Origin of the sequence: Duncaniella dubosii (assembly GCF_004803915.1) — a bacterium.
Taxonomy (GTDB): domain Bacteria; phylum Bacteroidota; class Bacteroidia; order Bacteroidales; family Muribaculaceae; genus Duncaniella; species Duncaniella dubosii.
Genome location: NZ_CP039396.1, coordinates 1,153,159 through 1,210,829 on the forward strand (window position 1 = coordinate 1,153,159; position 57,671 = coordinate 1,210,829).

42 protein-coding genes, 1 tRNA gene and 6 pseudogenes (2 of these 49 only partly in view) are annotated in these 57,671 nt (G+C 50.7%); 30 read left to right on the plus strand and 19 right to left on the minus strand.

All coding sequences use genetic code 11. From position 1 onward, the window contains the following. Nucleotides 1–2,416: the 3' portion of a thiol protease/hemagglutinin PrtT gene (locus E7747_RS05045; RefSeq protein ID WP_136414505.1), read on the plus strand. It extends 56 nt beyond the left edge of the window; only the last 2,416 of its 2,472 coding nucleotides appear in the window; its start codon lies off the left edge, out of view; it ends in the stop codon at nt 2,414–2,416. Between the two features lies 1 nt (nt 2,417). Beyond that, entirely contained in the window at nt 2,418–3,035 is a 618-nt protein-coding gene (locus E7747_RS05050) for a hypothetical protein (protein WP_136414507.1), read from the plus strand. A gap of 78 nt (nt 3,036–3,113) precedes the next feature. Here E7747_RS05050 and E7747_RS05055 read toward each other — a convergent pair whose 3' ends face one another. After that, entirely contained in the window at nt 3,114–4,781 is a 1,668-nt protein-coding gene (locus E7747_RS05055; RefSeq protein ID WP_136414509.1) for a nucleoside kinase, read from the minus strand. A gap of 340 nt (nt 4,782–5,121) precedes the next feature. On the opposite strand from E7747_RS05055, the gene pheT reads away from it, so the two are divergent. The 3 genes and pseudogenes from pheT to E7747_RS05070 all read left to right on the plus strand — a co-directional run bounded on the left by pheT (nt 5,122) and on the right by E7747_RS05070 (nt 10,176). Then, entirely contained in the window at nt 5,122–7,587 is a 2,466-nt protein-coding gene (gene pheT, locus E7747_RS05060; protein ID WP_136414511.1) for a phenylalanine--tRNA ligase subunit beta, read from the plus strand. Between the two features lie 75 nt (nt 7,588–7,662). Next, nucleotides 7,663–8,399: pseudogene (locus E7747_RS05065) on the plus strand (YebC/PmpR family DNA-binding transcriptional regulator). A gap of 145 nt (nt 8,400–8,544) precedes the next feature. Then, nucleotides 8,545–10,176 carry a hypothetical protein gene (locus E7747_RS05070; protein WP_136414513.1) on the plus strand — a complete coding sequence of 544 codons (1,632 nt, stop codon included), beginning with the start codon at nt 8,545–8,547 and terminating at the stop codon, nt 10,174–10,176. Nucleotides 10,177–10,223: 47 nt separating this feature from the next. Here the strand turns inward: E7747_RS05070 and E7747_RS05075 are convergent, their stop codons facing one another. After that, nucleotides 10,224–10,775, minus strand: a complete 552-nt coding sequence (locus tag E7747_RS05075; RefSeq protein ID WP_123613830.1) for a hypothetical protein — start codon at nt 10,773–10,775, stop codon at nt 10,224–10,226. A gap of 138 nt (nt 10,776–10,913) precedes the next feature. Here E7747_RS05075 and E7747_RS05080 point away from each other — a divergent pair, with 138 nt between their 5' ends. Beyond that, complete coding sequence (locus tag E7747_RS05080; RefSeq protein WP_136414515.1) at nt 10,914–13,340, plus strand: patatin-like phospholipase family protein; 2,427 nt, start codon at nt 10,914–10,916, stop codon at nt 13,338–13,340. Here the strand turns inward: E7747_RS05080 and E7747_RS05085 are convergent. The 9 genes from E7747_RS05085 to pdxA all read right to left on the minus strand — a co-directional run bounded on the left by E7747_RS05085 (nt 13,337) and on the right by pdxA (nt 20,565). Next, nucleotides 13,337–14,008 (minus strand): HAD family hydrolase, encoded by a 672-nt coding sequence (locus E7747_RS05085; RefSeq protein WP_136414517.1) that lies wholly within the window; start codon nt 14,006–14,008, stop codon nt 13,337–13,339. The genes E7747_RS05080 and E7747_RS05085 overlap by 4 nt on opposite strands. Continuing rightward, the gene (locus tag E7747_RS05090; protein WP_136414519.1) at nt 13,995–14,939 is read right to left on the minus strand and encodes a CDP-alcohol phosphatidyltransferase family protein; all 945 of its coding nucleotides are present in this window, start codon (nt 14,937–14,939) and stop codon (nt 13,995–13,997) included. The genes E7747_RS05085 and E7747_RS05090 overlap by 14 nt, the downstream gene beginning before the upstream one ends. Beyond that, complete coding sequence (locus tag E7747_RS05095) at nt 14,939–15,889, minus strand: phosphatase PAP2 family protein (protein ID WP_136414520.1); 951 nt, start codon at nt 15,887–15,889, stop codon at nt 14,939–14,941. The genes E7747_RS05090 and E7747_RS05095 overlap by 1 nt, the downstream gene beginning before the upstream one ends. Nucleotides 15,890–15,911: 22 nt before the next feature. Beyond that, on the minus strand, nt 15,912–16,589 hold the full coding sequence (locus E7747_RS05100) for a CDP-alcohol phosphatidyltransferase family protein (RefSeq protein WP_136417033.1): 678 nt from the start codon (nt 16,587–16,589) through the stop codon (nt 15,912–15,914). 84 nt (nt 16,590–16,673) lie between these two features. Then, nucleotides 16,674–17,252 carry a GtrA family protein gene (locus tag E7747_RS05105; protein WP_123613825.1) on the minus strand — a complete coding sequence of 193 codons (579 nt, stop codon included), beginning with the start codon at nt 17,250–17,252 and terminating at the stop codon, nt 16,674–16,676. A 34-nt stretch (nt 17,253–17,286) separates the two neighbouring features. Then, nucleotides 17,287–17,802: a phosphatidylglycerophosphatase A family protein gene (locus E7747_RS05110; RefSeq protein WP_136414521.1), complete on the minus strand. Its 516-nt coding sequence runs from the start codon at nt 17,800–17,802 to the stop codon at nt 17,287–17,289. Beyond that, nucleotides 17,799–18,665, minus strand: a complete 867-nt coding sequence (locus tag E7747_RS05115; protein ID WP_136414522.1) for an ATP-grasp domain-containing protein — start codon at nt 18,663–18,665, stop codon at nt 17,799–17,801. Before E7747_RS05115 ends, E7747_RS05110 begins: the two co-directional genes overlap by 4 nt. A gap of 72 nt (nt 18,666–18,737) precedes the next feature. After that, nucleotides 18,738–19,451: a nucleotidyltransferase family protein gene (locus tag E7747_RS05120; protein ID WP_136414523.1), complete on the minus strand. Its 714-nt coding sequence runs from the start codon at nt 19,449–19,451 to the stop codon at nt 18,738–18,740. Between the two features lie 28 nt (nt 19,452–19,479). Then, entirely contained in the window at nt 19,480–20,565 is a 1,086-nt protein-coding gene (gene pdxA / locus E7747_RS05125; RefSeq protein WP_123613821.1) for a 4-hydroxythreonine-4-phosphate dehydrogenase PdxA, read from the minus strand. A 311-nt stretch (nt 20,566–20,876) separates the two neighbouring features. Between pdxA and E7747_RS05130 the strand changes: the two genes are divergently transcribed. The 12 genes and pseudogenes from E7747_RS05130 to recA all read left to right on the plus strand — a co-directional run. Further along, entirely contained in the window at nt 20,877–22,508 is a 1,632-nt protein-coding gene (locus tag E7747_RS05130; RefSeq protein ID WP_136414525.1) for a hypothetical protein, read from the plus strand. Nucleotides 22,509–22,831: 323 nt separating this feature from the next. Beyond that, nucleotides 22,832–24,636: pseudogene (locus E7747_RS05135) on the plus strand (AMP-dependent synthetase/ligase). Nucleotides 24,637–24,706: 70 nt separating this feature from the next. Continuing rightward, complete coding sequence (locus E7747_RS05145; protein WP_123613817.1) at nt 24,707–25,717, plus strand: aspartate-semialdehyde dehydrogenase; 1,011 nt, start codon at nt 24,707–24,709, stop codon at nt 25,715–25,717. Nucleotides 25,718–26,099: 382 nt separating this feature from the next. Continuing rightward, a pseudogene (locus E7747_RS17440) lies at nt 26,100–26,677 on the plus strand (pyruvate:ferredoxin (flavodoxin) oxidoreductase); the annotation flags it as partial. A 141-nt stretch (nt 26,678–26,818) separates the two neighbouring features. Then, a complete protein-coding gene (locus E7747_RS17445; RefSeq protein WP_394366326.1) occupies nt 26,819–27,706 on the plus strand; it encodes a 2-oxoacid:acceptor oxidoreductase family protein in 888 nt (295 codons plus the stop codon). 26 nt (nt 27,707–27,732) lie between these two features. Next, entirely contained in the window at nt 27,733–29,544 is a 1,812-nt protein-coding gene (locus E7747_RS17450; protein WP_394366319.1) for a thiamine pyrophosphate-dependent enzyme, read from the plus strand. A gap of 240 nt (nt 29,545–29,784) precedes the next feature. Then, on the plus strand, nt 29,785–30,735 hold the full coding sequence (locus tag E7747_RS05155; RefSeq protein ID WP_123613815.1) for a phosphoribosylaminoimidazolesuccinocarboxamide synthase: 951 nt from the start codon (nt 29,785–29,787) through the stop codon (nt 30,733–30,735). Between the two features lie 36 nt (nt 30,736–30,771). Next, complete coding sequence (gene ubiE / locus E7747_RS05160) at nt 30,772–31,509, plus strand: bifunctional demethylmenaquinone methyltransferase/2-methoxy-6-polyprenyl-1,4-benzoquinol methylase UbiE (protein ID WP_228449261.1); 738 nt, start codon at nt 30,772–30,774, stop codon at nt 31,507–31,509. Nucleotides 31,510–31,553: 44 nt separating this feature from the next. Continuing rightward, a complete protein-coding gene (locus E7747_RS05165) occupies nt 31,554–31,895 on the plus strand; it encodes a DUF3467 domain-containing protein (RefSeq protein WP_123613959.1) in 342 nt (113 codons plus the stop codon). A gap of 139 nt (nt 31,896–32,034) precedes the next feature. Next, entirely contained in the window at nt 32,035–33,516 is a 1,482-nt protein-coding gene (gene cysS / locus E7747_RS05170) for a cysteine--tRNA ligase (RefSeq protein WP_136417037.1), read from the plus strand. Beyond that, the gene (locus tag E7747_RS05175) at nt 33,501–34,721 is read left to right on the plus strand and encodes a mechanosensitive ion channel family protein (RefSeq protein ID WP_136414530.1); all 1,221 of its coding nucleotides are present in this window, start codon (nt 33,501–33,503) and stop codon (nt 34,719–34,721) included. The genes cysS and E7747_RS05175 overlap by 16 nt, the downstream gene beginning before the upstream one ends. Before the next feature lie 324 nt (nt 34,722–35,045). Beyond that, nucleotides 35,046–36,083 (plus strand): annotated as a pseudogene (recA, locus tag E7747_RS05180) (recombinase RecA); the annotation flags it as partial. A 267-nt stretch (nt 36,084–36,350) separates the two neighbouring features. On the opposite strand, the gene E7747_RS05185 reads toward recA, so the two are convergent. Genes E7747_RS05185 through E7747_RS05205 form a run of 5 tightly spaced genes read right to left on the minus strand, consistent with a single transcriptional unit; the run spans nt 36,351 to nt 40,766 of the window. Next, the gene (locus E7747_RS05185) at nt 36,351–37,631 is read right to left on the minus strand and encodes a DUF2851 family protein (protein WP_123613812.1); all 1,281 of its coding nucleotides are present in this window, start codon (nt 37,629–37,631) and stop codon (nt 36,351–36,353) included. Between the two features lie 54 nt (nt 37,632–37,685). After that, nucleotides 37,686–38,165: a 6,7-dimethyl-8-ribityllumazine synthase gene (gene ribH / locus E7747_RS05190; RefSeq protein ID WP_123613811.1), complete on the minus strand. Its 480-nt coding sequence runs from the start codon at nt 38,163–38,165 to the stop codon at nt 37,686–37,688. A 60-nt stretch (nt 38,166–38,225) separates the two neighbouring features. Next, nucleotides 38,226–39,242, minus strand: a complete 1,017-nt coding sequence (locus E7747_RS05195) for a hypothetical protein (RefSeq protein ID WP_136414532.1) — start codon at nt 39,240–39,242, stop codon at nt 38,226–38,228. Nucleotides 39,243–39,282: 40 nt separating this feature from the next. After that, nucleotides 39,283–40,146, minus strand: coding sequence for a carbohydrate kinase family protein (locus E7747_RS05200; RefSeq protein WP_136414534.1), 864 nt, complete (start codon nt 40,144–40,146; stop codon nt 39,283–39,285). After that, nucleotides 40,143–40,766: an SIS domain-containing protein gene (locus E7747_RS05205; protein WP_370275820.1), complete on the minus strand. Its 624-nt coding sequence runs from the start codon at nt 40,764–40,766 to the stop codon at nt 40,143–40,145. Before E7747_RS05205 ends, E7747_RS05200 begins: the two co-directional genes overlap by 4 nt. Nucleotides 40,767–41,087: 321 nt before the next feature. Between E7747_RS05205 and E7747_RS05210 the strand changes: the two are divergent. The 5 genes and pseudogenes from E7747_RS05210 (at nt 41,088) to E7747_RS05230 (ending at nt 45,179) form a co-directional block, all read left to right on the plus strand. Then, nucleotides 41,088–41,878, plus strand: a pseudogene (locus tag E7747_RS05210) (4-hydroxy-tetrahydrodipicolinate reductase). A gap of 97 nt (nt 41,879–41,975) precedes the next feature. After that, a complete protein-coding gene (gene lepB / locus E7747_RS05215) occupies nt 41,976–43,439 on the plus strand; it encodes a signal peptidase I (RefSeq protein ID WP_136417039.1) in 1,464 nt (487 codons plus the stop codon). Between the two features lie 30 nt (nt 43,440–43,469). Next, complete coding sequence (locus tag E7747_RS05220; protein ID WP_136414535.1) at nt 43,470–43,883, plus strand: WbqC family protein; 414 nt, start codon at nt 43,470–43,472, stop codon at nt 43,881–43,883. Next, nucleotides 43,868–44,131: a hypothetical protein gene (locus E7747_RS05225; RefSeq protein WP_136414537.1), complete on the plus strand. Its 264-nt coding sequence runs from the start codon at nt 43,868–43,870 to the stop codon at nt 44,129–44,131. Before E7747_RS05220 ends, E7747_RS05225 begins: the two co-directional genes overlap by 16 nt. A 179-nt stretch (nt 44,132–44,310) precedes the next feature. After that, nucleotides 44,311–45,179, plus strand: a pseudogene (locus tag E7747_RS05230) (methylenetetrahydrofolate reductase). A gap of 112 nt (nt 45,180–45,291) precedes the next feature. Here E7747_RS05230 and E7747_RS05235 read toward each other — a convergent pair. Then, nucleotides 45,292–49,173, minus strand: coding sequence for a pectinesterase family protein (locus E7747_RS05235; protein ID WP_136414539.1), 3,882 nt, complete (start codon nt 49,171–49,173; stop codon nt 45,292–45,294). 364 nt (nt 49,174–49,537) lie between these two features. Here E7747_RS05235 and E7747_RS05240 point away from each other — a divergent pair, with 364 nt between their 5' ends. Both E7747_RS05240 and E7747_RS05245 read left to right on the plus strand, forming a co-directional pair. Continuing rightward, the gene (locus E7747_RS05240) at nt 49,538–49,786 is read left to right on the plus strand and encodes a PepSY-like domain-containing protein (protein ID WP_168185238.1); all 249 of its coding nucleotides are present in this window, start codon (nt 49,538–49,540) and stop codon (nt 49,784–49,786) included. A 545-nt stretch (nt 49,787–50,331) separates the two neighbouring features. Then, a complete protein-coding gene (locus tag E7747_RS05245; protein ID WP_123613803.1) occupies nt 50,332–50,739 on the plus strand; it encodes a carboxypeptidase-like regulatory domain-containing protein in 408 nt (135 codons plus the stop codon). 510 nt (nt 50,740–51,249) lie between these two features. Here the strand turns inward: E7747_RS05245 and E7747_RS05250 are convergent. Next, nucleotides 51,250–51,930: a tetratricopeptide repeat protein gene (locus tag E7747_RS05250; RefSeq protein WP_136414543.1), complete on the minus strand. Its 681-nt coding sequence runs from the start codon at nt 51,928–51,930 to the stop codon at nt 51,250–51,252. A 308-nt stretch (nt 51,931–52,238) separates the two neighbouring features. On the opposite strand from E7747_RS05250, the gene E7747_RS05255 reads away from it, so the two are divergent. From E7747_RS05255 to E7747_RS05275, 5 genes are all read left to right on the plus strand, one after another. Beyond that, on the plus strand, nt 52,239–52,985 hold the full coding sequence (locus E7747_RS05255) for a (Fe-S)-binding protein (protein ID WP_136414545.1): 747 nt from the start codon (nt 52,239–52,241) through the stop codon (nt 52,983–52,985). Between the two features lie 25 nt (nt 52,986–53,010). Beyond that, complete coding sequence (locus E7747_RS05260; protein WP_136414547.1) at nt 53,011–54,393, plus strand: lactate utilization protein B; 1,383 nt, start codon at nt 53,011–53,013, stop codon at nt 54,391–54,393. Between the two features lie 10 nt (nt 54,394–54,403). Beyond that, nucleotides 54,404–54,997 (plus strand): hypothetical protein, encoded by a 594-nt coding sequence (locus E7747_RS05265; RefSeq protein ID WP_136414549.1) that lies wholly within the window; start codon nt 54,404–54,406, stop codon nt 54,995–54,997. A gap of 123 nt (nt 54,998–55,120) precedes the next feature. Beyond that, the gene (locus E7747_RS05270; protein WP_136414551.1) at nt 55,121–56,065 is read left to right on the plus strand and encodes a D-2-hydroxyacid dehydrogenase; all 945 of its coding nucleotides are present in this window, start codon (nt 55,121–55,123) and stop codon (nt 56,063–56,065) included. Between the two features lie 81 nt (nt 56,066–56,146). Next, a tRNA-Pro gene (locus E7747_RS05275) sits at nt 56,147–56,221 on the plus strand. Between the two features lie 75 nt (nt 56,222–56,296). On the opposite strand, the gene E7747_RS05280 is transcribed toward E7747_RS05275, so the two are convergent. Beyond that, on the minus strand, nt 56,297–57,671 hold the 3' portion of the coding sequence (locus tag E7747_RS05280; RefSeq protein ID WP_136414553.1) for a glycoside hydrolase family 28 protein. Its footprint extends 122 nt past the window's final position; the window shows 1,375 of its 1,497 coding nt (coding positions 123–1,497); its start codon lies off the right edge, out of view; its stop codon occupies nt 56,297–56,299.

Genomic DNA, 57,671 nt, shown 5'->3' on the forward strand with positions numbered 1-57,671 from the left:
CGCACGCACTCTTACACCGGCCGAGGCTCTCGCAAGGGCGCTCGACAACGGTAAAACATCAGCAACCCACCGCGCTCCGCTACGCAAGTCACCGATCCTGACCGTAGGCGAACAGAATTCGCCTTCGCTCTATGTTTTCGACCAAGGCAGCGAAGGCTACCTCGTGGTATCGGCCGACGACGTTGCCGCTCCCGTGCTCGGCTACAGCACGACCGGCTCTATCGACCCCGACAACATGCCTGACAACCTGCGATGGTGGCTCAATCAGTATAAAGCCGAAATCGAAGCCGCGACCAAAAACGGCACACCGGCCTATTCGCAGTACAGCAACGGCGACCGTGCTCCTATCGAGCCCCTTTTAAAGACCCGCTGGAATCAGGGCGAACCCTACAACAACGACTGCCCTCAGCTTGCCGGCAACTACACAGTGACAGGCTGCGTGGCCACCGCAATGGCTCAAGTGATGAACTATCATGAATGGCCGGCATCGTTCAACGCTGACTTCTCATATACATGGGCAACAGCCCAAAGCCAGCTTGTCTGGAAAGAAGACAACGTAACTTTCGACTGGGCAAACATGCTTGATGTCTACACCCGCGGACAATACGACACCACTCAGGCAGCCGCAGTGGCAAAACTGATGAAAGCATGCGGATACTCGGTCAACATGAACTATGACATCGAGCAACGCGGAGGCTCAGGCGCGCCATCAATCAGCATACCTCTCGCCCTTGTCAACACATTCGGCTACGACAAAGACGCACACATCGAATTCCGCTCTTTCTACGGACTTGACGAATGGGAGACAATCATCTACAACAATCTTAAAGAATGCGGCCCTGTCATCTATTCAGGCGCTAACGGAAGCGGAGCGGGACACTGTTTTGTCTGCGACGGCTACCAGTCTGACGGATATTTCCATTTCAACTGGGGCTGGGGCGGCGTAAGCGACGGCTATTTCCGTCTCACAGCCCTCGACCCTTCGTCGCAGGGCATAGGAGGCAGCACTGACGGCTATAACATCGGTCAGGACATTGTGGTCGGCATCAGAAAGCCGTCGTCTGACTCCAATAGCAGCTACATTGTCTGCGAAGGCCAGTTCAGCGCAGAAGTCACATCGAATAACGTGCTTAGCATCTCCGGCCCGTTCTATAATTTCTCTGCCGTCGAATTTATCGGCCAGCTCGGACTCCGATTAACTGATAATGACGGAAAAGCCATAGAGGAACTCTTTCTGCCTCTTGACACAATAAGTCCATATTCAGGTTATGGCGGATTCTCTATCGAACTTACATTGAAGGCCGGCGACTATCGCTTATATCCGGTTTACAAGCCATACAAAGGCCAGTCTAAAATAATGCCGACCCCCGCCGACCATCCGGGCTACATAGCCCTCCACAGCAATGGTGTTGTAATAACTGCTGAAGTACCCGAAGTCGGAGCATACGCAGTCGAAGATCTTAAATTCGAGACTCCACTCTATCAAGGTTATGGATTCGTGGTCACAGGCAATGCTCTGTGGACAGGACCTCTGAGCGTCTCGCAAACCATTTTCGGTGTACTTCTCACAGGCACAACATCCGAGACAACCGTCGCAATCGGCGAACAAATGGCACAAGAATTCTCCCCCAACAGTGTCGCAAGCCCGTTTGAATATCAGACTACATGGACTCAGACAATCCCCGATTACTCCACAGGCATTCCGGAAGGATCTTACTATTTCGCTATGGCCATCGCTGACAACAATAGCCCCAACGGCATCAGACTGATCTGCGAACCTATTCAGGTCTCCATGCTCGCAAATCCCGGCAACCCGGTGATTTCAAGCCCGATATGGAGCATCGCAAACGCCACCTCTGTCACCCCCGACAATATCAAGGTTTCTATGGTAGTTGCGTGCAGCTCTGGATATTTCTTCAATCGGATTCCTGTCTATGTGCTTGGCCCGATTCTCCCCGGAGTCACCACCTATACACCTGCGGTATTCTATTCCGACCGCATATCTCTTACAGCCGGAAAGAAAGAGATTGTCGACTTTACCATCCAGATGCCTAACGCTCTTCCCGGAGAGACATATCAGGCCTTCCTTGTAAACCCTGTCGACAACAATGAACTTTCCGCCAACCGTATCAATTTCACTATCAGTAACCAGACCGGCATTTCCGACATCCTGGCCGACACACCGCGCGGTGTGAGCGCAAGCCCCAACCCCGCCTATGACTATACGGTCATTACAGCCGGCAGCGAAATCACACGCATCGACATTGCCTCTCTTTCAGGAAGCTATGTTTCGGTTCCTGTCGAAATTGACGGTTCAAGCGCCCGTATCGATGTGACAGGGCTTGCCACCGGTCTCTACATAGCCCGCGTTGCGACTGCCAACGGCGTCGAATCTGTCAAGATTATAAAGAAATAATATGTCAGGCCATTCAATCATACCGGCAATCATACTCCTCTCAACCGCAGCCGGATGTTCCACCTCAAAAACCGCCGTCCCCGTGTCCCCGTCCGATGGGGGCACGGCCGTCGGGTGGAGCCACAGGCATGAAGTGGAAAAAACCGACACCACCACAACAATCCTTGTGCCCGGACAAATCAATCCCGGCGGGATACGCGGCGGACGGCCATCAACTGAAATTCCGAAAGTCAGAATCTATAAGACCAACGGAAACTATGCCGTCAATGTCCCTGTGACGCTTGATGCTTCACGCACGAAGCTCATATCGTTCCCTGCCCCCTCCGACCTGCAAGGATGTGAACCCGTTGAGCTTGACAACGGATTCTTGCTTGACCGGCGCGGAGTTGGACCGGCAACGGCCTTCACGCGTTGGACATATAAGGAATACTCCGCCCTTCCCTCCACACCCGCGACAGAGGAGATAATGGACAATCTTATTCCCGGCGCAGCCGTGACGGAACTCTATGAAATGCCGTTTACAATCGGCACTCCCGATGCCGTCGACCGATGCAACAGACTAATCGCCGAAGGGCTTTCAGGCTGCACGCCATTGCTTCAGGCTGTACAGCTCAAATAGAATCCGGCGACAGCAACAAAAAAACACGGGTAGCGGTTGAATGCTACCCGTGTTTTTTATATGTATGCCCATTGATTTTCAATAATGGAACGAAGATCCTCCGAGGAATTCACGTAGCAGCGAATTCGGCGGAATGAGCGTCGAAGGAATGGGCGAGAAATAGCCCAGAAACTTCCGCAGACGGTAGGCTTCGGCATATTCAGGCACATCTCTCGGCACACTTCTCAACACCTTATCGGCCTCGTCGCGCATGACTCCAAGCTCAAAGAGCAGTGAGGAGTTGAACATGGAATCGGCATTTTCCTGATAAGGGAAAATCCACTTTTCCTCACCTCTGCGCACACTCGGCCAGCGGCGTATTGTCTCAAGAGCATTCGTCCCACGATACTTGTAATCCCTGATAATCCTTCGCAACAGGCGGTTGTCGGTAGTCGACACCCAATTGTGGTCATCAATGGCAAGTGTCGTCAGCGCCGAGACATAAATCCTGTATTTCATCGCCGGATCGACATCGCGTGTCAGTTCGGGATTAAGGCCGTGGATACCCTCTATGAGCAATATGGAATTCGAATCGAGTTTTATGACCTCCTTGCGATACTCCCTCTCGCCACGTTCAAAATTGTAATATGGCAGTTCCACTTCCTCGCCTTTAATCAATTTGTTGAGATGCTCATTGAACAGTTCGAGGTCAAGTGCGAAAAGCGACTCATAGTCATAGTCGCCGCTCTCGTCGAGAGGCGTGTGATGGCGGTCAACGAAATAATTGTCAAGAGAAATCATCACCGGCTTCAACAGATTGGTGAGCAACTGCACCGCCAGACGTTTGGTGAATGTGGTCTTGCCCGACGACGAAGGTCCGGCAATCAGAACCACCCTCGCGCCTCCATCGTGATAGCGCTCTGTAATCTTGTCGGCGATAGCGCCGATGTATTTCGTATGGAGAGCCTCGGCCACATTTATCATCATGGCGCAGCCGCTGCCGGCGGCAACTTCATTCACATCACCGGCATCGCGGATGCCTATGATGTGGTTGAACTCAAGATAATCCGTAAAAGCCCTGTAAAGTTTCGGCTGGGAGAGCTGGATGGTCGGACGGGATGGATCGGCCAGATCCGGCCCGAGCAGCAGCAGTCCTTCCTCATAGGGCACAAGATCGAAAACCCCGAGCATACCTGTCCGCGGAACAAGATTGCCGTTATAAGTATCACAAAGACCGTCAAGTCTATAATATACCGTATACAGCTCATTGAGAGTCTCAAGCAGCTTGACTTTCTCATGAAGTCCCTGCCCTTTCATTATCTCGATTACATCTTTGGTAAGACGCTCCTTGCGCTCAAAAGGCAAATCGCGCTCGACAAGATCGCGCATTCCTTCCTTCAGACGGGCACACACCTCGCTGTCGACATCCATGCCCTTCAGACGGCAATAGTAACCACGCGAGACCGAATGGCTTATGACAAGCCTGACTCCCGGATAAATGGAAGCCACCGTGCGGTAGAGCATCATACACAGCGAACGAATGTAGCAACGATGACCCGACGGGGAGTCAACCGGCATAAACTCAATCATTTTCGGAGTGAAGACTGGAAACGAAAGGTCTTCTGCCTTGTTGTTGACACGTGCGCAGACCGGCACAAATGGAATACGCGTTCTGATACCCTCGTATATATCACTTAAAGTCATTCCGCCGTTGACAGGCAGATATTCGCCGATATTGGCGCAGTAAACTTTCAGCTGATTGCTCATGATGCGATGAATTTATTTTCCTCAAAGTTAACTCCGCTTTTGTTTAAATTTTGTAAACATTATTTTCCAATGAGTTAACTTACGTTAATTTAAGTCTTTTCTATAAATTTAACGGAAATAACCGCGATATTGTTCAGCATTCCAGAATGGGTCGTGCTAAAATTCCAATCAGGTCACGACCACAGATAAATCCTGCGTCTACAAGCGCATTATTGCTTATCTTTTCAGGTTTAATTTGCCGATAGTTTGCCGATATTTCGTAACTTTGCACATCTTTTGCCATCACACTCGGCAGTGCGGACGGCAAATCAAAGGTTAACCGAATATTCCAACCATTGTCATGAATATATCATATAACTGGCTTAAGAAATATCTTGACTTCAATCTCAGCCCCGACGAACTCGCGGCCGCACTCACCTCAATCGGTCTTGAAACCGGCTCGGTCGAGGAGATTGAATCAATCCGCGGTGGCCTCCGCGGCATCGTAATCGGCAAGGTTCTCACCTGTGTCGAGCATCCCAACAGCGACCATCTCCACATCACCACTGTAGACCTCGGCGACGGTGCGAAAACCCAGATTGTCTGCGGTGCGCCTAACGTGGCGGCCGGACAGACAGTTGTTGTAGCCACAGTCGGCACCACACTCTATGACGGCGACAAGGAGTTTGCAATAAAGAAATCCAAAATCCGCGGTGTCGAATCATTCGGAATGATCTGTGCCGAGGATGAAATCGGCGTGGGAACTTCGCACGACGGCATCATTGTCATTGCCGACGATGTGAAGCCCGGCACACCGGCTGCCGAATTCTATGGTCTCACTTCAGACTACGTGCTCGAAGTAGACCTCACCCCAAACCGTATCGACGCAGCATCTCACTACGGTGTGGCACGTGACCTCGCCGCATGGATGAGCGCCCACACTGAAGCCGGCAATCTCCACCGTCCGGAAGTCGGTGCATTTGCCATCGACACCCCCGAAGGGGGCATTACAGTTGACGTTGAAAACACCGACGCATGTCCCCGATACACCGGAGTTACAGTGCGTGGCGTGACAGTCAAGGAATCTCCGAAATGGCTTAAGGACGCTCTTTCGACCATCGGACTCCGCCCGATCAACAACATAGTCGATATCACCAACTATCTTCTCCACGGCATGGGGCAGCCGCTCCACTGCTTTGATGTGGCAAAAATCGCCGGCAACAAAATTGTGGTCAAGAATGCGAAGGAAGGTGAGAAATTCGTAACTCTCGACGGTGTGGAACACACTCTCGACTCACGCGACCTTATGATCTGCAACACCGAAGTCCCCATGTGTATCGCCGGTGTCTTCGGAGGTCTTGACTCAGGCGTGACCGAAGCCACCACCGATGTATTCCTTGAAAGCGCATATTTCAACCCGACTTCCGTCCGCAAGACAGCCCGCCGCCACGGTCTCAACACCGACTCGTCATTCCGCTTCGAGCGCGGTGTCGACCCCAACAATACTCTCTATGTGCTCAAGCTCGCAGCACTCATGGTCAAGGAGCTTGCCGGAGGTGAAATCTGCGGACCGCTCTGCGACAACTATCCGTCGCGAATCGAACCGGCTGAAGTCAGCCTCAGCTTCGAATATTTCGACAAGCTTATCGGCAAGCATATCCCCGCCGACACCATCGTCTCGATACTGAATAGCCTTGAAATGGAACTTACGGAAGTGACCGACGAAAAAGCCGACATGAAAGTGCCTACCTATCGCGTCGATGTCACCCGTCCCTGCGACGTGGCCGAAGACGTGCTCCGCATCTATGGCTACAACAACGTGGAGATTTCAAGCTCTGTCCGTTCAGCTCTCTCGTCGCAGAGCTTCGAGGATCAGGACAACAAGCTCCGTAACCTCATCAGCGAACAGCTGACCGCCGAAGGGTTCAATGAAATCCTCAACAATTCCCTCACAGCCGAAGCCTACTACACCGACCTTGCCGCTTATCCGGCCGACCATTGCGTCAGACTGCTCAACCCTCTGAGCAACGACCTTAACGTAATGCGCCAGACACTCCTTTTCGGAGGTCTCGAATCGCTCAGCCACAACATCAACCGCAAGATGGCAGACCTCGCCATGTATGAATTCGGCAATGTCTACTTCTTCAACCCGGCCGTTGAAGCCACGGCTGAAAAGGTTCTTGCCCCCTACAGCGAAGCTTCGCGTCTCGCCATATGGCTTACCGGCGCACTCCGTCCGGGCAACTGGGCACGCCCCGAACAGCCGGCGACCGTCTACGACATGAAGGCCGTCATCGCCAACGTCCTCAACCGTCTTGGCATAAATCCTGCTGAAATCAAGCTCGCGGCATCGTCATGCGCCCTTTACTCAGCCGCGCTCGACATCAACACCCGCTCAGGCAAGAATCTCGGCACACTCGGTGTGATATCCAAAAAACTGGCTTCGAAATTCGACATCAAGCAGGAAGTCATCTACTGTGAGCTCGACTGGCACGCACTTGTCAATCTATCGCTCCGCAAGAAAGTGAGCTACTTACCACTTGCCAAGACGATGCCGGTGAAGAGAGACCTCGCACTTCTGCTCGACAAGAACGTCACACTCGATCAGGTTGAAGCAATCGTCCGTGAAAGCGAACGCCGTCTGCTCAGGAGCGTGACCTTGTTTGACGTTTACGAAGGCAAGAATCTTCCCGAAGGCAAGAAGTCATACGCAATCGCCATCACTCTTCAGGATGATGAAAAGACCCTTCAGGACAAGCAGATCGAGGCCGTGATGAACAAAGTCATCGGAAATCTCACCAAAAAACTCGGTGCAGAGCTACGATAACGCTTAAAGACCGTGTAAACTTCAGACAAAACAATAGAAAAACAATAATAAAACTCAACTGTAACACTCACTATCATGGGAAGAGCATTTGAATACCGCAAAGCACGCAAACTCAAACGCTGGGGTAACATGTCGCGTACATTTACCCGTATAGGTAAGGAAATCACCATAGCAGCAAAGGCCGGAGGCCCCGATCCCTCAACCAACCCCGTCTCCGCGCACTCATGCAGAACGCCAAGGCAGCCAACATGCCCAAGGACACCGTTGAACGCGCAATCAAGAAAGCTACCGACAAGGATGCCGGCGACTACAAGGAAATCACCTATGAGGGATACGGCCCCCACGGAATCGCAATCTTCGTAGAAGCTGCGACCGACAACAACACCCGTACCGTTGCAAACGTCCGTTCTTATTTCACAAAACACGGAGGCAGCCTCGGAACTCAAGGCTCGCTCACTTTCCTTTTCGACCACAAGAGCGTCTTCAAAATCAAACCCAAAGAAGGCGTATCGCTCGAAGACCTCGAACTCGAACTCATCGACTACGGTGTGGACGAACTTGAAGACATCGTTGACGAGGAATCAGGCGAAGAGCAGGTGATTCTCTACGGTGCGTTCGAAGAATACTCAAACATCCAGAAATATCTCGAAGACAACGGCTTCGAAATCATTTCGTCTGAATTCGAACGTATTCCCAACGACGTTAAGGAAGTCACTCCCGAACAGCGTGCCGCCATCGAAAAACTTCTCGAAAAAATCGAAGAAGACGAAGACGTGCAGAATGTGTTCCACAACATGAAGGAAGAGGATTAATCCTCCTGCCACTTCAGAAAAATATCACTCTAAGGCGGAAGTAATGACCATTGCGACATGGCCGGTTCTTCCGCCTTTACCTTACCCGGATTCTTTCTCTCCACTCAACTCCAAACATAATACCCCGAGCATAACCGCAGCCAAAATGTCGCAGACCATAAATATCCCAAACCATCCGGCATCAACCTCTCTTGTCGCCAACATCACGGCTACACTTATGGTCATGGCCGGAATCTATCTCGCATTCTCGGGTCTACGCTACATTGACCCGGGACAGGATGAACTCTATCAGGCACTCTGTGTAAGAGGCTATGCCGACGCACCGCTTGCCATGCTGACATTCCGCATCGGCGCGCTGTGGTGTGAAATCTTCGGTGACCGGCTTTTGGCTTTGCGCAGTCTCATGGCACTCTGCCATCTGACATCCATAGGATTAGGTTGCACATATTTCTATCACCGTACACACAAAATCATTCCATGCGCCTTTCTCTTCATGCTTCTCTCAGGCATGTCGACCTACACGGCCATGTTTATCTACAACTGGGACACGGGCGCATATCCATTCATCGTCATTTGCCTGTTGGCCACCTTATATTATATGTCGGCCAAGACTCCGGCTGCCGCAGCTTTCGTCGGAATAAGCAGTGCGCTGATGATCCTGAGCCGGATACCGACAATCTGCATACTGCCGATTTTTCCTGTCATCATAGTCCGCACGGCTCTGAAACCGGCCGACAAATGCAAAGCGTCGTCAATCATCACCCGCGACATTCTCATAGGCATCATTTCCTTTGCTGTGACCGCAACAATAACCATCATGCTCATGTGTGGCATGGAGACCTATATACGGTCATGGAATCCCGAAAATATAATCACCGGCCACACTTCTGCTTCGGATTATCTCGGCCGCCTTGTCGAACTGGGAATACACAACTTACTCCTATGGGGAGTGACAGGCCTGCTTTATCTTGCCTCATGGCTAATCGTAAAGTTCCGGCATACACTTTTCGATATCGTCGCATCGATTTTCTCAATAATCACAGCAACCGCAGCTGCATCTTTACTCATCAACGTCATAGACGCACCGACAGCAGACTTCGGAATAGCTCAGGGAACATTACTGATAACCTTGCTCTACCTTCCGTTACGACGGAGGTTTATTGACACTTCCACCGAATGTCCGACCGCACGCCTGTGGGTAATAGCCGCCTTCTCTCTCGTCGCCGCAGTCGGGTCAAACGGGATTGCCGAACGGCCACTCGCACTGCCGCTGATTCCGATTGCATGCGCCTATATCTACCCCTACATGAATCTTACCATCAGCTGCTATTTTATAATCCTCATGCTGCTGACCCTGAAAATGAGTCTTGGCATCACAAGAAACAACCGTGACACACATCAGCAGTCCATACCTGTTGCTCGATTCGAGGGTCTGAAACTTTCAAGACAGGCCATGCAGCTGTGGCAACCGGTCATATCCACCGTCCGAACACTACAGGCAGAGGGACGCACTGTCAGATTCTGGGGTTTATATAAGTACCACTTCCAGTATGCCTTCAATTCCGATTGCACGCGCACCCATAACCTCTATCACTACGATGAGAACATACCTGAAATCCGCTCCGAGGTCGTAAATGAACTTTCAGAGAGTGATGCGGTGATATTCCGAGGCGACATGCGTTGGGACAGACCGTGCATGGCGACTATCGACGAGCTTATAAAGCTCGGATTCTGCCCGGTCGTAATCAGCGAGGAATACAGTCTACTATTAAAGTAGACAAGCCTCGCACAGAATACATGATACAGCTTACTGAATGGCGACTGTCAGTCTTCCTCGTCAAGCATAAACTTTATCTCATCGAGCATACTCTGACAGACGGGGCGAGTCAGCGCGCAATCCGCCGAAAGTTCAGCTTCGACAAAAGGTCTGATGTCAGCCGGTCGGCTATACAGAAGATTGAACATCAGCCTGAATCCTCCGTAGCGCTCCATTTCATCTGACGATGTGACAGCATCGACCGCGACATCCATTGCAAACGGCAGATGGCGCAGCAGCCTGTGGCAAAGAATATCGGTAACCTCTGTTGTAATAGACTCGCGCAGCATTTCAGACGCACGCTCGCGAGTCATGGCTTCGCGGGGATAGATCATCGGAGCGAGCAACATGCTCTCTCTCGTGCGCGAATCGGCCCAGAATTCCTCAGCCAGAGCCTGTGAAGGCTCTATCCCGGAGGCTATCTCAACAATCTGCGGAAGATTCAGCCCGAACACCATTTTATACTCTAATCCACCCTTGCGGATAGTGTCGGCCACAATGCCGTTGCGCATCGCAAAAAGTCGGCGTTTGATTTCCTGTATCTGATTGAATCTGGTCATAAAAATATCTTACTTTCTTCATGATGCCACGGACATAACCATAGCCATACAACAAAAATAGTCTTTTTTAATCATTTTTCATAATTGGATTGTTAAAAAGATATATCCATCACGTTCCAAATCATTTATAGTTAATCCATGCGACATTTATCACTCGTGGCCTTTGCCATGATCTGCCTTTCAGCCACACTCCATGCTGCCGACAACGGTTCTGAACCCATTCCTGTCGTAACCGCCGAGGGATATATGACAGCCGGAGGAGGCATCGGGACACCGCCGCGTCCCGACCGCCCCAGCGTAGGTCTTGTTCTGAGCGGAGGCGGTGCAAAAGGAATCGGACATATAGGCTTCATTCAGGCACTCGAAGACAATGACATTCCCATCGACTACATTACAGGTACATCGATGGGTGCGATTGTCGGCGGACTCTACGCTTCGGGCTTTACTCCGAAAGAAATGCTTGAGCTTATCGCCTCAAAAGGATTCACTTACTGGAGCACAGGCAAAATAGATCCTGAATATACATATTTTTACTCCTCACACCACGACACTCCATCGTTCGTGACACTGAACCTCGGCAAAGACTCGACACAGATCACGTCGGTGTTGCCGATAAGCCTCATCAATCCTATCCCGATGAACTATGCCTTCATCGAGATATTCTCACCCTACACCGTGCAGTGTGGCGCAAACTTCAACAATCTTTTCGTACCGTTGCGCACGGTGACATCCGATGTCTATGCCAAACATAAAGTCGTGCTTGGCCGCGGGCCACTCAGCGACGCTGTCAGGATGTCGATGTCGTTCCCGATGATTTTCGAACCGATTCTGCTCAATGGCGTGCCGATGTATGACGGCGGAATCTATGACAACTACCCGGTCGACGTGATGATGGACGAATTCAATCCTGATTTTGTAATAGGCTCAAACGTAGGGTCAGGCAAATCCGCGCCTGATTCACGCAACATGATGGATCAGCTTGAAGAAATGATCATGCAGCCCAACAATTACCCTTTCCCGACCGATAAAGGAGTGAATGTCAGGATAAATCTTGACGAATTCGGGCTGCTTGCATTCGACAAATATCAAGAGATATATGATATCGGCTATCGGCGCGGACTTGAAGTCATGGATTCAATCAAGGCCAAGATAAAAGTGCGTGTCCCCAAAGCGACCGTCGAAGCATCACGGGAGAAGTTCAAGGCCGCGACTCCAGAAGTGAAAATCAATAAGGTGTCTGTCCACGGCGGAACGACGATTGAAAACGCCTATCTGCGCTCAGCCTTCGGACACCGCACCGAGCCAATGACTCTTGAAGAAGGACGCTCGGCCTATTACCGAGCCATAAGCTCCGACAAACTTCAGAATTTCGTGCCGACCCCTCTTTATAACGTGCGCGACAGCATGATAGACCTCAGTTTCGACGCCATCATAAAAGACCCCTTCTCCGTGGGGGTCGGAGGCTATATATCATCCTCGACAAACAGTATGCTTTTCTTCAATGCAGGCTACAACACGCTTAATTTCAACTCTATCAAAACCAACCTTAACGCTTGGCTCGGACAAAGCTACATGGCCGTGGAAGGGGACTTCAGCGTGACGCTCAACACCCGGCGGCCGTCGGCACTACACCTGAAAATAGTCAGCTCACGTCAGAAATATCATGAGACCGAAAAGCTGTTCTATCAGATTCATGAACCTGATTTCATCCGCAAGTCGGAGACATTCGTGCGGGCATTCTATTCGACCGCTCCTACGCTGCGCTCGATATTCACGACCGGCATCGCCTACGGACATCTGACCGACCGCTACCATGTAGACATGAGCGAGGGTCAATCCAACCCTCATCATGAGAAAGGCATCTTCGATCTCGGTCAGTTTTTTGCATTGTGGGAGAAGAATACACTTGACAACACCTACACCCCCACTTCAGGCATAGATCTCAAAGCCTCGGTCAGCGGTATGGCCGGAAAATACCGCTATCGTCCGTCGGGTGATACCGAGCGCAACAGCGAACGGACCATAAGCTGGATTCAGGCCCATGTCTCAGCCTCCGACTATCTTGACATCAGCAAGCGGTTCTCTCTCGGCCTGACAGGACAGGCATTATTGTCGACACGCAAACTCCTGCCAAGCTATGACGCTTCAATCGTCGCGTCTGAAGCATTCCATCCGACACCTGCAAGCTATAACAGCTTCAATGCAAAACTACGCGCAAATTCATTTCTGACAGCCGGAATCGTCCCTGTACTGAAGCTGTCGGGGTCTTTTCAGGTCAGAGGGTCGTTCCACTGTTTCCTGCCGCTACGCAAAATCACCTACGGGCTGCCTGATGAAGCCAATTATGAAGATGCCGGAAGCCATACACTCGCTCCGTCGGAAGCTACCGCCAGATATGGAAAATGGCTGAGCAATCCGGAATTTTTCGGAGAAGTACAAGCCGTGCTTGCACTTCCATTCGGTTCTGTCAGCGCCTATGGCAACTACACTTCCGCCCATGACAGCAACTGGAATTTCGGCATTTCAATCGGGGCATTCATACTCGCCCCGAAATTCCTCCATTAGCCGGCCGGCGGCCATTGGCGCCCTTCGATCATGAAGGTCTTGCAACCGAGCGCGCGGGCAGGAACGATGTCCTTGCCATAGCTGTCGCCGACCACAAGCACATCAGCGGCAGGAAGCCCCAGAGCCTCGATTCCAAGACGGAATATAGCCGGATCGGGTTTCCTGACTCCGACAACGGCGCTCTCGACAACCGAAAGGAAATAGCGCCTGATTCCGAAATCCTCCAGCACGGAACTGATATTGCCATAAAAATTAGAGACGAGCGCCATCGGATAGGCGGCAGCAAGCTTTCGGAGAACCACAGCCGACTCGCCGACACACTCCCGCGCATGACTGTAGCAATAGCCGGCAATCTCGCCGGCCTTTGCAAACGATGATTCAGAAATACAGCCCTTGTCTGACAGGCGCTGCAACTCGATAGCGATTTTCTTTTCCATCAGCTCGCGGAAAGTATCGCCGGGAACCACAATCCTGTCAGCAGCCAAAGCCCTCTCGGCATAGACATAGGCATCAATAAAATCATCTATGGCAACATTTACTCCGGCCTTGACATAAGCCTCGCGTATGATATGACTCCAATGGTCGCCTCGCGAGTCAAGGGTTCCGCCATAGTCAAAGATAATGCCCCTGACATCATCTGCTATTACCAATGATTCAATAGTCCCCATTTTCAAGTCTCTGTGTCAGCTGACGGCAAAAACGTTCATGACGCACAATCATATAGACGAGCAAAATGTTGAAAACCGTCAGCTCGGCCACGAAATAAATCCAAGGCTGCCTGATGAACAAGGTCGTGAAAAGGGTAATCACACGCCAGTTGAATGACAGTATATTGGTATACTTCATCAGCGGGAGTGATTCCCGACGGAAATCATCGCGGAAAGCCTGAGGAATGTTGCCGGAGGGGAAACGACGGTGCAGTTCCCGCCGGAGTGCCTGCAGAGCTGGGGAGGTAGCCTCCTGCTGGCGCGTATAGGCCAGATAGAAAGATATTGTGAGGCGTTTCCAGAAATTCTTTTTCCATGTCAGGCCGCTTTCATCAAGCTGACGGCGGAGCTGGCTCACACTGTCAAGCTCGCTGCCGTCCTCCCCTTTCAAGAAATAGAGGTGGAACTGACGGTAATAGTCGGCCATCGCCGCCTGCTTGGTATGGCAGATTCCTGTAACGCACGCCATACACCATATTACCCACGGGTGGTCGCCGAAGAAAGGCGAGAAATCGATTTCACGGAAAACAATGGCAAGATAGATGGTGACAAACCAGAAGTCGCCGCAGAGACCGTCGAGTATGCGGCCTATGCGCGAATATTGCTTCGTAAGGCGTGCAAGCTGGCCGTCAGCGCTGTCAAACGAATTGGCCCATACCAGCAATAGCATGCCGATGACATTGAGTCTGAGTTCCGGGAAGTAGAAAAGTATACCCGCGCCTATACCAAGGAAGATCGCAGCGATTGTGATGGCATTTGGACTCACACCAAACCGCGCAGCCAACCGCGCCCACATGAAACCTATGGGACGGTAAAAAGCGAGGTCGATGTGTTCCTCTGTGTCCATCGACTTCAGCGAACGCTGATAGTCTTCCTTGTCGAGTTTATTCATCAGTCGGCGGAACTTGGAGTTGATATGTAGCGCGTATAGGAATTCATGAAGCGATTGAATGCAGGAATCTTCATCAGCACATATTCGAATATCGCATATCCGATGAGCGTACATGCTATACCGGCGAGCACATCAATCACATAGTGGTGAGAGGTATAGACAGCCGTAAACCATATACCCATGCAGATTACCGCGAAAAGCACCCGTATCCACCACGGGCAGCGGGCCTTGAGCGAGTAGATGAACGCTATGAGCATGTAGGCCGAGTGGAGCGACGGGAGCGCGGCAAACACGTTTGCATTACGGGAATAGAGACCGTGGAAAATATCAAGACCCATCATTTCATCCCAGCGACCGAGTCCGGCAACCTCACCGGGAGTTCCGATTATGAAATCGAAACCATGCGAGGCCACATACCACGGCGGAGCGGCGGGATGGACATAATAGAACGCGAATCCGAGCAGATTCACAAACAGAAAGACGAGCGAGAAGTGAAGATAGACCTTATACTGGCGCTTGAAATAGAGCCACAGTCCGAAAAGAATGGGGACAGGGACCCAGCACAGGTAGAAGATTCCGGCAAAGAAATCCATGAGCTTGCTCGTATGCAGCGCAAAAAACTCGTTTGGCGTAAGCGTACCGGCTGCGGTGACTATACCGAATATGTTTTTCTCGTTTTCATAGAGATTCCTGATGTCGACGGGATTCACCTCGTAGTTGGGAAGGATGTTCATCCAGTCATAGGAGATTCCGAACACCGCAAACGGAAGCATGGCCACCACAAGCCGGCGCGTCGTGTCAGTCACAAACAGCAGCAGGGTCAGGATGACGGCAATGTAAATGTGTTCCGGCCTGAAACCGACACAGAGGCAGGTCACAAGCAGCCAGACAAGCACTACCGGGATAATGATGGTTGTCTCCCGGCGCGACGGAAGATTGATTACAGACATTAATGAGACTATTTTAGACGTTTTATTTAGTGCCTTTCAGTAGTCTGCGGCAATGGTTGATGCGGGCGAAGGCAGTGATGTTGGCAAAAACCGCAATGACACTCATGCAGACGATGAGAATGATGACAGCGTTGAAAGATGCGGGGTCTACGCACTGACCGGCAATTCCGGTGGCAAGCGCACCGATTGTAGTCACGACCACGCGCTCGGGACGCTGCATGAAACCGACCTTGCATTCCAGACCGAGACCTTCGGCCCGCGCACGGACATAGCTTACCATGATTGAGCCGACCAAAGCCACGAAGGTTATAAGCGCACCGATAATATATCCAGTCTGAATGAGATAGTAGCTCAGGCCGCCAAGCGTGAACAGCTCGCAGTAGCGGTCAAGCACAGAGTCATACATAGCTCCGAATGTCGAGGTCATATTGCCGAGGCGGGCCACCTGTCCGTCAAGCATGTCGAAGAGTGAGAACAGAATGATGACCACTCCACCCCATGTGAGAAGCCCATAGTTCATATCGGTATCAGTAGCCGTATATCCGGCATAGACAAAAATCATGGCAGCAGCTATATTGCCGAGCAGACCGATAGTGGTAACCATATTGGGTGTGACACCGATGCGGATCAGGAAACGCACGAAAGGGTTGATTACAAAATAGATGCCTTGCTGAAGGCTGTCGCGGAATCGCTTGAACATGGAAGTTTTCTGTGAGATTATTATTTCGTTGTCAGGCATTTTATTCTAAGATTAAAAATTCTTTATGTTTCAGCATGATGGCGGTCAGGGCTTCTCAGTGTGAGACTTTTTATTGCCGAGAGCCATCAGACGGTCATAGCGGAGAATCATATTCACAAGACGTATGGCGTATGGATCAAAAGCCGTCGGACGGTAGACGAAATTGCGCTGGAGGACAAAATTCCACCCCCACGAAACCGCGAGCGATGCGGCAAGACGCGCCGCAGCAAAAATGCCGTCGGGCCTGAATCCGAGTTTTATCAGCCATTCCCAGTTAGACAGGAGAGTCGCGAGGCCGGTCGTTCCATACATGTTTAGAAGCAGCGAACCGGTCCAGACAAGAAAATATTTCACCCCTACAGCCTTGACACTCTGTCCGGCCGCATGAAAAGTGAAACGATAGTTTATGCAGCAGTTCACCACGCCTCCGGCAATCGCTCCGACAGCCACCGAAAGATTCGAACGGTAAAAGGGATCAAGCGCTATGAATACGAATGAATAGAATAGCATACTCATTCCGAGGTCAATCCATGATGCCACCTGCGATGACACGGATGAACGCAGAAAAGTGGAAACAAGGCCGCCTCCGTGAAGGAATTTATGTTTCAGCTGTGAAAAATTCATTTATATTATTTTGCAGAATGAAAACAGAGAGTTTTCAGGTGAACATATACATTAAAAGGGCAAGAATTACAGCACCATAGATTCCGGCAAGAATATCATCGGCCATGATGCCGGTTCCTCCGGGCAGATCTTCCATCTTGCGGACTCCCAATGGTTTTACAATGTCAAAGAAGCGGAATAAAACAAGCGACACGAACGCCCATAGCCAGAACGAACCGCTCTCAAGCGGACGAGGCGTAGCCGCAAATACCGAAAGCGGCAGCATGGTTATCCACTGCCCGACAGTCTCGTCCATGACCACACGCGACGGATCAGGCCCCCAGTAGTTCTCAGCGATACCGGCCGACCATATACCCAAAACGGTGAACACGACAATCAGTCCGAGCGTGGCAAGAAATGTCCCTGTGACATGACCAGTCAGTGCGAGCGGCAGCCAAAGCACAAGACCGACAACAGCCCCGGCCGTACCGGGCCCCCAAGGCCAATAGCCTGCGCCAAATGACGTGGCTATGAATTTAGGAAAAAACGGAAAGCGGTGGTTTTCTGTCATTTCTTCTTCGATTTAGCTGCATTGTGTTTCTTAATCTCTGCAAGTATGGCACGTGCGATGACACCAGAAGCCTCGACGCGGCAAGCGGCAAAGCTCGGCCAGTCGTTGAAATCAATGATTGAGAAAGACCCGTCGGGGAGGATGATTGCATCACCTCCGTAGATCTTTATGTCAAGCGCCTCAGCCGCACGGTTACATACCTCCTTGAAAGCTTCGTGGTCAAACGATGGCTTATCCTCGTCCATCGCCTGCTTGTCGCGTGAGCCGTGGTGATAGAAGCAATAGAACCACGGTGTGCCGTAGACTCCATAGAATTTAAGCAGCTCACCTTCGATATGTCGGCTGACAACAGCACGCTTGATGCCACGCAGGAAGTATTCCTGCACCACCTCCTGAGCCTCCTCGGGATGACGGACATACGTGACATCTTCCTTGTGCATCGTATGGAAATCGCCACGTTTTACCCAAGCCTTCGTCATTCCGAGCTTGTTCATGCGGTCGATCACTCTCTCGTCGGTGTTGACCATTATGCTTTCGGGCGTAGGGATATTGCTGCCGATGAGGATACGGGTCAGGCGCTCGCGCGTACAGTTCTCGACTCCATAGCCTGAGTTGATGACCAGCGCACCTTCATCTTCCTTTCGCTGGAGCACAGGGAAAGAGCGGTGATGACGGCACATGTTTATTATTATGTCTTCATTCACAGCGCCGGCCACGAGTTGCTCCTCACTATAGATTTTCACCTCACAGCCACGTTTGCGCAACTGGTCGGCTGTCAGGTTGAGGATTGAAGCGTCATTGCCTATATGGTTAGGCGAAAAGACACCCGCTCTCATTATTCCGGCTATTTTTATATCAGCCATTATCGGTTAATTTTAGAGACCGCACGGTCTCGAAGAGATGATGATATGATGGTTAAATTCTTATATTTTATGTCAGTCACCGGGCGATTCAGCAAGAAATCTTTCGGCCTCCGCGATGTCACCGGGACGGTCAATGTCGATGATTTTTGAGAACTGCCAAGCCTTGAGCCGCAGACCCGACGCAACCAGCGCACGCTGGAAATCACGCATGCGGCTGACACCGGATGCCGCACAGTCGGCAAGGACGGAAAGTGCCTCCGGCCTGAGTGCATAGATACCGCCTGAGACATAGCGCACACCGGGCACGGGGTTGTCGAGAAAGCCTGTTATATCGCCTTCGGGTGTCGCGGCAATGTAAAGTGGCTTTTCATCATCGACATAGGTCGTGACACCCATATAGCCGTCGGACTCACTGTCGGACTCAAAATCGGAAATGAAACGCGCAAACTCCCCGGGACGGAAAATGCTGTCGACTGTCAGAAGACAGAAGGAACGGTCACTGTCAAGCAATTCCGAAAGCGCATGGAAACTTTCCATCGAACCTGCGGTCGACTTTTCAATGACACGCAAGGCTGCCTTGGTCGATAGCGAGCGCAGACGTGCGGCGACCTCCGGCATCGAAGGATTTGTGATGACGCTGATACATCCGGCTTCGGTCGAATCGAGAATGCCGATCAGACGTTCTATCATCGCTTCGCCAGTCAAAGTGACCAGTGGCTTGGGCAGGATGTAATTTTCTCCGGCCAGTCGAGAGCCTTGTCCGGCAGCTATAATCGCATAGTCCATAGGTTGTGTTCGTTGCTATCCGGGTTTATCAGGCTTTCTCTACTGGAAGCTTGTCATTTCCTTTATCGTATGACTGGTGGCGCAACGGATTGGCGGTTGCGGCAGCCTCACGGCGGCGGTTGCGGTAGATGTCGATAGCAGAGTAGATGGCCTCACGCATAGACTGCTCGTCGGCCTTCCCCTGCCCCACTATATCATAGGCAGTTCCATGGTCGGGAGATGTGCGCACATAAGGCAGTCCGGCGGTGAAATTGACACCGCGCTCTCCGGCAAGAACCTTGAACGGGGTCAGACCCTGATCGTGATACATAGCGAGCACGCCGTCAAACTTAGTATAGTTCCCACTGCCGAAGAACCCGTCGGGTGCATAAGGCCCGAAAGCAAGCACCTTGCGTTTCATCGCCTCTTCGATAGCCGGAGCGATGATCTCGGTCTCCTCGCTGCCGATTATGCCTCCATCGCCGGCATGGGGATTTAGCGAGAGTACCGCGATGCGCGGGCCGTGTATGCCGAAATCCTCGACGAGCGAGCGGTTGAAAGCGACCAGCTTGTCGGTTATTCCTTTCGATGTGATAGATCCGGCAACATTAGAAATCGGTTCATGGATAGTCACGAGAGCCACACGCAGCCCTTCGGCACACATTATCATCATGGCCTGATGACCTTCGCCGAGACGATCCTGAAGATATTCGGTGTGGCCCGGGAAGTTGAAATCATCGCTATGGATGGTCTTCTTGTTGATAGGTGCGGTAACGAGCACGTCAATGAGACCGTCGCGAAGGTCTGAGACGGCACGTTCGAGCGCAGCAAGAGCAGCCTTGCCGCCATTAGGCGTAGGCTGTCCCGGCTCAAGTTTACAGTCCTCGCCTACGACATTGATGATGTTGATTTCATCAGTAGCGGCGCTGTCGGGACTGTCAATCTGGAATAACTTAAATTCGGGAAGCTCCATACCCTTGCGATAGTAGTTGGCAATCTTGGCCGAACCGTATATGACGGGGGTGCAGAGTTCGGTTATGCGGGTGTCGCCCAATGCTTTGAGCAGCACCTCATAGCCGATGCCGTTGATATCGCCGTGGGTGATTCCCACTTTTATTTTTTTATCGTGTTCCATTGCTTGGCTTTGGTGTTACGGACAGGCAAAAAGGCCACTATTCTTATCGGAACGAGCCTATTAACCTAAAATTAATCGGTAAAATTACGAAAAAATCCCTCACCAACAGCCAAAACCATTGCGCCCCTATCCCTTTTAACAATCTTTAACCCCTATTTAAACCGAATCTACAGAGGCCGGACATTTCCACGGGACCACAGGTTGAAAAGGAAGGTGTCGCATCCGGGCTCACATTCACTTGGGAAGACAAAATCAAGACCTATGGAGGCGATGTTTTCTACACCGTCTATCTCGGTGAAAGCCGTGAGACAATGTCAGCTGTGGCCACCGAGCTGAAGGTCACACAATGGGAAACCAAGGATCTTGCCGCAGGCAAGACGTATTACTGGCGTGTCGACTCACGCAATGACATCGGCACAACCGAAGGCACCGTATGGAGCTTCTCGACCACAGCCGGCGGTGTGCTCTTCTATACAGATTTCACCACCAGCCCTGCCGAATATGCTGAAAAATACGGCTCGCTCTCGGGCAACACCGACATTTTCAAAAAAGGTTCTAAAAACGACTCCATGACATTCAACGGAATGGTAATCGGTGTCGGTGCTACCTCAAGCCGAATCGTAGCCATGCCGGGCTGCTTCTCGGAAGACGGCAGCAAAGACTACGGTCCTGCCACCGATGACGACAAGGGCGCTACAGCAAACTGCATCCAGTTTATCAACGGCAGCGAATATGTCACCACCCCCGCCGTACAGGGCCCGTGTGTAATCACCTATTACCTCGGCAATCCCTCGACCTCTCAGCAGACAGTCAAGCTCTACACCATAGCCGGTGGAGACGAGACTTCGCAGGACCTAGTGCTTGGTGCCAAGAAGAGAATCTTCAAGTTCACTTCGACCTACACCAATGCAGGTGAAGTCCGGTTCCGTCTCGAATCAAACGGAAAGAAAATAGATGTCAACGACATCATCATCGAGCGCTACATCGCCCCCGACGGGGAAGAACCTCTCGAACTGACAGCCGGTAGCCTCGACAACACAATCGAATATACCGACGGTTCACTCGCCCTCACATTCAATCAGGAAGTGAAATATGAAGGCACAGCCACAATAGAAGGCTGCCACCAGTTCGAGACCATCTCAGTAGGCACATCGGGCTCCAAGCTCAGCATCGCCTACGAGGCACTCGATGCAAATTCGACCTACACTGTCAAGTTCCCCGAAGGAGTCCTGACCAACGTTGCCGGCGACAAATCGTTTGTCGGTGAAATCAAAATCATCACAAAGGATTTCCCGCGCGAAAAGATCGACGGCGAAACCCACTGGGGCAAGGCAGCAAAGACCCTTCCTCTGAATTTCGCACCCTTCAACGAAACCGCACCTTTCGAAACCGTAGGTTCCCTCGTCCAGACCTCACAAAACGACTACCCCCACTGGTATCAGGTTGGCGGCGGAACAAATGCGGGTGAAGTCACAGCCGACCACGTTGCCTTCCGCTCATCTTCAAGCAGCGATAAAGTCATGGCTTACTATGGCGAAGAAGCAAAGAAGATGTATATCGAGGTCGACGCAGACGATGAGACAACCGTCCGTCTGAAGATTCAGGAAACACGCAACGCCGACATCGCACCGACATGGCGCACAATCCGCGTGCTGACCGAAAAGGATCTTCCATTCAAGGGCGAGCTTGAACTCAACCCCACATCGCGCTTCATCAAGATCACTCCCGCATCGGTTTCAGGCACGGTACGCCTCAACGCTTTCCGCATCTCGGATGCCAACGGCAACTTCGGAGAGGACTTCAGCGGAATCTCCGACATCACCGCCGACGACAATGCTCCTGTCGAATACTTCAACATGCAGGGCATCCGCGTCGACAGCCCGGCTCCCGGTCTCTACATCCGTCGTCAGGGCAACCGTGTCGAAAAAGTAATAGTGAAATAAGAGTGCTGATCAATAACCGACGGATGGCGTGACCATCTGTCTTATTTCCGTGAGGAAACAGAGAGTCTTTGACTACGAACCGCAACCCGGACGGCCTTCCAAGGCCGTCCGGGTTGCCTTTTTTACATACCGCCTCCATCCGCCCCCCGATGTCAGGCACAGATATTGAACCCTCTAAATATGACTCGTATGCAGCCGGCGCGAAACGATGTCATTGCCACGCATAAAACCGCGATTTTAGCCCTGCGACACTTTCATTTACATATTATTTTTTGTAACTATTTAATTTTTAGCTAACTTTGCACCCCAAAGCAGCCAACATTATGGAAACCAATATACTTACCGGGCTGATTGCACGTCAGGCAAGCCGTTATGGCGAACGCGCGGCACTCAGCGCCCCGGACAACGAGGGAAAATGGCACGACATTTCGTGGAACAGACTCAGTGACGATGTCGACAAGGCATCAGCAGCGATGGCAGCTCTCGGTATATGCGAGGCAGACAATATCGCGACTTTCTCGGCAAACCGACCTGAAAACATCGTGACCGACTACGCATGTTTCAATAACCGTGCGGCTTCAGTTTCAATCTATGCCACAAGTTCGCTTGAACAGCTGATATATATATTGAATGACGCAGGATGCCCACTGCTCTTCGTGGGTAATACCACACAATATAAAATTGCCCGCCAAGCCATGCAGATGTGTCCGAATCTCAGACGCATCATAGTCATAAAGCCGATAGACATTGATACTGACGACGACAGTTCGATGCTGTGGAGCGACTTTATGGAACTTGGTGCAAACGCATCGTCCGAAATCAGGAATCTTGTAAAATCACGTATATCGTCGGCCACTCCCGACGATATAGCGACCCTTGTCTACACCTCCGGCACGACCGGAGAGCCGAAAGGCGCAATACTTCCCCACTCCAATTATGACGCCGCGATGGAAAGCCATCTGAGACGCATCGACATGGTTTCAGACAAGGATGTCTCAATGGCCTTCCTGCCTCTGTGTCACATCTTCGAGAAGGGATGGACATACTTCTGTCTCGTCAAAGGTATCAAGGTAGCGGTCAACCGCGACCCGCAGGACATACAGTCGACCATCCAGCAGGTACGCCCGACATGTATGTGTTCCGTCCCGAGATTCTGGGAGAAAGTCTACACGGCTGTTCAGGAAAAAATCTCATCGATGAATCCCGCGATGCGCATGCTCGTCAGGAGCGCCCTCAGAGTCGGACGCCGCCGCAACATCGACTATGCCCGCATCGGCAAAAAAGCCCCGTGGTGGCTTGAGACACGCTACAGATTCTTTGATGCGAAAGTATTCAGCCTTCTCCGCAGCGCCATCGGCATCGATAATGGAAATATATTCCCGACTGCCGGAGCACCGGTGTCGTCAAAAATCGTTGAATTCTTCCATTCATGCGGTATCAACATAGTCGTTGGCTACGGTCTGTCGGAAACAACCGCCACAGTGTCATGCTTCCCGGAGACAGGCTGGGAAATCGGTTCGGTCGGCACACCCATTCCCTTCGTCGAAATAAAAATCGGCGATGAGAACGAGGTGCTTGTCAAAGGCCGATGGTGATGCGCGGCTATTACAACAAACCCGAGGCAACCGAAGCTGCATTCACCGCCGACGGATGGTTCCGCACGGGCGATGCAGGCTATATTGACGATCATGGCTCACTCTTCCTCACAGACCGCCTGAAGGACCTTTTAAAGACATCAAACGGAAAATACATCGCTCCACAGGCAATAGAAACACTGATGGGCGACGACAAATACATCGACCAGATAGCTGTCATCGGCGACCGCAGGAAATTTGTGTCGGCATTGATCGTCCCGGACTACACGGCTCTCAAGGACTTTGCCACCCGCGAACGCATTTCATATCATTCAATGGATGAGCTGGTGCGTCATTCACGCATACGCGAGCTTCTGACCAAGCACATCGAAGAAGCCCAGAAAGGGCTTGCATCCTACGAGAAAATCAAGCGTTTCACCATCCTTCCCCAGCCATTTTCAATGGAAAAAGGCGAGCTGACCAACACTCTCAAGGTAAAACGCCATGCCATCAACCGCATATATGCCAAAGAAATCGACGCAATGTACGAATAACTTGACGGGTATCTGTCAGTAAAGCAGGTAAAATATTAATCACACAAGCTAAATCAAAGAACTACACAAGATGAAAGTAGCAATCGTTGGCGTCAGTGGCGCCGTAGGTCAGGAATTTCTACGGGTTCTTGACGAACAGAATTTCCCCATCGACGAACTCCTCCTTTTCGGCTCTGAACGAAGCGCCGGCAAGACTTACACATTCCGTGGAAAAGAATACACCGTCCGTCACCTCCAGCACAACGATGATTTCAAGGGTGTCGACTTCGCCTTTGTATCAGCAGGTGCCGGTGTGTCGCGTGAATTTGCCGAGACAATAACCAAGCACGGAGCTGTGATGATCGACAATTCAAGCGCCTTCCGCATGGACGAGGATGTGCCTCTGGTAGTCCCCGAAGTCAACGGCGAGGATGCCTTTGACGCTCCCCGCGGAATCATAGCCAATCCCAACTGTACCACTGCGATCATGGTCGTGGCACTCAAACCCATCAACGACATCTCACCTATCAAGCGAGTACACGTAGCCACCTATCAGGCGGCTTCGGGAGCAGGCGCGGTAGCCATGCAGGAACTTGAAAACCAGTATGCGGAACTTGCTGAAGGGAAAGAACCTACAGTCGAGAAATTCGCCTATCAGCTGGCCTACAACCTCATCCCCCACATCGATGTGTTCCTCGACAACGATTACACAAAGGAGGAGATGAAAATGTATAACGAGACAAAAAAGATCATGCACGCTCCGAATCTCGAAGTGAGCGCCACATGTATCCGTGTCCCGGTCATGCGCGCACACAGCGAGGCCGTATGGGTTGAAACAGAGAACCCTGTCAGCGTTGACGACGCACGCCGTGCATTCGAAAACGCCGAAGGTCTCGTGGTCATCGACGAACCCGCAGCTAAGAAATATCCGATGCCCCTTGACGCAGCCGGAAAAGACCCCGTCTACGCCGGACGTCTCCGTAAGGATCTCGCCAATCCCAATGGCCTCACATTCTGGCTCGTAGGCGACCAGATCAAGAAAGGCGCAGCACTCAACGCAGTGCAGATCGCACAGTATATGATAGCTCATCCGCGCAACTGATCCAATGCCGGAAAATTCCAATCATATCTGACAAACTCTTTGAGACAGCCACAACCGCTGTCCGAAAATCCATAAAAATATAAATATGTAGAGGCTGCCGGCAGGGCAGGTTCTACATATTTATTTTTTTTGCTATTTTTCACTGTCTATTAGGTTTTTTACAATAAGTATACCGATGTTTTCCAAAGTTTTTCGTATCTTTGCGGGTAACATTTTACACATACCATAGGAAACTTAAACTCAATTCTTTAAATAGATTACCAAAACCACTATGAGTAAAGAAAAAAAATTCTTGACCTGTGATGGTAACCAAGCTGCTGCTCACGTGAGCTACATGTTCTCTGAAGTAGCTGCCATTTACCCCATCACTCCCTCATCAACGATGGCTGAATACGTTGACGAATGGGCAGCAGCCGGTCGCAAAAACATCTTTGGTGAAACCGTGCTGGTACAGGAAATGCAGTCAGAAGGCGGAGCCGCAGGTGCCGTTCACGGTTCACTTCAGGCAGGTGCTCTCACCACCACCTACACCGCTTCTCAGGGTCTGCTCCTTATGATTCCTAACATGTACAAAATCGCCGGCGAGCTTCTCCCAGCGTTTTCCATGTTTCAGCCCGTACGATTGCATCTCACGCCCTCTCGATCTTCGGTGACCATCAGGACGTAATGTCCTGCCGTCAGACCGGCTTCGCAATGCTTGCCGAAGGTTCAGTGCAGGAAGTGATGGACCTCGCAGGTGTGGCACACCTCGCCACTATCAAGAGCCGTGTTCCTTTCATCAACTTCTTCGACGGATTCCGTACATCTCACGAAATCCAGAAGATCGAAGAGATGGATCAGAACGACCTCGCTCCGCTCATCGATCAGGAAGCACTCGCTGAATTCCGCGCACGTGCCCTCAACCCCAACAATCCCATAGCACGCGGCATGGCTGAAAACGGCGACGTTTTCTTCCAGCACCGTGAAGCTTGCAACGAATACTATAACCGTGTTCCTGAAATCGTAGAGGAATACATGAAGGAAATCACCCGTATCACCGGTCGTGAATACGGTCTCTTCAACTACTACGGTGATCCTGAAGCTGAGCGCGTAATCATCGCTATGGGTTCTGTAACCCAGGCTGCTCAGGAGGCTATCGACCATCTCCGCGCCAACGGCGAAAAGGTGGGTCTCGTTGCCGTTCACCTCTATCGTCCGTTCTCTGCAAAGCACTTCCTTGCCGCTGTCCCCAAGACTGCAAAGGCAATCGCTGTGCTTGACCGCACCAAAGAACCCGGCGCAAACGGCGAACCCCTCTACCTTGATGTCAAGGACTGCTTCTACGGTCAGGAAAACGCCCCCGTTATCGTCGGCGGCCGCTACGGTCTCGCATCGAAGGACACTACTCCCGCACAGATTCTCGCTGTGTTCGAAAACCTCGCACTTCCCATGCCAAAGGACCACTTCACTGTCGGCATCGTGGACGACGTGACTTTCACCTCTCTTCCCCAGAAGGAAGAAATCGCACTCGGTGGCGAAGGCACTTTCGAAGCCAAGTTCTACGGTCTCGGCGCTGACGGTACTGTAGGTGCAAACAAGAACTCTGTGAAGATCATCGGTGACAACACCAACAAGTATTGTCAGGCATACTTCGCTTATGACTCCAAGAAGTCAGGCGGCTTCACTTGCTCACACCTCCGTTTCGGTGACGATCCCATCCGTTCGACCTACCTCGTTACCACTCCTAACTTCGTTGCTTGCCACGTTCAGGCATACCTCCACATGTATGACGTGACCCGCGGTCTCCGTAAGGGCGGCACATTCCTTCTCAACACTATCTGGGAAGGTGAGGAACTTGCCAAGAACCTCCCCAACAAGATCAAGAAGTTCTTCGCAGACAACGATATTACCGTTTATTATATCAACGCAACCAAGATCGCTCAGGAAATCGGCCTCGGTAACCGTACCAACACATCCTCCAGAGCGCATTCTTCCGCATCACCGAAGTAATCCCCGTTGACCTCGCTGTTGAGCAGATGAAGAAATTCATCGTCAAGAGCTACGGCAAGAAGGGTCAGGACGTTGTCGACAAGAACTATGCAGCAGTCGACCGCGGTGGTGAATACAAGCAGCTCCCCGTCGACAAGGCTTGGAGCAACCTTGAAGCAGAAGCACCCGAAGCAAACAACGATCCCGCATTCATCAACGAAGTTGTCCGCCCCATCAACGCTCAGGACGGCGACCTTCTCAAAGTGAGCGCATTCGCAGGTCGCGAAGACGGCACTTGGGAACAAGGCACTGCCGCTTACGAAAAGCGTGGTGTAGCAGCATTCGTCCCCGAATGGCTCGAAGAAAACTGTATCCAGTGTAACAAGTGTGCATACGTCTGCCCCCACGCTGCTATCCGTCCCTTCGTCCTCGACGAAAAGGAAATGGCCAACCTCCCTGTCAAGGCAGGTATCCCCGCCATCGGCAAGCAGTTCGCTGGCATGTCGTTCATCCAGAGCGTCGACGTTCTCGACTGTCTCGGCTGCGGTAACTGTGTTGCTGTCTGCCCGGGCAAGAAGGGCGTGAAGGCTCTCGAAATGAAGCCCCTCGAAACTCAGCTCGAAGTTCAGAAGGAATGGGATTACTGCGTTAAGGAAGTAGCTTCGAAGCAGGATCTCGTTGACATCAAGAGCAACGTTAAGAACTCACAGTTCGCTACTCCTCTCTTCGAATTCTCGGGCGCTTGCTCTGGCTGCGGTGAAACTCCCTATGTCAAGCTCATCTCTCAGCTCTTCGGCGACCACGAAATCGTGGCTAACGCTACCGGCTGTTCTTCAATCTACTCAGGTTCTGTACCTTCGACTCCCTACACCAAGAACGCCAAGGGTCAGGGTATCGCATGGGCCAACTCACTCTTCGAAGACTTCGCTGAATTCGGTCTCGGTATGAGCCTCGCTCACGAAAAACTCCAGAGCCGCATCGCAGGTCTCATGCAGCAGGCTCTCGAATGCCCCTCTTGCAGCGCCGAAATCAAGGAACTCGCCGGCAAGTGGCTTGAAAACCGCAACGATTTCGCCGTTACTTCTGAAGTAGCCGAGAAGCTCATTCCTCTCTGCGAGGCTTGTGGCTGCGACATCTGCAAGGCTATCATCGCCAACAAGGAGCACATCGTTAAGCGTTCACAGTGGATCATCGCCGGCGACGGTGCCGCATACGACATCGGTTTCGGCGGTCTCGACCACGTGCTCGCAACCAACAAGAATGTCAACGTTCTCGTTGTCGACACCGAAGTTTATTCAAACACCGGCGGTCAGGCTTCAAAGGCAACTCCTATCGGCGCAATCGCCAAGTTTGCCGCTTCAGGAAAGCGCATCCGCAAGAAAGACCTCGGTCTCATCGCTTCGACCTACGGCTACGTTTACGTCGCGCAGATTGCTATGGGTGCTGACAACGCTCAGACTCTCAAGGCAATCCGCGAAGCTGAGGCTTACGATGGACCTTCACTCATCATCGCTTACGCTCCCTGTATCAACCACGGTATCCGCACAGGTATGGGTCACGCACAGGAAGAACAGCAGAAGGCCGTTGAATGTGGCTACTGGCACCTCTGGCGCTACAACCCCGCTCTCGAAGAAGAAGGCAAGAACCCCTTCACACTCGACTCGAAAGAACCGCAGTGGGATAAGTTCGAAGACTTCCTCAAGGGTGAGGTGCGCTACGCTTCCGTAATGAAGCAGTATCCCGCAGAAGCTGCCGAACTCTTCGCAGCTGCCAAGTCAAACGCACAGTGGCGCTACAACAACTACCGTCGCCTCGCTCAGCAGCAGTGGGGTGTAGAACCCGCTCCCGAAGTTAAGTAAGAGTAAATCTTATTTATAACCGTCAACAGAGTCTTTCCCTGCGGAATTCAGCAGAGAAAGACTCTGTTTTATTCTCCGTATAACGTTAACAGACAAAAGTGTTCATATAAATACGGCCGACCGTTTTTAATCATTATTAAAATGTTTCGGTCAAACTCGCTATAAATGTTGTTGACGCTATGATGAATTTTTTGTAATTTTGCCTCAGTATATAACCCAACCAATACCAAATCATAACTCATGGCTACAACTTTGGTTAACACCGATTTTCATTTCCCCGGACAGACTGCGGTCTATCACGGAAAAGTGCGTGACGTCTATACCATCAACGACGACCTCCTCGTCATGGTCGCAACCGACCGCATCTCGGCCTTCGACGTAATCCTCCCCAAAGGCATCCCCTACAAGGGACAGGCCCTCAACCAGATAGCAGCATCGTTCCTCGACGCTACCGCCGACATCGTTCCCAACTGGAAAATCGCAGTCCCCGACCCTATGGTCACCGTAGGCTATCGTTGCGAAGGTCTGCGCCTCGAAATGATTATCCGTGGCTATCTCGCCGGCAGCGCATGGCGCGACTACAAGAACGGCATGCGTGAAATCTGCGGAGTGAAACTTCCTGAAGGCATGGTTGAGAATCAGGCGTTCCCCGAACCCATTATAACCCCCACCACCAAAGCCGATGCCGGACACGACGAGAACATCTCACGTGAAGAAGCCATCGCTCAGGGCATCGTGACCGAAGAACAGTTCGACACAATGGCAGCCTATACCCGTGCCCTCTTCAAACGCGGTTCGGAGATGGCAGCCGAAAAGGGTCTGATCCTTGTCGACACCAAATATGAATTCGGCCTCCGCGAAGGCAAGGTAATCCTTATCGACGAAATCCACACACCCGACTCATCGCGCTATTTCTACGCCGAAGGCTATGAGGAGCGTCTCGCCAAGGGCGAACCACAGCGTCAGCTCTCAAAGGAATTTGTGCGCGAATGGCTTATGGCCAACGGATTCATGGGCAAGGAAGGCCAGCAGGTGCCTGAAATGACCGACGCTTTCTGCGAAGAGGTTTCCGAACGCTACATTGAGCTTTACGAACACATCACAGGCAAGAAATTCGAGAAAGCACCCGAAGCACATCTCGAAGACCGCATAGCCAAAAACGTGCTCGACTGCCTCACAAATCTCAAGTAAGGCCACCGGCCAACCATCAAAAAAGAAAGCTGTCAAGTGCAAGTAGAACAGATCAATCCCTACACCGACGATTCGCGCCACAAGACCGAACAGGTCCGCGAGATGTTCGACTCCATTGCCCCGGCCTACGACTTTATGAACCGGGCAATGACATTCGGCATCGACCGCCTGTGGCGCAGACGCGCCGTGAAGATGATGCGTGATGTCGCCCACAGCGATGTCCTTGACATCGCTACCGGGACAGGAGATCTCGCAATCATGATGGCAAAGACCATGACTGATGCAAAAATCACCGGGCTCGACCTCTCGGAAGGGATGATTGAAATCGGACGGCGGAAAGTGGCCGAAAGCAGACTTGACGACCGAATCTCGTTCCAGACCGGCGACTGCCTCGCACTCCCGTTTGCCGACAATTCGTTTGACTGCATAACCTGTGCATACGGAGTCAGGAATTTCGAAAATCTGGCGGCGGGCTACAAGGAAATGCGCCGTGTGCTGCGTCCGGGCGGTCTGCTCGTCATCATCGAGCTGTCGACCCCTCCCTCCGCTTTAGTCAAGCCGTTCTACGATCTTTACACGCGCTATCTGATACCGGCCGTAGGCAGAATGGTATCGAAAGACACCCGCGCCTACAGTTATCTGCCGGAATCCATCGCAGCTGTCCCCCAGCGCGAACGGATGTGTCAGATCATGGGCGAGGCCGGCCTGACCGACTGCCGCTATCTGCCCCTGACCTTCGGGACATGCACTATCTACACAGCTTCGACAAAATGACAACAATCCATTAAATTACAAACCCTTATAAACTCAAAAGTCTTATGTCAAACAACAACAATAATCCCAACGAAATAAAGATTGAACTTTCACCCGACGTTGCCCGTGGAATCTACTCAAATCTCGCTGTGATTTCACACGGCGCCAACGAATTTTTCATCGACTTCATCACCATGGCTCCCAACATGCCGCAGGCCAAGGTGCAGTCACGCATCATCATGACTCCCGAAAATGCCAAGAATCTACTCGGCGCACTCATGGAGAATGTGAAGAAGTATGAATCAACTTTCGGTGAAATCCGTCCGAAGCGTCCCGTAAACATGGGCGGAAACAACGGCGGAAACGGAGAAATCCCCAACCCGTTCATCATGGGCGGAAAGGCATAAATTCCTATTTCATAGTTGCATAATTCATAATAATCGCATAATTTATCATTGAAGGCCGATCCGGCAAAAGAAATTTTGCCGGCAGACTGAAATGAAATATGCAATTATGGGTTATGCAATTAAATTTTTATGGCTTATGATTGACAACAATTTTACTATCTACAACACACTCACCCGCACAAAGGAACTTTTCACATCCATCCATGAGGGAAAAGTGGGAATGTATGTGTGCGGACCGACCGTTTACGGCGACGGACATCTCGGACACGCACGTCCGGCCATCACATTCGATGTCCTTTTCCGCTATCTTAACCATCTGGGCTACAAGGTGCGCTATGTCCGCAACATAACCGATGTCGGCCATCTCGAACACGATGCTGACGACGGAGAGGACAAGATAGCGAAGAAAGCACGTCTCGAACAGCTCGAACCGATGGAAGTCGTGCAGCACTATCTGACACGCTACCACAAGGCAATGGACGCGCTCAACGTGCTTCCTCCTTCAATCGAACCACATGCTTCGGGCCATATCATCGAGCAGATCGAATATATCAAAAAAATCCTTGACAGCGGATATGCCTATATCTCCGACGGTTCGGTCTACTTCGATGTTCCCAAATTCAACAAGGAACACCCCTACGGCAAGCTTTCAGGCCGAAACATCGACGAGCTTTACGCCAACACCCGCACCCTCGACGGACAGGACCAGAAACACCATCCGGCCGACTTCGCACTCTGGAAAAAGGCTGCCCCCGAACACATCATGCACTGGCCTTCGCCTTGGAGCGAGGGATTTCCCGGCTGGCACCTCGAATGCTCGACAATGGGCGAGAAATATCTCGGCGAGACTTTCGACATACACGGAGGCGGCATGGATCTCATGTTCCCCCACCACGAGTGTGAGATAGCTCAGTCTGTCGCCCACAACGGGCACGATACCGTCCACTACTGGATGCACAACAACATGATCACCATCAACGGTAAGAAGATGGGAAAATCGCTCGGCAACTTCATTACGCTCGACGAATTCTTCAACGGGACGCATCCGCTGCTCGAACAGGCATATTCGCCGATGACAATCCGTTTCTTCATCCTTCAGGCACATTACAGAGGGACGGTCGACTTCTCCAACGAAGCTCTCAAAGCCTCTGAAAAAGCGCTCGGACGCATGCTCGAAGGCTATCGCAGACTTCAGGAACTAACTCCTTCGGAGGAATCGACCATCGATGTCAGCAACATCCGCCACAAATGCTACGAGGCGATGGACGACGACATGAACACTCCGATTGTCATCGCAAACCTCTTCGATGCGCTCCGCCTTGTCAATCAGGTGAAGGACGGTCATGCAAAAGCCACACAGGCCGACATCGACGAACTTAAAGCCGTGTTCGACATCTTCCTTGTCGACATTCTCGGCGTGCGCACGGAAATGGCCGGAAGCGGTGACAACGGCGAGGCTCTGCGCCCATTCGAGCAGGCAATGGACCTTCTGCTTGAAATGCGTGCCAAGGCGAAGGCCAATAAGGACTGGGCTACGTCCGACCTTATACGCGACCGCCTCGCAGCCATCGGATTTACGGTCAAGGACACTAAAGACGGTGCCGAGTGGAAACTAAGCTGATTGCCAGTTATCTCAACTGGACCACAGAAACACTGCGCGGTTGGGGAGTAGGCGAAAGTCTGCTCCACTTCTGCGCAACTATTTTGATTGCCGGAGGCGCTCTGCTTCTGGCTTGGCTGCTGTATTTTGTCGTCACCAGATATGTGATTCCGGCAGTGTTGAAACTCGTCAGAATAACCGATGCCAGCTGGGACGATATCCTGTTCAACGAACGTCTGCTAAGGGTCGTAGCTGAACTTGCCTGTGTGATGCTCATGCAGGCCACCATCCCCGACGGACTGACCTATTATCCGACACTTCACGGTCTGGCGGTGCTGACATTCCGGATACTGATAGTCTGTGTCGCCGTCCATCTGATCAACCGCTTCCTGCTCGCTGTCTACGAGCTTATCGAGAGGTCGTCGTCGGGACGTGCGTCATCGCTGAAAGGCATACGCCAGATGCTACAGGTGATATCGGTGTCAATAGGTGTCATCATCATAATCTCCATTCTCGCCAACAAAAATCCTCTGACGGTCATCACCGGTCTGGGAGCAGCCGCCACCGTGCTCATGTTGGTGTTCAAGGACTCGATCATGGGTGTTGTGGCAGGTGTACAGCTTACACTTAACGACATGCTCCGTCCCGGTGACTGGATAACTGTCCCCGCGCGCAACATCAACGGCACCGTGCTTGAAGTCGGGCTTACGACAGTCAAGGTCCAGAATTTCGACATGACGATTGTCACAATCCCGCCATACGCCCTCGTAAGCGAATCGTTCCAGAACTGGCGCGGAATGACGGATTCACGCGGCCGACGCATCAACCGAGCCGTGACCATAGATGTGAACAGTGTAAGGTTCTGTGATGAAGAGACCATACGTGAGCTTAAAAACGAAGAATGGTGGAATCAGCTCGACCACTCTACTCCACACGTCAATCTCACACTTTTCAGGAAGTATCTCGAACACTATATCTCGACGCTTCCCGAAATGAAGACAGATGCCAATATGGTCTATATGGTGCGCGAGCTTGCCCCGACCCCGGAAGGAATACCGCTTGAACTGTATTTCTTCACATCGCTCACATCGTGGAAGCCATACGAACATTTTCAGGCTCAGGTCATAGACCACGTGCTTGCCTCGGTCCACCGTTTCGGACTCCGTATCTATCAGGCACCCTCCGGACGTGACGTTGCGATGCTTGCAAACGCAAGAAACGCATAAAAAACAAACGAGAAGATGATATCACATCGTCTTCTCGCTTAGATAATAAACCAATCATTATCACATTTCTTGCAATGGAAAAAGTAATTTTGCTATGTACTTATAAAACGTGTCATGTCTAAAAAGGTTCAATGCAAAATGAAAAAATATTTATTTTATTCCAATATTTTTGTCAACTCTCCGAAAATAGCTAACTTAGCATTCGGAATAAAATTCAAGGCAAACTGAAGTTAACAGATTTTTCATGCAGTGCGCACACTTGTTGCCCACGTCGCGCGTTAACTTTGCAATGTTAATGATTGAAATATAAACTACAAAATATCTATGGCTAAAAAGGAAACAACCATAAAAGCTTCGAAGGAAAAGGAAACCGATCCCGCAAAAGCCAAACTTAACGCTCTCGCACAGGCCCTCGGCAACATCGAGAAAAATTTCGGACGCGGAGCCATCATGAAGCTCGGCGACGAAAATATCGAAAACGTCGAAGTCATCCCGACCGGCTCGATCGGGCTCAACCACGCCCTCGGCGTAGGCGGTTATCCACGTGGACGTATCATTGAAATCTACGGCCCGGAATCATCAGGTAAGACCACTCTTGCAATCCACGCTATTGCCGAAGCCCAGAAAGCCGGAGGAATCGCAGCAATCATCGACGCCGAGCATGCCTTTGACCGCTTCTATGCAGAAAAGCTCGGAGTAGATGTCAACAACCTCCTTATGGCACAGCCCGACAACGGAGAGCAGGCTCTTGAAATAGCCGAGCAGCTGATCCGCTCATCGGCAATCGATATTCTTGTAGTCGACTCGGTGGCCGCCCTCACTCCAAAAAGTGAAATCGACGGTGATATGGGCGACAAGAACGTAGGCGTTCAGGCAAGACTTATGTCACAGGCTATGCGTAAGCTCACAGGTACAATCTCACGCACAAACACCACCTGTATTTTCATCAATCAGCTCCGTGAGAAAATCGGTGTGATGTTCGGTCCGTCGGAAACAACCACCGGCGGCAACGCCCTCAAATTCTACGCCTCGGTGCGTATCGATATCCGCCCGAGCACAGCCATAAAGGACGGTGACGACGTGCTTGGCAAACTTACCAAGGTCAAGGTTGTCAAAAACAAGGTCGCGCCTCCATTCAAACGCGCGGAATTCGACATCATGTTCGGCGAAGGAATCTCGCGGAGCGGTGAAATCATCGATCTCGGCGTAGAACTCGGAATCATCAAGAAAAGCGGGTCATGGTTCTCATACAACGATTCGAAAATCGCACAGGGACGCGACGCGGCCAAGCGTGTGATTCAGGACAATCCCGAACTCGCCGACGAACTTGAGGGGCTCATCATGGAAGCTCTAAAGAATCAGGACAACCGTAACGGAAAGAAAGAAGCCCCGAAGAAAAAAGACAAGGAAACCCCGACTTCCGCCGACGATGCCGACGAGCCTACAGCAGCAGACCTTAAGGCCGTTGACGATAGCCTCTTTGACGACGAGGATCTGCCCGACGACTTCTCTATAGAAGAAGACATCTGATCATCACCATAAAGGTAAGACACAAAACGCGCCCGGTAAAATCAGCCGTAAGAGTCGGTTGATTTTACCGGGCATGCTTTTATTCTTTCATCCATCATGTCAGCGCCGGGCTTTCATGGCAAGCAGCCGGTGGCCCAGACGGCAATACAGACATTTACGGGTCTGGCAATAATTGCGTCGCAGATGTATCAGCGCCTGCGAGGTAAATGCGTCCTTACACGCCATTCCTGCATTCAAAAACAATGTCACTATCGAATTACTCTCAGCCGGAATCTCCTGCAGAAGCTCTACCGCACGCCCGCAAAGCGCCTCATCGCCATGCCTGATGCCATAGGCCATCATCAACGGCGCGGCTACATTGATCAGAAGAATATCAACCGAGTTCCTGCTCAGACATTCATACGTGCGCTCACTTCCCGGACCGAAAGTAAAATGGGTTGCCCAATATCCCGTCAGAGGCTCGTTAAACATTTTCCTCAGCTCCTCAAGTCCGTCGGCCTTTATTATCCTGCTGACAAGTCGCGAGTCATTGGCAATAAGACGGGCAAGGAGTGCGATGCGTCGGTGAGGGAAATTATGCGGACGCATCCGCGCCATCTTCCAGCCCAGAGGCTGCAGCGGTTTCAGTGAAAATTTATGTGCAAAAAAACGATGTTCTTTTTGAAGCATCTCCATGTATGGGTCTGTCACAAACGCTTTTTCAAGAAAACCGCCCTGTCCGAACATAAGAGCCTCAATCGCCACGTCGGAATCACTGTGCTTGCGTAGAAAATGTAACGGCAACGACATTGCCAGACGTTCCATAGGCTCTGAATTGGTGCTGAAACCAAGCGCACGGGCAAGAATCACATAGCATGTCTGTTCCCAGTCTCCGGCATATTGCCTCATCAGGTTCTCAATGTGATCGACCTTTGAATACAGACGCTCATAGGCAAGCGATGTAATCCAGTCGGCAAGATGCAATGGTGACAGTCCCCGGATTTCACGCGCACACGGCAGATCGATGTCAGCGCGGTCGACCAGCTCATGGTAACGCCTGTGAAATTCAGGCGAACAGCTCATGCGCATCTGAGGAATCACCTCACCGTTCGACCGGCATATCTGAGCGTCATCACGGTCAACGACATGAAGTACCACCGAATCATAAGCCTTGTCGCCGTCGTGACGATGGCGATGCCAGTCGCTCGCCCGCACATGGACTTCGACATCACCCGCCCACAGGTGCTCACCTATTTTCACCTTTGCATTGAAAAAGTCAGGCCCCGCATCGGTGTTTAGCCGACCGGGGTCTATTATCGACAGTCTGCGACCGTCCACAGTGACAAGGTCGGTCTGCACCAGCAGCCGATGCTGCCACACGTATTGCATCAGTCGCTCCATGGAGAGAATGGATTAAGAGTTTGTAATCGAGGAGAAGAAATACAGAAGGCTTTTTTAAAGTTCGTCGACAGCACGGTTGAGCGCCACCATCTTGAGGGCAGTCTCGGCAGCCTCCGTGCCTTTGTTTCCGAGCGCACCACCTGCACGGTCAAGAGCCTGCTGCTCTTCGTTGACTGTCAGCACTCCGAATATGACGGGAATATCGCAATCAGCATTCAGCGAGGTCATACCCTGAGTGACACTCTGACATACATAGTCAAAATGAGGTGTATCACCCTTGATTACACATCCGATAATAATTACAGCGTCAAAGTTGCCGGTCTCGATAAGCTTTGAGGCGGCAAACGTAAGCTCGACCGCACCGGGCACGCTTACGACAGCGATGTCCTCATCCTTAAGACCGTTTGACTTAAGAAGCGATACAGCTCCATCGCGTAGAGCCGAGGTGATATGACCGTTCCATTCAGCCACGGCGATTGCGATTCTTACATCTTCAAGTTTCGGGAGAGCGCTTTGGGGTGTAAACTGTGACATTGTTTGATTTTAATTTGATTATTCAGTCTGTCCGGCAACTTCGGGCGCAGGACAATATATTTACTTCGGGAACACCTTATGCCACAGCCCGAGGATATCAAGTGAAGAGCTTCGGGCATTGAACAGGATATCGACAATCTGACGGTGTTCCTCCGTCGCGTTTATCTTTGTTGCCTTGTGGAGCATGGTGTTGAGCAGATGGATGCCTTTTTCTTTCATCGCATTGACACGCAGCATAGCCTCTCCGAGCGAGATTGATAGCTGTAGCTGTTTCAGGGTAAATTCAGGCTCGATTTTTGTGAGATATTTCAATGCTCTGGTATAATACTGCATGGCCTCTCTGTGACGGCCCATCTGAGCAAGAGTGTCCCCTTCAGATTTGATAGAGTCGACAAGACGTCCCGTTGCCTCGCTGACCCCTGAATTGACAAGCTGGAGATAGGTCGATGTCGCCACCTGATAGTGGGCGAGAAGCTCAGCCTGTTTCACCCGGTTGCGATAGGTGGCTGTAGTCGCATTCAGAGCCATGACATGCGGTGTGGCATAGCGTTCGGGATTCGTCTTTGCCAGACGCTCATAAATTTTCAGAGCCTTTGACAGCTCACGCTCTGCCTGCTTGTATTCCTTGCGCCGGGTATGTAGGAAAGCGATGTCATAGAGAAGAGCGCCGAGTATCTGCAAAAAAGGATCATCCTTTCTCTTGGCCTCCTGCGACAGCAGAGTGAGTGTCGACGCGGCCGACGACATTGCCGACTCCATGTCGTCTTTTTCAATAAACAGAGCCGTCAGAATCTGCATCAGGGCGGCATGAATATCGAGCAGATGGCGGTCGTTCTCGCCCGAACGGGTAATCAGGGCATCGATTTCCTCAAGTCCTCTGATTGCACGGTCGATTTCACCGCTTCCCACCATCTCGATTGCGGTGGAACGCAGAAAATCATAGGCCGTATCGAATTCAACCTCACCTATGGCATGGCGTAGTTCCGACATCGAACGGTTGCGCCTCACGAGCGCACGCAGTGAAGAAATATCTGTGGTCGGTTTGGCGAACACATCTTCAAGAGAAATAGCTTTCATCTTTTTTCCTTAATGCAGAAATGTGGTTCGTTTAGAGGCTTCAATGGATGCAGGGATGGCTGATAGCGGAGGCAAGCTCACTGTGGGCAGTCTCGTTTCCGTATTCCATAATCTCGTCGGCATCACGTTTTCCTTCCGTCAGTGCGCGGACAATACCGGCAAGCGCTCCTGCGCTCCACTGGAAATCCGTATTGTCGCTCGGATGGCATTCCTTCATCCAGCTTTTGTCGCCGTCGAAGAAACGCATGATTTTGGCAGCAGGCTCAAGATCAAGAAAACGCGGACAATAGAAGTGTATATGGTCCTTGAATATTGAGTCAATGTCATGGTCGGGGAATATAGCCGCGATTTCGTCATTTCTGGCCACGACAAGATCGGCAAGTTCGAGACAATCGAAAACCGAAGGCATCACCCTTGTGATGCGAGGCACCTGATGCCATTCGAAGTATGGCAGATATACGAGATATGCCTTACGGCTCTTGGCATGCTTCAGCAGATCGATGACGCGGGAATGGTTACGGGCCTCAAGAGCCATATATGAACCGTAGACGACAATGTCGCCTTCGTCAATGCGTGGCCACAGAGCGTTGACCGGCTCTTTTGGATAATCCTTGTGGTCAACCGCCGTCGATTTGTCATTTCCTGCAAATACTCTCACAGGGCTGACTCCTTCAGAGAAACGGTCGACAGAATCAGTCCCGACGTTTGCCTTGCGTAGATAGTCAATGATGTGGTCGCCGACAGTTCCGTCGGCGGCTTCCCCGACCCAGATGGTCGGAAGCCCCATTTGTCCGTCAAGCACAGCTGCATTAACAGCCCAGTCGCCCACGCCGGTATCGGCGTGACCGTCGGCACACAACGAAACGTTGAGTGCCAGTTCTCCAATGTAGATAGTCTTGTTCATATATTATCTGCTTCATTTCGAGATTTGAAACCGAGGAAACCGCCATGATGACGTTTTGCATAATCCTCGGCTGTAAAGCTTGTCCGACGGGTGACATTGACCACAAGCACATCGCCAATGACGCTCATGACCGTCGTCGACGTGGTGGGTGTAAGCCCTAACGGACACACCTCTTCAGCACCACCCGTCAAAAGTGTAACGTCTGCGACCCGTGTAAGTTCACTTTCAGCACGGCCGGTAACCGCGATCACAGGAATTGCCGGATAGAGACGCCGGGCGAGTGTCACAAGCTCGATGACTTCACGAGTAGAACCGGAATTCGACACAAGGAGCAAAATGTCGTCGGGCTGCAGCACACCGATGTCGCCATGCTGCGCCTCGCTCGGATGGAGACTCACAGCCGGAGTTCCGGTCGAGGAAAACTTTGTCGCGATATTCAGGGCGATCTGCCCTGCCTTGCCCATCCCCGAGGCCACAAGCTTTCCTCCGCGACGGTGTACATGTTCGAGGATAAGCCCTACGGCCTTGTCGTAGGCGTCGCTGTATGGAATCGCGTGAAGCGCACGGGCCTCTGCCTCTACTATCTGCCTCATCGACTCCTCTATGCTGAGTTGATGCATTGACTTTTGGGTTACCTTATCTAACTTAATAAAATTGTGCTTTTATTGAAAACTCGGAGCGTGTTTACCACCTGTTTCTGTCATGATTCCAGAGTGAGTTTCCTATACTGTTTTTATTCTCCTGAAAAAGTTGTCGCAACGACTTTCCGGAAATAACATACAAACCCGGACAACTCTGAAAATTCAACGTCGAAAAAAAGTAAACCGACTCCCGGAAGCCTGTAAGCGGTGCTTCTCCCTGCAAATGTACGGATTTTAACCTAACCCTACAAACTAAACGGATTTTTTTGTAATTTTGCACTTTATGTTAATTATAAAATTATGAAAATCGCTCTAATAGGATATGGAAAGATGGGACATGCGATTGAGCGCATAGCCCGCGAACGGGGTCATGAAATAGTCTCGATTATAGATGTCGACAACAACGCTGACATCGACAGCGACGCATTCGCCTCGGCTGATGCTGCAATAGAATTCACCACTCCGGCAACCGCCCCCGACAATGTGATGCGCGCCGCAGCCGCAGGTGTGCCTGTTATATGCGGCTCTACAGGATGGGCGTCCCGGCGCGAAGAAGTCGAGAAACGTGTCAGCGAACTCGACGGCGCTCTTCTTGCCTCAAGCAACTTTTCAATCGGTGTCAATGTTTTCAATATCGTCAACCGTAAGCTCGCAGCACTGATGAGCCATCTCCCGCAATATATGCCACACATGTATGAGACTCACCACGTCCACAAGCTTGACCATCCGTCAGGTACAGCCATCACACTCGCCGAAGGCATCATCGCTGATAACAGCCGGATCAACTCTTGGCCGACGAAGGCATCGTGTGGATTGACGAGAACAACGCCTCCATGACCCCGCAGGAAATCGAAGCCACTATAGAGAAACCAGCGATGGATACCGACGCACTCCCCGTGCTCAGTTTCCGTGAAGGCGAAGTCCCCGGGACACACACCATCGACTGGGATTCTGCCGTCGACTGCATTTCAATCACCCACCGCGCAAAAAGCCGCGACGGTTTCGCACTTGGCGCGGTAATGGCAGCCGAATGGATCGCAGGACGCAAAGGAATCTTCACCATTGAGACCATGATGGAGGAACTGCTCTAAAAACAAGCCGTAATCCCCAAAACCACAACAGACCTCTCCCCTTTTCTGCAACATAAACTTCAATCCTCTTTTCCCAGACCTGAATTCTGCAATGACAATGACAACCGATTCCCGACAGGAAGCAAAAAGCTTTACCGACGATTTTATCCGCCGTGTCAAAGCCAACCGCAAAACACGCTGGATACGATTCGCCCTCGTGTCGCTCTTATTTTTTCTATGGGTGGCATGGCTCGGAAGCTGGTGGGTGCTTATCTTCTGGTTTCTTCTATTTGACATCTACATCACCGGCTATATCCCTCTGACATGGTGGAAAAGCTCTAAAAATCCCGTTGTACGCGGAATCATGAGCTGGGTGGATGCCATAGTCTATGCCCTTATACTCGTATATTTCGTATTTACGTTCATAGGACAGAACTATCAGATACCATCCTCGTCGCTTGAAAAGTCACTGCTTGTCGGCGATTATCTGTGGGTCAACAAGATGGCCTATGGGCAGAGAGTCCCGATGACCCCGGTCCATTTCCCCTTGGTACAGAACACGTTCCCAATCATCAATACCAAGTCATATCTCGAATCACCCCAGTGGGAATACAAACGTCTCAAAGGATTCGGCAATGTGAAGCGTGGCGACATCGTAGTGTTCAACTTCCCGGCGGGAGACACTGTTGCAGTCAAAGTCCAGAATCCCGACTACTACACTCTCGTCAAAATGTATGGCCGTGATGCCATCTACAACAATCCTCAGACTTTCGGCGAGGTTATTTACCGGCCGGTCGACCGCAGAGAAAACTATGTGAAACGCTGCGTAGGTCTGCCGGGCGACAGAATCAAAATTGTCGACGGTGTGATCTATATAAACGGGGAAGCTATGAAACAGCCTGAAAACGTCCAGTTCAACTACTACTTCCAGATGAAAAAGGGAAGCATGTCGGAGGCTGACTGGAATGAACTCGGAATCTCTGTCGATGACCGTCATGAAGTCCCTGTCACAGCTGAAGATGTCCCCGGACTGCGGTCTCTCGGTTTCACCGTGAATCCCGACGGATCTGTGCCCTCAATCTACGCATCGCCTCTCACCCCGGCCATGATTGAAGCGCTCAACAGCAATCCGAATATCGCAAAACTGATGAAAATGCCCGCTCCGAAGGGCGAACCGCTCTATCCGGACATCGTAAGCGAAGACTGGACACGTGCCGACTACGGCGAACTGTGGATTCCAAAGAAAGGTGCAAGCCTTAAGATGGGACCGCGGGCATGGCAGATATACGGACGCGTAATCCGTGACTACGAAGGCAATCACGATGCTCAGTTCCGCGACGGTAAACTCTACATCAACGGTCAACCGCAAGACAGCTATACGTTCAAGATGGACTACTATTTCATGATGGGCGACAACCGTGACAACTCGCTCGACTCACGTTACTGGGGCTTCGTTCCCGAAGATCACATAGTCGGCCGTCCCGAAAGAGTGCTTATCTCATTCGACAAGGACAAATCCATTCTGAACGGCGGCATCCGCTGGAACAGAATCTTCCGTGAGGCCAACGTCGATAAATATTAATCCTCTGTCCGCTCCACGTCTCTGATTCTGATGGAAAACAAAACTATCACCGGCAATATCACAGTGCTCCCTCCCGTATTCTGCGGGTCAGTGGAGCACTATGTGAATGTCAGTGCAGCCGAAACTACAGCCGTTGACTGGAAGAGGCGTTTCGACAAACGGTTCAAGGTCACACATCGTTTTGCAATCGCCGACACACGCGGACGGCTCGAACTGACCGTTCCTATAGCCAAACCGCCGAGCAGCCAATGCTGCTGGGGGGATATTGAAATATCAACCCACGGCAACTGGTGGGATATCCATCGTATCTCCCTTGAAAGCGCCTACGGCCGTACACCATTTTTCGAGTATTACGCAGATTCGCTGCTCCCGATGCTGACTGCCGGAGTCGAGGAGCGCTTTCCGCTTCTGAAGAATCTCTCAGACGCATGGACGGATGGATAAGAAACAGACTGATGTTGCCATTGCCGGTTGACATATCAGCTGCCGGAGAAACCATCTCTCCGCTTACTGCCCCCATTAAACCCGGACGGACTGACACTGAATGTGAAACGCATGACCTACCTCATTACTGGCAGGTGCGTGCCGACAAAATCGGTTTCATCAGTAATCTTTCTGTTCTCGACCTGATCTTCAACCTCGGCCCGGAAGCCGTAATATATCTTGATCGCGTAGCCGGACGAGAATTCTGAAAGTTCCCTATTCCTTGCTTCTCCTCAACTCCAAAAACATCCCCTACACCCCCTTAACACATCTCACATAAACTAACGTCAAATTTATAAACGCCATGAGAGTCATCGACCATCTCAGATCCAATCCCGGCTCTACAGCATTCTCGTTCGAGATTCTTCCTCCGATCAAGGGCAACAGCATCCTCAAAGTCTACAACATCATAGACAAACTGCGTGAATTTGAGCCCAAATACATCAACATCACCTCCCATCGCAGCGAGATGATATTCAAAGAGATGCCCGACGGTTCATTCCGCCCTCAAAAGATGCGCAAACGGCCCGGATCAGTAGCAATAGCCTCGGCCATACAGAATAAATACGGGATTACAGCTGTCCCACATATCATCTGCAAAGGTTTCACACGTGAAGAGACGGAATATGCTCTGATTGACCTCAATTTTCTCGGTGTCCACGACCTTCTTCTTCTCCGCGGCGACACAAAGGGGCCCGAAAAATCCGATGATCCGGCTAAGATAAACCTCCATGCCACCGACCTCCAGCAACAGGTCAACAATTTCAATCTCGGCATATATGCCGACGGAGAGAGATTCGAAGCCAATGAGACACCATTTTCCTATGGCATGGCCTGCTACCCGGAAAAACATGAAGAAGCGCCAAATATGGAATCAGACATCTACTATGCCAAACAGAAAGTAGATGCGGGCGCAGACTATCTTGTCACCCAGATGTTTTTCGACAATGAAAAATACTACGCATATGTCAAGCGTTGCCGAAAGGCCGGCATAACCGTCCCCATCATTCCGGAATCAAGCCAATTGTATTTAAAAACCAGCTCAATGTCCTCCCGAAAATTTTCCGCTCAGAAATTCCTGAGCCGCTCGCTGCCGAACTGCGCGGATGCGAATCAGACGCTCAGGTCAAAGAAGTAGGAATCGAATGGTGCATAGCCCAATGTCGCGACCTTATGGCGAATGGCGTGCCAAGTCTACATTTCTATACCCTTATGGCCTCCGACTCCGTGCGCCGCATCGCACAGGCAATCTATTAGGACTACGGTATTACAAAAACAACAGACCTGCTGTTCCCGGTCATAGGAAACAATTCCGAACCGGTTGAACAGCAGGTCTGTTATTTTTACCGTCGCTCAGGGCGAAGCGATATTAACGCTTGACCTTGAGGACTACGGGTGTAATGCTGTCAGAGCTGATGCGCAGGAGATAAACTGAGTTGTTGAGATGTTCGAGCGAAGTTTCTCCGCCTCTGATCTTCATCATATCGACCATACGGCCGTCAAGGCCATAGATTTCAAGAAGAGCGCCATCGGCCTCATAGCCGGTAAGCAGTCTGTGGGAAACCGGGTCATAGACAACTTCGGTAGAAACCAACACTTTGTCAATTCCGCTCGTCTGGAAGTCATTCGTAAGGACTTCGCCCATGAGTGAGCTGAGGTATACCTCAAGAGCTGTGTAGCCTTCAGAATTCACACGATTGTTGTCTGCCACGTTCGGGTCAAGATTGTTGGCCTTTTCCCATTCGTCAGGCATACCGTCACCGTCACTGTCTACAGGCACTGTATAGTTCCCGTCATATTCAAAGAAGCCTTCGACATCATTCTCTGTGTCAATAATGCCATTGTTTCCATTCGATGCCTTACCATCGCGAACCTCAGTGGCGACACGTCTTTCCACCGCGTCACGGTTGATTGTTCCGGCCTTCTCGACCACAGTCTTGAAGGCTTCTTCGGCACTTTCGATTTCATAAAGCATATATTCTTCAGGGACATACTGTCCGAGCGGGCTGACGACACTGTATTTATACCACGGAGTCTTTGTCACAATGCGCTCGTCGACACGTATATCATCAAGCTTATAGGTCTCTACGGCCATACCCTTCCAGTTGTCGGCATTAGCGGCATCTATGCCCTCAGCGATATTGCCGTTTACATACCACTTGGCAGGTGCCCACGAAGTAGCGCCTTTGCGGGCATAGCTTGAATTTACAAATTCAACCCTGTTCTTATCCGATGCAGGTCCGGGCTTGTAGTAATTGTTCATGAAGTTACATTCATGGGCTGAGTTCAGACCGTTGTATGACGAAATATTGGCTGTGTTCTCGCCACCGTAGCATCCACCACGCTTACCGTAGTTATAGTTCACATTATTGATATACTCCATGAACACCACGAAGTCCTCTCCACGCGCACCATTCAGACGGGCAGATCGCGAGTTGTTATGGGCGAGAAGATTATGATGGTATGTGGCAGGCGAACCGCCCCACTGGCAACCATATCCGCGAGCACCCTTCGAATGGCCGGCATTATAGAGGCCTTCATGAATCATCGAGTACTGCACGGTAAGGAAGTGGGAGTCGGCTGTGTTCATATTCTCTTCCACAGACCATCCGAACGAACAGTGGTCAATGATAAAATTGGCACAGTTTTCAGCGCCGAGAGCATTTACAGCGTTGATTGTACCGGCAAGGTTCTTCTGGCCGACGCGGAAACGAATATTACGCACGATGAAGTTCTGCGAACCACCGAAGTTGACTTTATTGTGTGTGATTACAATGCCTTCGCCCGGAGCTGTCTGTCCGGCAAGAGTCCAGTTCTTGCGGTTGACACGCAAATCAGATGCAAGACGAATTTCACCGCTTACCTCAAACACAATGGTTATAGGTTCATCCTTATATTGCTGGAATGCCCAGCGCAGAGTGCCTTCCGATGTATTGTCGGCAAGGCTTGTAACCTTGACCACTTTACCGCCACGGCCACCGGTGGCATATTTACCGAAACCTTCAGCTGTCGGGAATGCGAGAGGACGCTGCGACTTGGATACCCTTACAGGGTCGGAAGTCACGCCGTGGCGTGAAACAGCAGCCACACTATAGTCAGAGGCAGAATCACCTTCCGGCAACTCAAAATTGTTGTCAGATGTAATCTTGACAAATTTGCCGTCGCGGTAAACTATATAACCGGCCGCAGAACCGTCGCTTTCCCAAGAAAAAGCCGAGGGAGTGACAGTGAACTTTTCAGGAGCGGACACTCCGGCAAGAATGGAGGAATAATCAAACGGAACGTTCGAAGCCTTGGAGAAAAGGAATTCGGGATTCATATATTTCTCAAATTCCTCATCGTTGGCCTGACGGCTGAACGATGCACGAGAGTCTGTAGCTATAAGATTGCCCGACGCATCGGTATTCTTATACTCATAGAGCGACGATGTGTTTTCAGCTCCGCTCCAGTCCTTCCACCCAAGTTTGTTGATGTGAGAGCCGAGACGGCATCTGATGAACATCGAACCTGATTTCTCTTTCCACGGGCGGCCGAGATAATAAGCACCTGCGGCCACACCGTCCTCAGCTGTAATATCGCAGTCGCGGAAGAAGAGACCGGCATAGAACTTGGCATCCGTAAGCTCGGGATATACCGCACGCGAGAGCGTAAGCCATGCGTCGGCCGGAGCTGTAATGTAACCGCCACCCTTCACACAAACAATCTTACAATTCTCAAACCATTCGAGACCTCCGTCATAGATGAAATCTGTAGCACCGGAAATTGTACAGCCGGTGAAATAGCCTCGGCCACCGACGTTGGATTTATACGTATCCTGATAGCCCGACAAGATGCAGTCTTTCAGAATGTGGGCGTCAGCGCAGATATAGAGAGCCTCTGCCTGACCGACATTGCCGGAGGTGTTGCGGATGGTCAGATTTTCAGCATAGAAACGTGAAGTAAACACGTTGAGTGCCGCACAATCGGTGTATTTGTTACCTTTGTTTGCCGATCCTCTGTCAACCGACGATGTGAGAATTGTCGATTCTGCATCCTCTCCGATAAGCGAAATGAATTTATCATGCTTCTGCTTGGTCCCGCAATAAATGTTCTCGTCATAGACTCCGGGGGCTATGTAGATGATTCCTCTGTTGCCGTCAGGCACAGCATTGATGGCAGCCTGAATGGTAGTGTAATCGCCACTGCCGTCCTGATTGACATAAAGCAGAGTGATTTCCGCGTCATCGTCGGGAGCCGGTGTTCCTGAGACATTTCCGCCATTGCCATTAAACTTTGACAGGTCGGTAAGCTCACCTACATCCCCGACAGGATTGGCCTTTGCATAGGCAGCCTGCTCGGCGGTGATCTTATCGCCGAAAATCTGAAGTTTATGCACGCGCGGAGCCTGACGCTGTGTAAGAGGATTGATTGCCTCCCAGTTAAACGGAGCTACCTGAACCTGCGCATCGGTCTTCATCGCCCCGTCTCCGTCCCACACTCTCCAGCGCAGCGACACATCTTTCTTATCAATTACGTTCTCCATGAAATAGCCTTGGTCCGAGAATATTGTCCATCCGCTTTTATGCTTCTCGGAACCCATCCATACGAGAGGCTCCCAGTCACCGTCGCCTACCTTGATGTCACACTTGATACCGCGCCCCCAAGAAGTCGATGACCAAGACCACTGTATGCGCTCCACATAGGGGATATGGTCGATTTCCATCCAGCCGTGGAGCGAGTTGACGCGGTCGGTCGATGCGTTGCGGCACATCTGTACGAATCCGGCCTCTCCTTTGACCGGCTTGCCTCCTTCCATGACAATATTATCCTCCAGATAGACCGTATGGCCCGGCTGCGTCCAATCGTTATAAGTTGTGGCATTTGCAAACTCGTAATACTGGCGTGCAAAAGCTGCGGTTGATGCCGCTGCGCCATTGCTCGAAGCTTTTGTAGCAAACGTGCAGTTATGGAAAAGCACCGGATATGCCACACCGTCACTTCCGAGCACCGGTGTTGACAGGACGGCATTTACATAAACGCCGGAATCGAACTCCGGACAATTAATGGCAGTGCCGCTGTCCCCCCATGTATTCGGCCATGAGGTTTCCGAAAAGTTAATGTCGATGATTTTAGGAGAAGGTGAAGCATCGCTCCACTTCTCGACGACACATGCGGGGTCATTCTCACCAAGCTGCTGGGCAGACAATGGCATAGAGAACCATCCTGCCGACATGAAAGTCGCCACTGCAAGATAGCGGTAGATTTGTTTCATTAAGTATGATTTAAGTTAGTTAGTTAATTAGCTGCAAATATACTAATTATATCATTACACACATCAGCAACAACTAAAATTTAACGAATGTTTAGCAACAAAAATGCCCAATTTACGTTTAATATTTAAAACATATTATACCAACAAACACGTTTTACGATGAAAAAATCTATTTATTACTTATGCTGTGCGTATTTTCATGTGTTACTTGGAGCTGTTCCGATGACGATGACAAGGATGATATCCGCATTCCTGTCAAGGATCTGCCATCAAGGGCACAGAGTTTCATATCTGATTTCTTCGGCGAAGATGAAGTCATAAAGGTTACCAAGGAAACATCACCGGAGCATCCTCCTACGATGTATTGTTTGCCAGCGGTCTCGAAATTGATTTCGATGCCGACGGAAACTGGACCGATGTCGATGCCCCGCGTGGAAAAGTCCTTCCGGCAGGTATAGTGCCTCTTGAAATTGAAGAACAGCTACCAGACCTCTCAACCACCACTGGTGTCAACGAGATTTCACGCGATATATACGGTTATGAACTCGAACTGATTAACGGTCAGGAGCTCGCGTTTGACACAACCTATAAATTCCTCGGTTTCCTCGATTAAACTTTTACAATACATCTCATTTCCATACGGTCAGCGTCTCATCCCGGGGAGGGAGAGGCGCTTTTTTCGCGATAGTTTCAAACTTATCGTTGTTTTACTGACATAACCCGACTTTACTACCAATCAATTAATGGTATCTTGCAGTGGCAATCCTTTTTTAAGCCTGAAATCAAGACCAAACAAGCATACAAACCGACTAATTTCCAAATAACATATATAATACACGTAAGACCTATCCTGTATCGAGACCTCTGTTTAATCATTATTAACATATTTCATTAATATATTTTAATATTCGGGGGGGGTAATTTTTAGGTATTATTAATTTTTATTTGTTCCTTTGCAAAGTATAAAACAAACAAATTGAAACTTATAACCCACAAATAACGACTTTTTGTCACAAACAGCCCCGCAAAAACAACAATATGCAGTTTTGCAAATGTCAGTTTCAATCAATAAATCATCATTAGATAATAATTATCATTTAATGTTTTTATGTTAATAAAAGTTTTATCGCAGTTTATATATGTTTAATTCCAATTAGTATGAAAAAGCTATTTTTCTTGCTGATGACACTCCTTGCCCTTACTCTGAGCGCCAGCGCACAGAACAGGACCGTAAAAGGAATTGTCATTTCAGGCGACGATGAAGAACCCGTCGTGGGAGCATCCGTCACGGTTGTGGGAACCCAATTGGGCGCAAACACAGACCTCGACGGAAAATTCGTCATCGCAAACGTGCCACAGAGTGCAAAATCACTTCGCGTAAGTTATGTCGGGATGACCTCTCAGGAAGTACCGATTACAAACGGCGAAATACGAATTGTCCTCGGACTTAATTCCGAACTCCTTGACGAAGTAGTGGTTACAGCCCTCGGCATCTCACGCTCCGAAAAGTCACTCGGATACTCGGCCACTACTCAAGAAAAGACATCTACATCATCACATTTATAATGTAGTGCTACATAATTACAACAGTTCGGTAATTTTTGAGCAGGCATAGCTGTATCGCACTGATACACAATAGTTTGCATTGATATTGAATTGTTGTTGTATCTTATTGATATTCAATTGAATATGCAAATTTTACCGAACTATTGTAATTAGAAACAGCATCTTAATTATGTGTATCAAGGGAATCTCCGGGCGTGATGCCTACGAGATTCCCTACTTATTTAAAGGTCGTTTTAATAACGGATATGAAATCACATGAGACGGATTCTTGAACCAGCCTATTCACAATGTTCAGTCTCTATGTCAGAGCATGGAGGCCGAACATTGTAAAGACATTCATGCCTTTCACATTTCCCATATCGTTGTCTTTACGTCCCCTTGCTCTAATCGGTAGAGAGACACGCAGAGAAGACTATATAAATAGCGAAAATAATAAAGACGGCTGTCTGGTTTCATCTGTCCAGACAGCCGTCTTTATTATTTTATTTTTCAGTTTTAAGCCTCGTCGACTTATTTTGCAGCGTCCTGAGCGCGTTCAAGATACTTTTTGATATCTACGCCGATTTCAGAACCATAAGTGGGATAATCCTTGAGAATCTGCTCATAGACGGCAGCCTCAGCCTTGAAATCTTTCTGTTCGCGGAGCACTGTTGCCTCTTTCAGAAGGAAAGCCGGAGTGTAGTGGGGATTATTGTCAGAAATCTTGACAGCCTGCTTAAAGCAGTCGATAGCCTGAGGATATTGCTTGAGATTGACATAGCAGTCACCTTCAAGCGACTTTGCAGAAGCACCGATTACTGATTCCGATGCTGAATAGTTCTTAAGATAGCCGATAGCCTCTTCATACTTGCCTTCCTTGTAGAGAATGATAGCGGCGTTGAGGTTTGCGAGATTGCCGGCATCATAACCGTGGTCGGCGGCAACCTGCTGATATTTGGCGAGAGCCACTGAATCGTTGCCCATGAGAAGCTCGATATCGGCCTGACCGAGAGCATTGTTGGCGGCGTTCTGACCCGGCTGGCGGATTGCATAGACATAAATGAGGATGACAGCAACAACTGCAGCGACTGCGATGCAGCCCCAGACTATTACTTTTGGATTGCTCTGGACTTTTTCACCGATACCGGTAAGAGTGTCATTTACCTCGTCGATCGAGGTACGGGTTTCTTCTACGGGCTTGTTATTTGCCATTTTTATGTGATTAGTTTGATTTATTTAACTTAAAAATATGCTAAAATGCGGATTTAAAAGCGGTTATCCGCTTCCAATGTGCAAAATTAGGGAATATTCTCCAATAAATGAAATTTATATGAGGGAATTTTAATGACATACCCCTACAAACATCTCACCTTTAACCGTTACAGGGCACAAAGATACGTCTCAGGCCATGCACGGAGACTGACTGCAGAACAAAACGGAAAGGATCTTGCATCGCAAGGTGAACTTTCGGTCGAGATGGAGCGTAATAAATGTTAAGTTTCAATTATTGTTCTTAGAAAATGAAAGTAGGATTCTTCGTGCCATGCTATGTGGATATGCTTGCGCCACAGGCTGCAATCGCGAGCTATGAGCTTCTTAAAAGGTTCGGTCTGAATGTCTGTTACATAGAGCAGGCTTCATGCTGCGGACTGCCCATGACCGATATGGGCTATGAACGTAAAGCATGCCACATAGAGCAGAACCTCGTCAAATACTTCAGTGGTTATGACTATGTGGTGATTCCATCGGGGATATGCACTGATCAGGTCCGTTATCATCTCGACTCAATCGAAAAGACTCCCGAAGTGCAGCATATTCTCGACACTACCCACGATGTGGTTGACTTCCTGCATGATATTTTGCAGGTCAAAAGTCTTCCGTGGGCGAAATTTCCTCACAGGGTCGCTCTCCACAACGGATGCCATTCGCTTCGCTTTCTGCATCAGGCCAGACCGACTGAACTGATGATTCCCAACTATTCGAAGACAGCCGACCTCCTGAATCTCGTAGAAGGACTCGAAGTCTGCTACGCTACACGCCGCGACGAATGCTGCGGTTTCGGAGGCACGTTTGCCATCTGGGACCAGAGTTGCGCATGCCAGCAGGGTCTGGACAAAGTGAGCGACTATGCGAAAAACGGTCTTAAATATGTCACAAGCGCCGATTTCTCATGTCTGATGCACCAGCAGGGCATAGCCCGTAAATTCGGTATTGACATCAAAACTTACTACATAGCCGAAATCCTCAACGGAACGGCAGCCGAATAATAACAGCCTCTTAACAATTCGATATATGAGTCAGGTCAATCAAGTCAAACTCGGAGCTAAGTTCATCGCCGACACACCGCATCGCATCAGCCACGACCGCTGTCTGTGGGCTGCACGCATGCGCCGCGACAAAACAGCATCACAGATTCCTGAATGGGAGGAAATGCGCAATCTCGCATCTCAGATAAAACTCCACACCCTCACACATCTCGACCGCTATCTGGAGCAGTTTGAAACACGGATGAAGGAGAACGGAATCCACGTCCACTGGGCCGAGGACGCCGAGGAGCATAACAGGATTATCTATGAAATTTTCAGTTCACACGGAGTCAAGACAGTCACCAAAGGAAAATCCATGCTAATGGACGAATGCGGGATGAGAGAGTATCTCGAAAAGCGCGGCATCGACATCTATGAGGCTGACCTCGGCGAGAGAATACAGCAACTCGACAACCAGCGACCCTCACATATCGTAATGCCGGCCATCCATAAACTGCGCGGAGACGTGGCAAAACTTTTTGCCGAGAAACTCGGAAGCGACCCTGACATCGACGACCCTCATTATCTCAACAGTGTCATGCGCAAAGACATGCGACAACACTACATCAAGGCTGACGCCGGTATGTGTGGCGTAAATTTCGCTATCGCCGAAACGGGAACTATAGTTGTGGCTACCAATGAAGGGAATGCCGATATCAGCGCAAACATCCCTCCGCTTTTCGTGGCAAGCATGGGCATTGAAAAACTTATCCCACGCCAGCGTGACCTGCCGCTTTTCATCAGACTCCTGTCGCGCAGCGCACTCGGATTCGACATAACCCAATATACATCCCACTACACCCGTCCGCGCAAAGGACAGGAAATGCACGTGGTCATAGTCGACAACGGGCGTTCGAAGCGTCTCGCCGCCGACTATTTCGAAGTGCTGAAATGTATACGCTGCGGAGCCTGCATGAACACATGTCCTGTGTTCCGCCGCACATCAGGCATCAGCTACGATGCCACATACATGGGACCGATAGGCATAGTGCTTGAGCCGAGCTACGATCTCCACCGCTATGCCCGGCTGCCATATTCATGCACCCACTGCGGGTCATGCGGAAATGTGTGCCCTGTAAAAGTCCCGATTCCAAACTATGTGTTCTATTGGCGTACTGAAATCGTGGAGCACCATGAGGACGAACTTATCCACAGACTCGAAGAAAGCGGAATGGCACTCGTGCTCCGCAACGCTACCAATCTTTCCCATGCTGAAAAACTCGGACTATGGGCACTGCGGACTCTTCCGAAATGGCTGCTCAATTCATCTGTCAATCCGTGGGCGAAAGACCATGCCAATCCCGATCCTCCAAAGGAAACTTTCAGGGAATATTATAAAAGGACGAAAAATCAGGGGAACGCCAATTAATAATTAAGTTATGGAAAGGAATGACGTGCTTTCGGCTTCAGTGCAGGAGTCGGCGAGAGACAGGATTATGAACCGTATCAAAACCGGCGCAGCGCGCCACCGCGAAGTGGCGCTCCCCGATGTCCCGATGTTCGATATACAGGGCGACCCGGTTGAAAATTTCATTGCCCGGCTTGAAAGTTTTGATGGAAAAGCCGTCAGAGTGAAATCCGGGGAGGATGCTCTGAAATGGCTGCATGAAAACATCAGCACTGAAGGAAAGACTGTCTACTCAAACGTTGCGGGATTCGAGGGCAATTTCGATGTGACAGACGAGACCGACCCTCATACGGCGAATGTGGTTGACATCTGTGTGGCCAAGGGAGTCATCGGTGTGGGGGAGACAGGTTCAATATGGGTGACGGAGGAATCGCTCGGGCTGACAGCCTGTGCGCTTTTCTCGACAGACCTGTATCTCATTCTGGATGCCGGAAAAATCTACAGCGGACTCCATCAGGCTTATTCCGCACTCGATCTCTCGACCGGCCGATATGGCTCGTTTTTTCACAGGACCGTCGGCCACAGCCGACATCGAGGCAGTACACATTACGGGAGCACAAGGTGAAATCTCGCTGACTGCAATCATAGTCGGATGACAGCCCATCCGTCCACACTAGAAGGAATTCTCATAACTGCCCCCTGAAAAATATAATTGGAAATACGGCGAGAGTTGCGTATCTTTGGAGTCATGGAAAAAATTGTTATTCTCGACGGCTATGTGGCCAACAGCGGAGACCTCTCATGGAATGCTCTCGAAAATCTCGGAGAAGTGACAGTGTATGACCGCACTGCTCCCGGTGAAGTGGTGGAACGTGCCAACGACGCGACCGCCATATACACAAACAAGGTCGTTATCACCGATGAAATAATGGAGGCGTTGCCCGCGCTTAAATTCATCGGAGTCCTTGCCACAGGCTATAATAATGTCGACATAGAGGCGGCCCACCGTCGCGAAATCGCCGTATGCAATGTGCCGGCTTACTCAACCGATTCCGTGGCTCAGCTTGTGTTCGCCCATCTGCTGCATATCATAAATACAATCGGCGACTATGCCGAATCGGTCAATAAAGGAGAATGGTCAGGGAACAAGGATTTCAGCTACCGCCTCACACCATTCAACGAACTTGCCGGCATGACCATCGGGATAATCGGAATGGGCAACATCGGCAGACGGGTGGCAGCCATCGCGCAGGCTTTCGGCATGAAGGTCATTACAAATTCAAAGCGCGAGCTACCCGAAGGGGTAGAGCGTGTAAGCCTCGACACACTTTTCAGCCAAAGCGATGTCATATCTCTCAACTCCGCCCTGACTCCGACGACAAAAGGAATTGTCAACCGTGAGGCTATTGCAAAAATGAAACCTTCGGCCATTCTCATCAACACATCGCGAGGCCCGCTCGTCGATGAAGAAGCCCTTGCCGAAGCTCTCCGTGAGGAACGCATTGCCGCAGCCGGAATCGATGTCCTCTGCGAAGAACCTCCACGTCACGGCTCTCCACTTATAGGATGTCCGCGATGCTATGTCACACCCCATATCGCATGGCAGTCGACACAGGCAAGAAAAAGACTCATCGACATATCAATCGAGAACCTGAAATCGTCAATCGGGAACAATCCACAAAATTTAGTGTGAGATATGCGATGAAAGTATTGCATAAATAATTTTTTGTAACTACCTTTGCACTTGTCAAAGCTTGAAGAGAGCTTCCGACAATCGGGCGTAGCGCAGTCCGGTAGCGCACCTGGTTTGGGACCAGGTGGTCGCAGGTTCGAATCCTGTCACCCCGACGCAAAAAAACGAGAGCGGAATTTTGAATTCCGCTCTCGTTTTTTTATTTGTCATCAGTCTGTTTAAGTAAGGTTTTCATTTCACGCTTACGTTTTTCACGCCTTCGCCTTTCTTGATAGTTTCCCCGGGAACTGTTATACGGACGTTCTCAAGAGTAAGACCGTCGACATGATTAAGCTCTATTCCGGAATCGGCGCGGAAATGAGAATTGCGTATCACGACGTTCTTCATCGGCATTTCCGGCAGACCGTTGAAAAGTGCTGCACGCTTGGCTGAACGGCATGTCACATCATCAATGTAGATGTTGCGGAACGAGGGAGTCTCTTCAGTCACAGGAGGGACAGGTGCACCCGGCTTGATGCCATAGTAAAGGTCAAAGATGAGGGCATCGCCGGCAATGTCGGTCATCTTTATATTGTCGACATAAATGTCCTCGACCACGCCGCCACGGCCACGTGTAGACTTGAAACGTAGTCCGACATCAGTGCCGATGAAAACACAGTTATTGACAATGATGTCCTTGCAGCCGCCCGACATTTCCGATCCGATTACAAATCCTCCATGACCATGATAAACCGTACATCCGTCAATGAGTACGTTGGTACACGGTATGCCTCTGTCGCGTCCGTCCTTGTCCTTACCTGATTTGATACAGATGGCATCGTCGCCCACGTCAAAGCGGCTGTTTGCGACGAGGACGTTGCGGCATGACTCAATGTCGACACCGTCACCGTTCTGTGCATACCACGGATTGCGTACATTCACATTATCTATGATAAGATTCTCGCAGAGGAGGGGATGAAGATTCCATGCGGGTGAATTCTCAAAAGTAGCGTCCTTGAGCATCACGTTGCGGCAATTGATGAACGACAACAGCACCGGGCGCAGAAAATCGTGGGCATAGTCGACAAGTTCTTTATCGCCATGATGGACCTTGGCCTGAAGAGCCTTGTCCTCGTAAACCTCACGGATACGCTCGTTAGGAAACCAGACATCGCCCTTGGCATTGACACATCCTGTCTTGATTAGCTTTTTCCATTGGTCGGCTGTCATCTTGCTTTTCTTGACAGGACGCCACTTCTGGCCATTGCCGTTGAAAGTGCCGTCGCCCGTGATGGCTATGTCGTGCTTGTCGCGGGCTGATAGAGGCGAAGTCGCACGGTGGGTAGACAGTCCTTCCCAGTCGGAAGCGACAGCAGGATAGTCGGCCAGATTCTCGCTGAAAAGGACGAGTGCCCCCCGGTCGAGATGAAGTTCCACATTACTTTCAAAAAGAATCGGGCCGGTGTACCAGATACCTTCGGGAACTACAAGACGTCCGCCGCCTTTGTCTGCAAGATGCGCCATAGCTTTTGCAAAAGCTTCGGTGTTGAGAGTGACACCGTCGTTGACTCCGCCAAACGCAGTGATGTCAACTTCGTATGAAGGGATTGACGGCGGAGTTACCGGC

Bases quoted from the DNA above. Each gene is read 5' to 3' on its own strand.
- pheT (WP_136414511.1), top strand. From the start codon at position 5,122: ATGAATATATCATATAACTGGCTTAAGAAATATCTTGACTTCAATCTC.
- E7747_RS05130 (WP_136414525.1), top strand. From the start codon at position 20,877: ATGTCAGCTGTGGCCACCGAGCTGAAGGTCACACAATGGGAAACCAAG.
- E7747_RS05105 (WP_123613825.1), bottom strand. From the start codon at position 17,252: ATGAATTTTTCACAGCTGAAACATAAATTCCTTCACGGAGGCGGCCTT.
- E7747_RS05250 (WP_136414543.1), bottom strand. From the start codon at position 51,930: ATGGCAAATAACAAGCCCGTAGAAGAAACCCGTACCTCGATCGACGAG.
- E7747_RS05265 (WP_136414549.1), top strand. From the start codon at position 54,404: ATGGAAAGGAATGACGTGCTTTCGGCTTCAGTGCAGGAGTCGGCGAGA.
- E7747_RS05225 (WP_136414537.1), top strand. From the start codon at position 43,868: ATGGACGGATGGATAAGAAACAGACTGATGTTGCCATTGCCGGTTGAC.
- ribH (WP_123613811.1), bottom strand. From the start codon at position 38,165: ATGTCACAGTTTACACCCCAAAGCGCTCTCCCGAAACTTGAAGATGTA.
- E7747_RS05165 (WP_123613959.1), top strand. From the start codon at position 31,554: ATGTCAAACAACAACAATAATCCCAACGAAATAAAGATTGAACTTTCA.
- E7747_RS05090 (WP_136414519.1), bottom strand. From the start codon at position 14,939: ATGAATAAACTCGACAAGGAAGACTATCAGCGTTCGCTGAAGTCGATG.
- E7747_RS05255 (WP_136414545.1), top strand. From the start codon at position 52,239: ATGAAAGTAGGATTCTTCGTGCCATGCTATGTGGATATGCTTGCGCCA.
- E7747_RS05110 (WP_136414521.1), bottom strand. From the start codon at position 17,802: ATGACAGAAAACCACCGCTTTCCGTTTTTTCCTAAATTCATAGCCACG.
- E7747_RS05185 (WP_123613812.1), bottom strand. From the start codon at position 37,631: ATGGAGCGACTGATGCAATACGTGTGGCAGCATCGGCTGCTGGTGCAG.
- E7747_RS05270 (WP_136414551.1), top strand. From the start codon at position 55,121: ATGGAAAAAATTGTTATTCTCGACGGCTATGTGGCCAACAGCGGAGAC.
- E7747_RS05155 (WP_123613815.1), top strand. From the start codon at position 29,785: ATGGCTACAACTTTGGTTAACACCGATTTTCATTTCCCCGGACAGACT.
- E7747_RS05070 (WP_136414513.1), top strand. From the start codon at position 8,545: ATGTCGCAGACCATAAATATCCCAAACCATCCGGCATCAACCTCTCTT.
- E7747_RS05205 (WP_370275820.1), bottom strand. From the start codon at position 40,766: ATGCATCAACTCAGCATAGAGGAGTCGATGAGGCAGATAGTAGAGGCA.
- E7747_RS17450 (WP_394366319.1), top strand. From the start codon at position 27,733: ATGAAGAAATTCATCGTCAAGAGCTACGGCAAGAAGGGTCAGGACGTT.
- E7747_RS05100 (WP_136417033.1), bottom strand. From the start codon at position 16,589: ATGTTCAAGCGATTCCGCGACAGCCTTCAGCAAGGCATCTATTTTGTA.
- E7747_RS05075 (WP_123613830.1), bottom strand. From the start codon at position 10,775: ATGACCAGATTCAATCAGATACAGGAAATCAAACGCCGACTTTTTGCG.
- E7747_RS05120 (WP_136414523.1), bottom strand. From the start codon at position 19,451: ATGGACTATGCGATTATAGCTGCCGGACAAGGCTCTCGACTGGCCGGA.
- E7747_RS17445 (WP_394366326.1), top strand. From the start codon at position 26,819: ATGGGTTCTGTAACCCAGGCTGCTCAGGAGGCTATCGACCATCTCCGC.
- E7747_RS05085 (WP_136414517.1), bottom strand. From the start codon at position 14,008: ATGGGGACTATTGAATCATTGGTAATAGCAGATGATGTCAGGGGCATT.
- E7747_RS05055 (WP_136414509.1), bottom strand. From the start codon at position 4,781: ATGAGCAATCAGCTGAAAGTTTACTGCGCCAATATCGGCGAATATCTG.
- lepB (WP_136417039.1), top strand. From the start codon at position 41,976: ATGACAACCGATTCCCGACAGGAAGCAAAAAGCTTTACCGACGATTTT.
- E7747_RS05050 (WP_136414507.1), top strand. From the start codon at position 2,418: ATGTCAGGCCATTCAATCATACCGGCAATCATACTCCTCTCAACCGCA.
- E7747_RS05220 (WP_136414535.1), top strand. From the start codon at position 43,470: ATGGAAAACAAAACTATCACCGGCAATATCACAGTGCTCCCTCCCGTA.
- E7747_RS05080 (WP_136414515.1), top strand. From the start codon at position 10,914: ATGCGACATTTATCACTCGTGGCCTTTGCCATGATCTGCCTTTCAGCC.
- E7747_RS05260 (WP_136414547.1), top strand. From the start codon at position 53,011: ATGAGTCAGGTCAATCAAGTCAAACTCGGAGCTAAGTTCATCGCCGAC.
- E7747_RS05245 (WP_123613803.1), top strand. From the start codon at position 50,332: ATGAAAAAGCTATTTTTCTTGCTGATGACACTCCTTGCCCTTACTCTG.
- E7747_RS05115 (WP_136414522.1), bottom strand. From the start codon at position 18,665: ATGGCTGATATAAAAATAGCCGGAATAATGAGAGCGGGTGTCTTTTCG.
- E7747_RS05200 (WP_136414534.1), bottom strand. From the start codon at position 40,146: ATGAACAAGACTATCTACATTGGAGAACTGGCACTCAACGTTTCGTTG.
- E7747_RS05195 (WP_136414532.1), bottom strand. From the start codon at position 39,242: ATGAAAGCTATTTCTCTTGAAGATGTGTTCGCCAAACCGACCACAGAT.
- E7747_RS05235 (WP_136414539.1), bottom strand. From the start codon at position 49,173: ATGAAACAAATCTACCGCTATCTTGCAGTGGCGACTTTCATGTCGGCA.
- E7747_RS05145 (WP_123613817.1), top strand. From the start codon at position 24,707: ATGAAAGTAGCAATCGTTGGCGTCAGTGGCGCCGTAGGTCAGGAATTT.
- pdxA (WP_123613821.1), bottom strand. From the start codon at position 20,565: ATGGAACACGATAAAAAAATAAAAGTGGGAATCACCCACGGCGATATC.
- E7747_RS05095 (WP_136414520.1), bottom strand. From the start codon at position 15,889: ATGTCTGTAATCAATCTTCCGTCGCGCCGGGAGACAACCATCATTATC.